The organism is Gordonia sp. LMA484, from assembly GCF_058129505.1.
In genome coordinates, this window is sequence record NZ_CM176700.1 from 3277029 (window position 1) to 3333931 (window position 56903).

Genomic DNA, 56903 nt, shown 5'->3' on the forward strand with positions numbered 1-56903 from the left:
TGGCCACTGCGGCCCGTGCGGACACGATCGCGGTGGTCGATCAGGGGCAAATCGTCGAGCAGGGAACACACAGCGAGCTTCTGTCGTTGGGGGGGAGGTACCGCGCGTTCTGGGAAGCCGGTGTCGCGCCAGACGCCGACGGTATCGCCACGGCTGGTGACATACGCCTCAGATAGGCCCGTACGGTGAGGTCAGACGCACGCAGCATGCCGCGCCCGCGTAGCATCAGCAGGTGGTTCACCGATAGTCTTCACAAGGGACTTCCTTGGTGACAAGCGACCCGACACCAGAGGGAATTGAGGCGAGTAAGCGCTGTGAGCAGTTCGATTTCAGACTTCGGACAAAATACGTGGCTGGTCGAGGAGATGTACCAGCAATACAAGAAGGATCCCAAGTCGGTCGATCCGAGTTGGCATGACTTCCTGGCCACCTACGATCCGAACTCGAACGGCTCTCCCGCCGACACCACCACCGCGAACGGCGGGTCGAGCACCACCGCCACCGCCAAGCCTGCACCTGCGGCGCCCCGCTCGGAAGCTCCGTCACCGGCACCGCAGCAGCCGCGGCCGAAGCAGCCGACCAAGCAGGTGACCCTTGACCAGCAGCCCGCCGCCACCGCCGCCGTCCGTAAGCCGGGACCGGCCAAGGAGTCCACCGCGACCAAAGCCGCATCCGGTCAGAGCACCGCCAGCCGGGACGGTTCGGCCCGATCACACAAGTCGAAGGACGCGGCCAAGGGCGCCTCCGCAACACCTTCGGCCGACGAGAACAAGGTCCTGCGCGGGCCCGCCGCCGCGATCGCGAAGAACATGTCGGCCTCGCTGGAGATCCCGACCGCCACCAGCGTTCGCGCCGTGCCCGCCAAGCTGATGATCGACAACCGCATCGTCATCAACAATCATCTCGCGCGCACCCGCGGCGGCAAGATCAGCTTCACCCACATCCTCGGCTACGCGATCGTCCAGGCGATCAAGGCGTTCCCGAACATGAATCGACACTTCGCCGAGGTCGACGGGAAGCCCAACGCGGTCACCCCGGCCCACACCAATCTCGGCCTGGCCATCGACCTCGTCGGCAAGGATGGCAACCGCACGCTGGTGGTCGCGGCCATCAAGAAGTGCGAGACCATGGGCTTCGCCGAGTTCTACAACGCTTATCAGGACATCGTGCGCCGCGCCCGCGACGGCAAGCTCACCGGTGACGACTTCGCCGGGGTGACCGTCTCGCTGACCAACCCGGGCACCATCGGCACCGTCCACTCGGTGCCCCGCCTGATGAAGGGTCAGGGCGCGATCGTCGGCGCCGGCGCGATGGAGTATCCGGCAGAGTTCCAGGGCGCGAGCGACGAGCAGATCGCCGAGCTCGGCGTCGGCAAGCTCATGACGCTGACCTCCACCTACGACCACCGCATCATCCAGGGTGCGGAGTCCGGCGACTTCTTGCGTACCGTCCACGAGCTGCTGCTCGACGACGCGTTCTACGACGAGATCTTCACCGCGTTCCACATTCCCTACGAGCCGGTCCGGTGGCGTCGGGACATCCCCGCGGGTCTCGTCGACAAGAGCACCCGCGTGCTGGAGATCATCGCCGCGTACCGCAATCGCGGACACCTCATGGCCGACATCGACCCGCTGATGATGGACAGCGACGCGCGGGCGAGCCACCCTGACCTCGATGTGCTCACCTATGGCCTGACCCTCTGGGATCTCGACCGCACGTTCAACGTCGGCGGATTCCACGGCCAGGACAAAATGAAGCTGCGCGACGTGCTGTCGATCCTGCGCGACGCGTACTGCCGCCACGTCGGCGTCGAGTACACGCACATCCTTGAACCCGAGCAGCAGCGCTGGGTTCAGGAACGCGTCGAGATCAAGCACGTCAAGCCACCCGTGGCCGAGCAGAAGTACATCCTTTCCAAGCTGAACGCGGCCGAGGCCTTCGAGACCTTCCTGCAGACCAAGTACGTCGGACAGAAGCGCTTCTCACTGGAGGGCGCCGAAGCCGTGATCCCGATGATGGATGCCGTCATCGATCAGGGCGCCGAGCACACCCTCAACGAAGTCGTCATCGGTATGCCGCACCGCGGTCGCCTCAACGTGCTCGCCAACATCGTCGGCAAGCCGTACTCGAAGATCTTCACCGAGTTCGAGGGCAATCTGAACCCATCGCAGGCCCACGGTTCCGGCGACGTCAAGTACCACCTCGGCGCCGAGGGCAAGTACTACCAGATGTTCGGCGACAACGAGATCAACGTCTCGCTTACCGCGAATCCCAGCCACCTCGAAGCGGTCGACCCGGTTCTCGAGGGACTCGTCCGTGCCAAGCAGGATCTGCTCGACGACGACGACCAGTTCTCGGTCCTCCCGCTGATGCTGCACGGCGATGCCGCCTTCGCAGGCCAGGGTGTGGTCGCCGAGACCCTGAACATGGCGATGCTCCCGGGCTACCGGACCGGCGGCACCATCCACATCGTGGTCAACAACCAGGTCGGCTTCACCACCGCGCCGGAGCACTCCCGCTCCACCGAGTACTGCACCGACGTCGCCAAGATGATCGGCGCGCCGATCTTCCACGTCAACGGTGACGATCCCGAGGCCTGCGTGTGGGTCGCCAAGCTGGCCGTCGACTACCGGCAGGCCTTCGGCAAGGACGTCGTCATCGACCTCGTATGCTTCCGTCGTCGCGGCCACAACGAGGGCGACGACCCGTCGATGACCCAGCCGGCCATGTACGACGTGATCGACACCAAGCGCGGCGTCCGCAAGAGCTACACCGAAGCCCTGATCGGTCGTGGCGACATCTCGACCAAGGAGGCCGAGGACGCCCTGCGGGATTACCAGGGACAGCTCGAGCGGGTGTTCAACGAGGTCAAGGAACTCGAGAAGTATCACGCCGAGCCGAGTCCGTCGATCCAGGCCGACCAGACGCTGCCGACACGGCTCGTGACCGCGGTCGACAAGGAGGTCCTCGAGGCCATCGGCGACGCCTTCCTGCACACGCCCGAGGGGTTCGAGGCACATCCGCGTGTCAAGCCCGTCCTCGAACGTCGCCACGAGATGTCCCGCCACGGGAACATCGATTGGGCGTTCGCCGAGTTGCTGGCCTTCGGTTCCCTCGTCCTCGAGGGCCGGATGGTTCGACTGTCCGGTCAGGACTCCCGGCGCGGCACCTTCACCCAGCGTCACTCGGTGCTCATCGACCGCGAAACCGGTTCGGAGTACACGCCACTCAACCGTCTCAAGACGATCGAAGGCGACGACGCCCCGGGCAAGTTCATGGTCTATGACTCGCCGCTGTCGGAGTTCGCGGTCGTCGGCTTCGAGTACGGCTACTCGGTCGGCAACCCGGACGCGCTGGTGATGTGGGAGGCGCAGTTCGGTGACTTCGTCAACGGCGCCCAGTCGATCATCGACGAGTTCATCTCGTCGGGTGAGGCCAAGTGGGGCCAGCTGTCCGACGTCGTCCTGATGCTGCCCCACGGACACGAGGGCCAGGGCCCCGACCACACCTCGGGCCGTATCGAACGGTTCCTGCAGCTGTGTGCGGAGGGATCGATGACGGTGGCGCTGCCGTCGACGCCGGCGAGCTACTTCCATCTGCTGCGTCGCCATGTTCTCGACGGCATCAGCCGACCGCTCATCGTCTTCACCCCGAAGTCGATGCTGCGCAACAAGAACGCCGTCTCACCAGTCGAGGAATTCACCGACGACAAGTTCCGCTCCGTCCTCGATGACCCGAAGTTCGTCGGCGGCGGCGATCGCAGCAAGGTCAAGCGCGTCTTGCTGGTGAGCGGCAAGCTCTACTACGAGCTCGCCGCGCGCCGCGACAAGGAGAAGCGCGACGATGTGGCGATCGTCCGCATCGAGCAGCTCTACCCGGTGCCGCACCGCCGCCTGCGCAACACACTCGAGCAGTACCCGAATGCCGAAGACTTCCGCTGGGTTCAGGAGGAGCCGGCCAACCAGGGCCCGTGGCCGTTCCTGGGTCTGTGGCTGCCCGAGGTCTTGCCGGATGTCCTCAGCGGCCTCCGCCGGATCTCGCGTCGCGCGATGTCGGCGCCGTCGTCGGGCTCGAGCAAGGTGCACGCCGTGGAGCAGCAGGAGATCCTCGACGAGTGTTTCTCCTGATCTGACCCAAGCAAGATCCGACCACGACGGCGGGTATCCCTTCCGGGACACCCGCCGTCGTCGTCTCCGCCGACAGAACCCCAGATCCCGCCGACAGAACCCGGAATAGCGCCGACAGAACCCAGGATTGCGGCGGCAGAACCCGGAATCTCGCCGACAGAACCACGAATCTTGCCGACGGAACCCGTTCGATACAACACTCAGAAGAACCCGCCGCGTGCGCGCAGCGCCTGCTCGAGCTCCATGATGATTCCCCACTGATCAGTCCGCATCCGGTCTGCGGTGATGCGTTTGACGATCCAACCGAGTGCTGTCAGCTTGGCATCACGTGCCTCGTCGTGCGTTCGCTGCTCCGGAGTGGAGTGGAACTCTTCGCCGTCGTACTCGATCGCGATCTTGAGTCTCTCGTATGCGAGGTCGATCCGCGCGAAGATGTGGCCGGTGAGCGGATCGGCCACCTCCACCTGCAGGTCCGGTGTCGGGAGATCACCGTTGAACATGAGTAGCCGGAGCCAGCTCTCGGGCGGCGACTCCGACCTGCCGTCGATCATCGGTATCAGCGCACGCAATTGGCGGATACCGCGGCGAGCCCCGAACCTCTCGACGTAGTCGACGAGGTCTTCGGGACACAGACCGGTCGCCCGAGCCAGGTCATCGAGGTGGCCGAGCGCGCGCCATTCCGGCGGCACACGGCCTATGTCCAGCGCGGTTCGACGGACCGAGGTCACCGAAATGCCGTCGACCTCGACGACATCATCGGGATCGAGTTCGGTGCGGTGCACAGCACGCCCGCGGCCTCGTTTGTTGCCGGCGTCAGGAGCACGGATCAATTCGACGGTGAAGTCTCCGTCATGCCACTTGCCGCCGTGCATCACCTTCGCGGCGATCCCCGCGACAACCACGTCATCCGGCGCGGACAGGGCGGTCGCGACGATGCGCTCACGGGGCGCGAGAATCGCTGAGCGATCGACGTAGTTGTGCCCGTGCAACCGCGTGAACGCCGCAGAGAACTGCTCGGCGGACATGTCGGCAGCCGCCACTGCCTTCTTGCGTCGCACCAGGTATCGATCGTCGGCGGGTGTTCGTGTCATGACGACATTGGACGGTACGAACGCGACGCCAGTGGCGGCAGATCACGCACATGTGGATAACTCGGCGGCTGTCCACAGATTTACCTGCGAACGCTCGTCGGGATTCGGTCGGGCGTTTTGGGGTTCTGTCGGTGAGATGCCGGGTTCTGTCGGCGGGTTTTGGGGTTCTGTCGGCGGGTTTTGGGGTTCAGTCGGCGCGTTTTGGGGTTCTGTCGGCGAGATTCCGGATTCTGTCAGCGAAGGAGTCAGGGCTGGACGACCGATGCCAGCGCCGGTAGCGCTGCGGTGATCACCGCCAGCAACTGCTCGCGGGTGATCACCGGGTCGGTCAACCAGCTGATGGTGGTCTCCTCCACGAACGAGATCCAGCCGTGGACCGTCATCTCGACGACCGGGGTCACCTCGATCCCCAACGCAGGCGCATGATCCAGCACGCGTCCCGCCATCACGGCGCGCGTCTGGTCGAAGACCTCACGCATGGCCGGATCGGCGCTGGACGAACCACGCATGAACGCCATGTAGGCCTTGCGGTTCGCGCTCACATAGTCGATGAACGCCGACATCGACCCGGAGAGCATCGCGATCGGATCGCCGAGGTCGGGATCGGGCGTGGTGCACTCGAGCATCTCGTCGGCCTGCGCCCGCGCGATGGCGACGTGGAAATCCTGCTTCGACTCGAAATAGTGGAAGAGCAGTGCCCGCGACACACCCGCCGACTCGGCGATGGCGTCGATCGACACCTGCTCGAGTGGGCGCTCACGCACCATGGCGAGGCCCAACGCGATGAGCTGGTCGCGCCGCGCCTCGGGACTCATCCGGGTCCGCTTCACCGTCGGCACAGAACCTGGGGTCACTGCCACAGTGTAGGTGTCCTTTCCGCCGTCGTTGCTGATGAACCCCACCGTAGGGCCTTATTGACCAACATTCAACAGACTATTGACGCATATTCAGTAGACCTCTATGGTGAGACCATGACAATGATCGATGTACAGATCGCCATCGTCGGGGCAGGCTTCTCCGGCCTGGGCGCAGCCATCAAGCTCAAGCAGAACGGATTCGACGACTTCGTGATCCTGGATCGCGGGGCGGACTTCGGCGGCACCTGGCGTGACAACACCTATCCGGGCGCGGCCTGCGACGTCCCGTCACAGCTCTACTCCTATTCGTTCGCCCACAATCCGCGCTGGTCACGGTCGTATTCCCACCAGCCGGAGATCCACCGCTACATCAACGACGTCGCCGACGAGCACTCCGTGCGCGCCCACACCCGCTTCCGCACCGAGGTCGAGAACGCGCAGTGGCATGAGGACGAACGCCGCTGGATTCTCGATGTCGTCCGCGACGGTCAGCGGGATCAGGTCCGCGCCCAGATCATGGTCGGCGCCGTCGGACCCCTGTGCGAGCCCAACCTGCCCGCGATCGACGGATTCGACACCTACCGCGGCAAGATCGTCCACTCAGCCCGGTGGGACGACGATTTCGACTTCGCCGGGAAGCGTGTCGCCGTGATCGGCACGGGCGCGTCGGCGATCCAGCTGGTGCCCGAGCTCGCCGAGGTCGTCGACCGACTCGACGTTTACCAGCGCACCGCCCCGTGGATCGTGCCGCGCACCGAACGCGCCTACACCGGCGCCGAACACTGGGCGTACGAGAACGTGCCCGGATTCCAGTCCGCGGTACGTGGAGCCGTCTACGCCATGAACGAGGTCACCGCGTTCGGTCTCACCTACTCCCCGAAGAGCCTCAAGCCGATCGAGCTCGTGTGCCGGGCGAACATCGCGCGGGCCATCAAAGACCCGGAACTGCGACGCAAGGTCACCCCGTCGTTCCAGGTCGGCTGCAAGCGAATCCTGCGGTCCAACGACTGGTACCCGGCGATAGCCCGCGGCAACGTCGACCTGGTCACCGACGGCATCGACTCGATCACCGAGACCGGCATCGTCACCAAGGACGGCAGCAGCCGTGAGGTCGACGTGATCGTGGTGGCCACCGGCTTCCACGTCACCGACTCCCCCGTCTTCGAGAAGATCGTCGGCGCCGACGGTCGCAGCCTGACCAGCGTGTGGGATGAGATCGGCATGCAGGGCTACAAGGGCTCCTTCGTCAACGGCTTCCCGAACATGATGCTGATGATCGGACCGTCGACCGGACTCGGCCACACCTCGATGGTCTACATGATCGAATCGCAGCTGAACTATCTGGTCGACTACCTGAAGACCACTCGCGCGCAAGGCATCACCCGCACCGACGTCAAGCTCGACGCGCAGCGGGAGTTCAACAACGGGATCCAGCACAGCTTGCGCAACAGCGTGTGGGTCAACGGGGGCTGCGCCTCCTGGTACAAGGACCACCACGGCAACATCACCACGCTGTGGCCCGGATTCACCTTCAACTTCCGGCGGATCACCAAGCGGTTCGACATCGCCGCCTACGATGTGGAGCGTCGCGGACAACGCGCCACCGCCTCCCCCGCCGCCGAGGCGCAGCCGGCGACGGCTGCCGTCTGATCCCCACGGTCTGATCCCCACGGTCTGATCCCCACGGTCTGATCCGTACCGTCTGATCCCCCGATCCGAACGAGGAGTACACAGTGAAAGACTTTCGTGACAAGGTCGTCGTCATCACCGGCGCCGGGTCGGGCATGGGCCGCGACCTCGCCGTGAAGCTCGGGCGGATGGGCGCCAAACTCGCCATCTCCGACATGAATCCGGAAGGTCTCGCGGCCACCGAGAAGTTGGTCGGCGAGACCGGTGCGCAGGTCCACGCGCAGATACTCAACGTCGCCGAGCGCGAAGCGGTTCTCTCCTACGCGGAAACCGTTGTGGCGCACTACGGCAAGGTCAACGTGATCTTCAACAACGCGGGTATCGCCCATCACGGCGAGATCGAGCGCACGGAGTTCAAGGACATCGAGCGCGTGATGGATGTCGACTATTGGGGCGTCGTCAACGGCACGAAGGCGTTTCTGCCGCACATCATCGAGTCCGGTGACGGTCACATCGTCAACACCTCGTCGCTGTTCGGTCTGCTCGCCGAACCCGGGCAGGCCGCTTACAACTCGGCCAAGTTCGCGGTCCGCGGCTTCACCGAGGCGCTGAACCAGGAGATGATCCTGGCGAAGCACCCGGTGAAGGTGACCTGCGTGCATCCGGGTGGGATCAAGACGGCCATTGCGCGCAACGCGACCACCTCCGGCGACCACGACCAGAAGAAGTCGGCGGACTTCTTCGACCGCTATCTCGCGCGGATGTCCTCGGAGGACGCCGCCGACGTCATCATCAACGGAGTCCGCAAGAACCGTGCCAGGGTCCTGGTCGGCACGGACGCGAAACTGCTCGACCTCTGGGTCCGCATCGTTGCATCCGGCTACCAGGGCATCACCGCGCGAGTGACCGGATGGGCGCTCTCGAAGGCGAACTGACCGCGAACTGAGCGGCGCCGATCGGACAACACCGACAACCCTGACAACCCTGGCCGCCCCGCCTCGCGCGGGGCGGTTTTGGTGACTGAAGACCCTCCCGCACGAAGGCAAGCCGAACCTACTATGGGTGGAGTCTTGGCGTTGGGGTTCCATCCCGGCACCCCGCTGGGGATCGAGGGTGTGATGAGTGTTTCGCGTATGGGTGTGACCGGTGGTCTCGCCGATCTGAGGATCGGCGAGCGACGACGCGTCCAGGGGATCGCGGCGACATGCCCGCCCGAGGTGACCCGCAGGCTGGCGAGCCTCGGCTTCGTACCAGGTGCCGAGGTCACCAAGGTGCGCAACGCCCCGATGCGCGATCCGAGCATCTACCGCGTGATGGACTACGACATCTGCCTGCGAGCGCGAGAGGCCGCCCAGATCATGTGTGAGGCGACCGAGTGACGGACTGTCACGGACCCGGCGCCGGCCCCTCCCGGTCTTCCGGCGGTGACCATGGCACCGGGACCGTCGCCCTCATCGGCAGCCCGAACGCGGGCAAGACATCTGTCTTCAACGCCCTCACCGGATTACGGATGAAGACCGGCAACTATCCGGGCGTCACCGTGGCGCGCACGGTCGGCCGTGCCAAGATCCCGGCACCCGATCCGGCCGGAACGTCGTCGGTGATCGAACTCGAGGATCTGCCCGGCGCCTACAGCCTGGACCCCATCTCCCCCGACGAGCAGGTGGTCGCCGACCTCCTCAATGGCACGCTGCCCGCAGCCGAAAGGCCCGATGCCGCACTGGTCGTCGTCGACTGTACGACGTTGCGTCGATCCCTCGCTCTCGTCGCAGAGACCCTCAACCTGGGAATTCCGGTGGCGGTCGTCCTCACGATGACCGACGAGATGGAAACCCGGGGTGGCACGGTCGACGTGTCGAGCCTGCAAGAGGTGCTCGGCGTCCCGGTTCGCGCAGTGATCGGGACGCGCGTGTCCAGCCTCGGAGGTGTCCGCGCGCTCCTGGCCGACCCGACGTCCTGGAGCCGACCGCCGATCCCGCCGCCATGCGAGCCGGGCCCCGAGCGCGACGACTGGGTGAACTCGGTCGTGCTGCTGTCGGGCTACCGCGCTCCGGCCGAACACGCCCGCACCGTGACGATCGATCGGTGGTTGCTGCACCCGATGCTGGGCAGCGCCTTGTTCCTGGCCTTCATGTTCGTCTTCTTCCAGATCGTGTTCACCGTGGCCGCACCGCTGCAGGGATGGGTCGAGAACCTCTTCTCCTGGCTCGGCGGCATCGTGACCGATCACGTGTCGACGCCGGTCCTGGCCGATTTCCTGTCCACCGCGCTCATCGGTGGTGTCGGCACGGTATTGACCTTCGTGCCCCAGATCATGCTGATGTTCCTGCTCATCGCACTGATGGAGAACATCGGCTACATGTCGCGGGCCGCATTCCTCACCGATCGGGTGATGAGCCGGGCGGGTCTGGAGGGACGGGCCTTCGTCGCGATGCTGTCATCGTTCGCGTGTGCCGTGCCCGGCATCATGGCGACCCGGACCCTGCCGTCGTCACGGGACCGTATCGCCACCGCGATCACCGCGCCGCTCATGACCTGCTCGGCCCGAATCCCGGTGTACGTGCTGCTCATCGGCCTGCTCGTACCTCCCGATGCGCGGTTCGGCCCCGTCGGCGCACAGGGCGCGGTGATGTTCGCCCTGTACTTCCTCGGCGGGTCGTCGGCGATGCTGGCGGCGGCGGTCTTCAAACGAACGAAATCCCTGCGCAGCGGACTGCTGCCGTTCTACATGGAGATGCCGCCCTACCGGACGCCGTCGCCGAAATCGGTGATGTTGATGATGTGGGACTCCACGCGGATGTTCCTGCGCAAGGTCGGCAAGATCATTCTGCTGACCTCGGTCGCGCTGTGGCTGCTGCTGTCGCTGCCCGCCCACAGCACCGAGGCCGCCACGGTCGAGTCGGACACGGTCGCCACCCAGCTCGCCCAGGGCGCCACCGCCGACGACGCCCGGACGGCCGGCGAGGCGGCGGCCCGCTCCTACGTCATGGAGAACAGTTTCGCGGCGTCCGTCGGCAAATTCGTCGAGCCCGTGTTCGAACCCCTCGGCTTCGATTGGCGCATCGACATCGGCATCCTCGGTTCGTTCGCCGCACGCGAGGTGGTGGTCTCGACGCTCGGACAGATCGCCTCGGCCGAGAATCCCGACAACCCGTCGCAAGCACTGTCGACGATGACCTACACCGACGGACCTCATCAGGGTGAGAAGGTGTTCTCGGCACCGACGATCGTGGCCATGCTGCTGTTCTTCGTCTATGCCCTGCAGTGCATGTCGACGATCGGCGCGTTGCGCCGGGAGACCAACTCCTGGAAGTGGCCCGCGATCGCATGGAGCTACATGTTCGTGCTCGCCTGGGTGGCCGGATTCATCGGGCACCAGATCACTGCCGCGGTCACCCGGTAGGCATCGTGTCGGTCCTGCTGATACCCACCGCCGATCCCGAGTCCGGATCGACCATCCGATGGCGCGTGGGGCCCGGGCTCGTGCGCGTCACAGGATCGGTACCCCGGGAGCGTTTGCTGGGTCCGCTGCGGGCTCTGGCCGACGATGGCGTTCTCACCGCGGTTCGGGTACAGCCCGGCCGGGTCGAGACCACGTTCGCCGATGCGCCACCCACATCGGTCGACGGCGCCCGCGTGCGGTCGGCCCTCTATGACGTGCTGTCGGCGCCGGGCGGCTGGCCCGACGACGAGCCATCTGCCGACGATGGTGCAGCGTCGGATCACAGCGACATCAGTACCTCGGATACCGCGCGCGCCGCCGACCGCGAGCTCGCCCAGACGGTGACGACGATCCTGCAGGGCGAGTTCGGCATGTATGCGGCCTCACACGGCGGTCGGATCGAATTGGTCGACGTCCACGACGGCATCGTCACCGTGGCGCTCGGGGGCGCATGCCATGGTTGCGCCGCGGCCAACATCACGCTGAGTCGTAACCTGGCATCGCGGTTGCGACGCGAACCCGGATTCTCCTCGCTGGCCAGCACCGACGACCCACCGGTCGAGCGCGGCCGCCGGCCTTGACCCTCCGGCGAAGGTCGTCGACAGACCCGGTCGGTCAGAGTCCGTGCTCGGCGAGCCAGCTGGTCGCGACCTCGTGTGCGTTCGCGCCCTCGCTCACCCGCTGCGCGAGCCCGGCGAGGTCCGCGGTGGTCATCTCGCCGGCGACCACGTTCATCGTCTTCACCTGATCTGTCGACAGCGCACCCGTGCGGTAGACCGGTACGAGAGTTTGCGGCCGGGGGCCCACCGGGGCGGCGACGTCGGTGGTCGTCGCCGGCGACGTCGTGCTCGGCGTCGTGCTCTCGGTCGCCGGGGACGCCGAGCGCAAGGCCCTGATGTCGCCGATCGCACCCTCTGCGTCACCGCCGGCGACGTCGAGCGGAGTCAGGATCCCGACGGCCCGGCCGGTGGCGACCCGAGCGGCCGCGTCGGCCACCGACCCCACGGACTCGACCGGGCCGAACCGGCAGCCGGCGGCGGTGAATGCTTCGATGACCCCCTGATCCGGCCGGCCCACGACCACCAGCGGCGAACCGGCGGGCAGGCGATCACAATCCGTGAGGTCCGTGACGTTGCCGCGGTCGGCGATCGATGCCGCGACGAAGACCTCCGGCGTGGCTGTCACCATCGTCGGATCGCCAACGGAAACCCCCTGCGGGAGTGAACGATTCAGGTCCTTATAGACGTCATCAGGGGTCTGCGGGGTCAGTTGGGGCGCGAGTTGGTCGAGCAGGAGGCCGCTGAACGCCGGAAAGAGATCCACGGTGGCGGCGTCCATGTCGTCGAGCAAGTCGCGATAGTCCCCGGTCTCCATGGTCGTCGACACCGAGCTGCCCGCGTTGCGCAGAGCGCCGGCGTAGACCTCGGACATCACGGACATCGCCGGTGTCCCGGTCGATCCCACCACCAGCTCACCTCGGTCGGCGTCGTCCGAGCAGCCGACCACCGCCACGGCGAGGGCACAGATCATCAGGATCGCTGTCGCTGCGCGCTTGATCACGCGCCCCACGTTAGCCGCCCGCTGCGATGAACCCGGCGATGGAGTCGGCGATGAGTTGCACGGCGATCGCCGCGAGCAGCAGGCCCGCGATCTTGGCGAGCAGGGTGATCCCGCCGACCCCGAGAAGTCGGATCAGGACGGTCGAGTATCGGAGCACGATCATCACGATGAGGTGGACGCTGATGATGGCCGCAGCGATGGCGACGTAACCGCCGACATCCCCGGACACCGCGCTGACGCCCACGATCACCGCGGCGATCGCTCCGGGTCCCGCGAGCAGCGGCGTACCGAGTGGGACGAGCGCGACGTTCACATCATCACTGGCCTGAGGATTCCCGGCGTTGCCGAGACCAGTGAGCAGTTGCAGGGCCACCAGCAGGAGGAGCAGTCCGCCGGCGCCCTGCAGGGCCGGGATCCCGATGTGCAGGTAGTTCAGGATCGCCTTGCCCCCGACGGCGAAGACGCTGATGACGAACAGACTCACCATCGGCGCCTGCCATGCCGCCCGCTTGCGGTACTCCGGGGAGCGGTGTCCGACGAGGCTCAGGAAGACGGGCACCTGGCCCGGCGGGTCCATGATCACGACCAGCGTGATCAGCGTCGTCGTATAGACGGTCACGTCGAAGGGCACGCGGTGATCCTACGAGTAGCATCCCTGATGTGCCTTCGATGCCGCACCTACGTCCGGGAGGACTCGTTCCTCCGCGACGGGACAAACGGCCCCTGCCCCGGATCCGGATACCGGCGGCACGTGCCGTCGTCGACTGTGCGGTCTACATCGACGGCGAGCGCCAACCCGGCCGGATCTCCTACTCCGACGCCCTACGGCAGGTGCGTTCGACCGGAGAAGGGTTCGTCTGGCTCGGGCTGCACGCACCCGACGACGAACAGATGCAGGGCGTCGGCGAGGTGTTCGGTCTGCACGAACTGGTCGTCGAGGATGCCGTACACGCCCATCAGCGCCCCAAGCTCGAGGTCTACGACGACACCCAGTTCCTGGTTCTGCGGACGGTGAAGTATGTCGAACACGAGTCGATGGAGAAGGCCAGCGAGGTCGTCGAGACCGGCGAGATCATGATCTTCGTCGGGTCGGATTTCGTGATCACGGTCCGACACGGTGACCACACACATCTGTCCGGGGTCCGACGTCGTCTCGAAGCCCGGCCCGAACGCCTCGTGCTCGGGCCGACCGCAGTCCTGCACGCGATCGCCGACCTCGTGGTGGACAGCTACCTCGCGGTCACCGACGAGATGGAGACCGACATCGTCGCCATCGAGTCGGCGGTGTTCGGACCGCAGCGCTGGCTCAACATCGACCCCGTCTACCTCCTCAAGCGCGAGGTGCTCGAACTCCGGCGCGCGGTCACACCGCTCACCGGGCCACTGGCCAGACTGACCGCCGACAACGCGCTCGTACCGAAGGAGGTCCGCCGTCGATTCCGGGATGTCGCCGATCACCTGACCACGGTCATCGATCGCGTCGTCGAGTACGACGAGGTGCTGACCTCCCTGCTCGGCGCGGCGGCGGCGAAAGTGGGCATCCAGCAGAACACCGACATGCGCAAGATCTCGTCATGGGTCGCGATCGCCGCGGTGCCCACCCTCGTCGCGGGGATCTACGGGATGAACTTCGACCACATGCCCGAACTGCACGTGGTGTGGGGCTACCCGGCAGTGCTGCTCTTCCTTCTGGTCACGTGCGGGACCCTGTGGGTGGTGTTCCGGCGTCACCACTGGCTCTGACCGTCACAGTTTCGCGGCCGCCCGGTCGGCCGCCATCACATCGATCCCCGCCTCACGCCACGCCTCGCGCAGCGCGTCGGCGCCCTTCAATCGCACCCAGGCGGCCTCGTTGGCAGTGATGGGGATGGCCCGGAGAAACCGGGCCGGTTCCATCGGATCGTCGAGCGGCAATTCGCCGAGGGCATCGGGTTCGAGGATCAATGCCGTCGGCGCCGCGCCATCCCAGATCGGTTCGGACAGGTCGAGCAAGGCGTCCTCGGCGAGAATGAGCCCCTCGACCGACGGCGCCGCCGCCAGCGTCGCCATGCGCCGGTGCAGCCCGGGCAGCGCGGTCCCGCCATGCATGCGTATCACCAGTTCGGCACGTGGCCCCCGGACCGGATCGGCGTGCAGGTCCGTCGGCTCCGCCATCGGATGCCGCGCACAGCCCACCGTCACGTAGACGACGTCGGCGCCGTCGACGAAGCGCAGCACATCGATCGGCTCGACACCCAGGAAGGTCACGGAGGCCCGCTGCGGCTCGGCGCCGAACACCTCGACGAGATGGCGCAGGATGCGATCGGGGACACGGTCGTTCACGAGACCTACCGTAGGGCACCGCGCCGGCACCACGACATCTCACCGCCCCGACGTCGACACTCGCGACGGAGACTTCCGCGCACGGCCCGGGATCCGCTCGGGCACAGGACCCGGTTCCGCCGCCTGCCCAGAGCAATTCCCGTCATACGTAATTAACGTCGTCGATCCACTTCCGAGATATCGTGTGGATGGAATAGTTCCATACGGAACAATAATGCCCCAGGAGGTCAGTCCGGTGCCCGAGTTGCTCTTCCCGTTGGATTCGTCGAAGTCGTTCACCGATCAGCAGATCGTCGGCCACAACCGCTGGCACCCGGACATCCCGGCCGCGGTCACGGTGAAGCCGGGTGACACATTCCGTGCCCATTGCCGTGAGTGGTTCGACGGCGCCATCCACAACGACGACTCCGCCGACGACATTCTCAACGCACCCCTCGACGGCGTCCATGTCCTCTCGGGACCGTTCGCCATCGAAGGCGCCGAACCCGGGGACCTGCTCATCGTTGACATCCTCGATGTCGGCCCGATCCCCCAGGAGGATTCGGGTCCGCTGGCCGGGCAGGGCTGGGGCTACACCGGCATCTTCGCCACCCAGAACGGCGCCGGATTCCTCACCGAGCAGTTCCCGGACGCCTACAAGGCGATCTGGGACTTCAGCGGCCAGAGCGCGACGTCGAGGCACGTTCCGCACGTCAAGTACACCGGCATCGTCCATCCCGGACTGATGGGCACAGCGCCCTCATCCGCTCTGCTCGGAACATGGAATGCCCGCGAGGCCGCGTTGATCGCCACCGACCCGGACCGGGTACCACCGCTGGCGCTGCCACCACAGCCGAAGGACGCGATCCTCGGGACCCTGACCGGCGCCGAGTACGACCGCGTGGCCGCGGAGGCGGCCCGCACGGCGCCGCCCCGGGAGAACGGCGGCAACCAGGACATCAAGAACCTCACCAAGGGCACCCGCGTCTTCTATCCCGTCTTCGTTCCCGGCGCCAATCTCTCCTTCGGCGACCTGCACTTCTCACAGGGCGACGGCGAGATCACCTTTTGCGGCGCCATCGAGATGGGCGGGTTCATGGACCTGCACGTCGACCTCATCAAGGGGGGCATGGCGACCTACGGGGTCAGCGAGAACGCGATCTTCATGCCCGGCAACACCGACCCGCAATACTCGGAGTGGATCGCGTTCTCCGGCACCTCGGTCACCCTCGATGGCGAGCAGCGTTACCTCGACTCCGACCTGTCGTATCAGCGCGCCTGCCTGCACGCGATCGACTACCTGACGAAATTCGGCTACAGCCCGGAGCAGGCCTACCTCCTGCTGGGCTCCGCACCCATCGAGGGCCGACTGTCCGGTGTGGTCGACATCCCCAATTCCTGTGCGACGGTCTACATCCCCACCGCGATCTTCGACTTCCCGATCGCACCGTCAAAGGACGGACCGGTCCGGATCGACCCCGGGATGGGAGCGCCCCGCGCCTCCTTCTGAGCAGCGGGCGCCCGCACCGGGCATTCTGTTCAGAGTGCGGTGGAATCGACTCCCCGGATCGTCCGGATCAGTTCCAGGAGCCGTGCGGGCGTGCCGTCGGGATCGGTGAGCAGGGCCGCCACCGACTCGGCGGCATCCAGCCGGGTCCCGATACGAGTGAACAGCGTTGCGCCCCGCCGCGTCTGAAAGACCAGAACCCGCCGACGGTCGGTGTCGTCGACCCTGCGATAGACCAGGTTGTCATCGATCATGCCGTCGATCAGTCGGGTGAGACTCGGGCCGGGGAGTAACGTCGCGGCGGCCAGTGTCGACATGGGTGCACCGGCCCCGCCCTCCAGCGCCGCGAGCACATGCCATTGGTTGACGGTCATGCCCTCGAGCTCGACCGACACCGCCGAATCCACCTGCTGCGCCACGGCATTCAGCAGGCGTGACAGCTCCTCGACAACGTGCGCCCCGACGGCGTGGGTATTGACGGACTCTTCCATGGTGGCTCAAGAGTACCGGTGCACGATCATGAATCGGTCATCATGACGAGAAGTCCCGGCTGGAAGGGAGTATGTTTACACCACGTTTTCCTCCGGCTGATCGCCGGGCGGGACTCACGTCGTCGTGATCTCACTGTCCCCGACCAAGGCGGCAATTGTGGCCCCCTCACCTGACAATTCTCGGCATGCGCTCCGACCGACCGTCGACATCGCACTGGTGGTCCCACTCAGCGGACCGGCCGGCATGTTCGGCCCCTCCTGCGAGGTCTCCGCCGAGATGGCCGTCGACGACATCAACGCGGCGGGAGGGATTCTCGACCGCCCGGTTCGTCTGCATGTCGTCGATGCCGGCGCACCGCTGACCCGCCTGGCGCAGACGATGGACCGTCTGGTGAGTGAACGGATCGTCGACGGCGTCGTCGGGTGGCATCTGTCCAACGCCCGGCAAGTGATCACACCGCATACCGCCGGCCGAGTCCCGTACGTGTACACCACCTTCTATGAAGGCGGGGAGACGAACGACGGCGTCTACATGGTCGGCGAGACACCCGACCAACAGCTCTTCCCCGCCATGCGGTGGTTGCGCGACCACCGAGGCGTTCGCACTTGGTGCGTGGTCGGTAATGACTATGTCTGGCCGAGACGCACGGCGGCCGTGACCCGTTCGTTCATCCACTCTTCCGGTATGAAATTCGTCGGAGACGCGTTCGTGCCGTTGGGGAGCCGGGAGTTCGAGCCGATGCTCGATCTCATCCGCCACGCGGACCCGGATGGGGTCCTGGTACTCATGGTCGGCGCCGACAACGCGGCGTTCAACCGCAGCTTTGCGAAGGCGGGCCTCGACGACCGCCACACGCGTCTGTCGATGATGATCGGCGAGGATGTTCTCTACGCGAGCGGAGAAGACGGCACTCACGGGATGTTCACCGCCAGCGGGTACTTCGAGAGCCTCGTCACGCCATCGAGCCTGTCGTTCGGCGCCCGTTACGAGCAGCGGTTGGGCAGCTGCGCGCCGGCACTGAACAACATCGGTGAATCCTGCTACGAGGGAATGCTCCTGCTCGCCTCATTGTCGGCCGCCGCCCGCAGTCTCGACGTGCGTGACATCGCCCGGACCTCGGCACGGGTCGCGTACTCGGGCCCACGCGGAGAAGTGCACATGCGCGGCAGCCACACTCAACAACCCGTGTTCCTCGCCGACACCGACGACATGGAGTTCCGCGTCATCGCAGAGCTCGACTCCTGACGGACTCCTGCTGTCCCGCTGCGGATACCGATGCGGGACAGCAGGAGTTGCCGACCACCGAGCTCAGACCATCGCACCTGAGGACTGCGCGCGCAGTTCGTCGGCGGTCACCGTCTCGGTGTACTCGGGCGTCTTGCACTGGTCGTGACAATCCTTGGTCAACGTGCAGGTCAACGAGGAGATCGTGCCGTTGTGGAACGGGCAGTGGTGCACCATGTCCGGAAGTTCATAGCGCTTGTTGTCGACGATGTCGAGCAACGTCTGTCCGGCCCAGGCCGGCTCCTTCTCGATCTCCTCGCGGATCGGGTTCGGGCGAGCGAGGTAGTACTTACCCTTGGTGGCGATGCAGATGATCGGCGAGAGAATGAATGACACGGCCAAGGCCAGGTATGGCGACCAAGCAGCCATGAAATCACCGAAGGCGTTGTAGAAAGCCATGATCGACAAGACGGAGCCGACCATCATGGACACGAATCCGACCGGATTGATCGAGTAGAGATACGCGCGCTTGAACTCGACGTAGGACGGACTCAGCTTCAGGAGCGGCTTGTTGATGATCAGGTCGGCCACGATCGCTCCCACCCACGCGATGGCGACATTCGAGTAGAAGCCGAGGATGGTGTTCAGGACCGCGAACATGTTGCCCAGCATCAGCGCCAGGGCGATGGCAATGTGCAGGCCCAGATAGACGACGCGGCCCGGGTGGACGTGCAGGACACGGCTGAAAAAGTTCGACCACGACAAGGACCCCGAATACGCATTGGTCACGTTGATCTTGATCTGGGACAGCAACACCATCAGGGTCGCGAGCCCGAGGGCCACCGCGTTGTTGTGGATCACCGATCCGAACCCGCCGAGGAACTGTTCGATCGGTTCGGTGGCCGCGGTGAAGCCGACCTTGCCGGCCACATAGAAGCACAGGAAGACGCCACAGATCTGTTTGGCGGCGCCGAGGATCACCCAACCCGGACCCGCACACAGGACCGCCCCCCACCACCGGACCGGGTTGGTCTCGGACTTCTCCGGCATGAATCGCAGATAATCGACCTGCTCACCGATCTGGGCGATGAGCGAGAGTGCGACGCCCGCCCCGGCGCCGACACCGATCGCAGTCACCCGTGAGGTACCGCCGTCACCCGCCCAGGACAGGAATCCGTTGAAGCCCTCCGGATCCGCGACCGCGATGAACACGATGGGCGCGACGAACAGGATGAGCCACAATGGTTGCGTCCACACCTGGAACTTCGCCAACGCGGTCATCCCGTACAACACCAGCGGGATGATGATCAGCGAACCGATGATGTAGCCGAGCGGCAGCGGTATGTGGAAGGCCCGTTTCATGGCCTGCGCCATGATCGATCCCTCCAGTGCGAAGAAGATGAAGCAGAAACTCGCATAGATCAGGCTGGTCAGCGTCGATCCGAAGTAGCCGAAACCGGCACCACGGGTCAACAGATCCATGTCGATGTTGTACTTGGCCGCGTAGTACGCGATCGGGATACCGGTCAGGAAGATGGTCACCGCGGCGACGATGATCGCGACCAGGGCGCTCGCAGTACCGTGGGCCACCGCGATCGACGCGCCGATCGAGTAGTCGGCCAGGTAGGCGATGCCGCCGAGTGCCGCGATCGAACACGCCATCGGAGACCATTTTCGAAATGACTTGGGTGCGTATCGAAGCGAGAAGTCCTCGATCGTGTCCTGGGATGCCCAGTTGACGAATCGCTGATAGGCACCGGTGCCCGGCGGCGACGGCGTGGGGTGGACCTGGACTTCTCCCACCGGCTGATCAGATGAGGTCATGTATCCGAACTTTCTCTTCGTGACTGGCGCTGCCCCGGTGCCTCTCGCCGCGAAGTGTCGACAGAAGGCGCAAGGGTCCCCGAGCCGTCCTCGGGCGGCGGCGACCTCAGAACGGTGCTGATCGGACTGTGCACCCGGGGACCTACCGGGTCATGGAGAAGCTAACACCATTTATTTCCATATGGCACTACTCCACATGGAACTTTACGGCTCGGACACGACGCCGTTACAGAACGCCGCTGGACACCAAAATCGTTGCGGATCAACGGGTCACAGCGCCAAATGGTAAAGAGATGGCAAAGTGGTGCCCGGCGTCGATCCGGAGAATCACGGATTACGTCACAGCAGGCGATAGCCTGGACGGATGGTACGTGTCCTGGCGGTGGCGGACGAGGTCGTGGATTCACTGACCTTCGGGGTCGGCATCGAAGGCCGTCCCGACGTCATCCTCGGCGCCGGCGATCTGCCCTTCGACTACCTCGAGGTGCTCGCGACGCTGTGCGACGCCCCCTGTGTCTTCGTGCCGGGCAACCACGACCGCGACCTGTCCGGCTATCGCCGGGGACGGGCCGGATGGTTGCGGGCCGGCCTGCCCAGCGATGAGCCGGGGCCGCGCGGCGCGATCAACGCCGACGGACGCACCGTCGACGTCGCAGGCCTGAGGATCAGCGGTCTGGGCGGCTGCCGCCGCTACAACGAGGGCCCCAACCAATACAGCGACGTTCGCCAGCGGATGCGATCGTGGCGTCTGACCTGCACACGCCCGACCCCCGACATCCTGCTGACCCACAGCCCCGCACGCGGGATCGGCGATGGCGACGACGCGCCGCATCGCGGCTTCGACTGCTATCACGGACTGGTTCGGACGCTACGTCCGACACTCCTCGTCCATGGACACGTGCACCCTTACGGCACACGGCCCACCGACAAGATGATCGGCGACGACACCATCTCGATGAACGTGGTCGGTTATTGCCAGTTCGACATCGAACCCGGCACCCGCGAGTTCCGGATCGTCAGGCGACGTCATGGCTCGTGACACGGGATTCCCGGACGCGGACGCCGAGAACGACTTCACGCGCATGCGTCGGCATGCCGAGATGTCGCGCCTGATGGCGTGGTTCACCCGTCAGCCGGCCGACGTGAACACGATCCTGCCGTTCGACGAGGTCGTCGCGGCGCTCGGCCGTATCGGCGAGACCTACCTCGGACTGCAGCAGGTCGAAGTTGACTCGATCGTCGGAAGTGTCGACCGCACAAAGGATTTCGATCGGTACTTCCGTCCCACATCGTCGCGGATCCGCGAGCGCTGGCAACGCCTCGCGGCCGCGCAGCGACGCGGCGAGTCGGTACCGCCCGTCCAGCTCTACCGGGTCGGATCGATGCATTTCGTGCTCGACGGCCACCATCGCGTGTCGATCGCGATCGCCCGCCACTTCCACACCATCGACGCATACGTCACCGAGATCCACACCCGCATCTCCCCCGAGGGCATCAACGCCGAATCGGACCTGCTGCTCAAAGACCATCGGAGGCTTTTCCTTTCGCGGGTCCCGTTGTCCGGCGCCCAGGCGGAGAAGATCCGGCTGGCGGACCCGTTCGACTACGCCGAGCTCGCCGAGAACGTCGAGGCCTGGGGGTTTCGCCTCGGCCAGGAGATGGGCGAGTTCGTCAGCCGCACAGACGTCGCCCGCCGATGGTTCGGCGAGGAGTTCCTGCCGGTGGTGAGGATGGCCCACCGGGCAGGTATCCGCCCCGACCTCGAGAGCGATGCCGAGCTCTACATGTGGCTGGCGTGCGAACGCTATCGCCTGGTCCGCAAACACATCTGGGACGAGGAGATCCTCCGGCAGCTGCACGACATGGGTCGTCGCCGCCGCCGCTGAGGCGCGAGCGTCCCCAACCGCCCCTGAGTCGCCGGCCTGAGAGCCGACGAACGCCACCACCGGCCTGCGAGGATGCCAACCCGATCCCTGAGGAGCCTCCGAGCCTGCGAGGATGCCAACCCGACCCCTGAGGAGCCTCCGAGCCTGCGAGGATGCCAACCCGACCCCTGAGGAGCCTCCGAGCCTGCGAGGATGCGTCACGAAGGGCCGGCCCTTCGTGACGCTCGCAAGCTCGCTCCTCAGGGACCGGGGTGGCCACGCTCGCAAGCTCGCTCCTCAGGGACCGGGGTGGCCCCGCCCGGCCCGCAAGCTCGCTACGCAGGGACCGTAGAGACACCCTCGCGAACGCACGACAACCCCGGTCCCTGAGGAGTTCCGGAGCGCCAGCGGAGGAACGTCACGAAGGGCCGACCCTTCGTGACGCTCGCAAGCTCGCTCCTCAGGGACCGGGGTGGCCCCGCCCGCAAGCTCGCTCCTCAGGGACCGGGGTGGCCCCGCCCGGCCCGCAAGCTCGCTACGCAGGGACCGTAGAGACACCCCCGCGAACGCACGACAACCCCGGTCCCTGAGGAGCCTCCGAGCCTGCGAGGATGCGTCACGAAGGGCCGACCCTTCGTGACGCTCGCAAGCTCGCTCCTCAGGGACCGGGGTGGCCACGCTCGCAAGCTCGCTCCTCAGGGACCGGCGTGGCCCCGCCCGCAAGCTCGCTCCTCAGGGACCGGCGTGGCCCCGCCCGCAAGCTCGCTCCTCAGGGACCGGCGTGGCCCCGCCCGCAAGCTCGCTCCTCAGGGAGCGGCGGTGGTCACACACGCAAGCTCGCCTCTCAGCTCAGGGACCGGGGTGGGAACAGTCTGAACACGACACCCCTACGCCCCCTGCGAACCGATCATTCCAAGCGCAGGTTGGCCCCGGAGGACAGGTCGAAGACCGCCACCTTCGACGGGTCGTAGAACAGTTCGGCGTTGCCACCACGCGTGATACCCGATTCTGGGGAGACGCGGGCGATCATCTGTCCGCCACCGATCTCGGCGCCCGCGTCCGCGGAGAGCTCGGCGAGTGCGTCGCTGGCCGCATGTGGTGCGTCGACCGTGAAATAGACGTAGTTGTCCGAGCCCATCGACTCGATGACGTCGACGGCAGCGGTGAAGGTGGCCCCGTCGGACCGGGCCGCCGAGTCGACCAGAGTGGCGTCCTCGAGGTGTTCCGGCCGAATGCCCACCAAGACCTCGCCGTTACTCTGCGCTTTCTGCGCATTGTCGACGATCTGCTGATGGTTCGGGACCGCGATCCGACCGATCGGGGTCTCGATGGCATCACCCCCGAGGCGTCCCGGCAGGAAGTTCATCGCCGGTGAACCGATGAAGCCGGCCACGAACAGGTTGGCCGGGTGGTTGTACAACTCCTGCGGAGTACCGATCTGCTGCACGTAACCACCGCGCAGCACCACCACCCGGTCGCCGAGCGTCATCGCCTCGGTCTGGTCGTGGGTGACGTAGATCGTCGTGGTGCCGAGCCGATTCTGCAGCCGGGCGATCTCGGTGCGCATCTGGACGCGGAGCTTGGCGTCCAGGTTCGACAGCGGCTCGTCCATCAGGAACGCCTTGGGCGCCCGGACGATCGCGCGTCCCATTGCGACCCGCTGGCGCTGCCCACCGGACAGGTTGGCGGGCTTGCGGTCGAGGTAGGGACCGAGGTCGAGGATCTTGGACGCCTCGTCGACCTTGGCCGAGATATCAGACTTGCTCATCTTGGCCAGCGTGAGCGGGAACGCGATGTTCTCGCGCACCGTCATGTGCGGGTAGAGCGCGTAACTCTGGAACACCATGGCGATGTCGCGGTCTTTCGGAGCGCGTTCGTTGACGCGCTGACCCTCGATGCGCAATTCGCCCGACGTGATGTCCTCGAGCCCGGCGATCATGTTCAGCGTCGTCGACTTCCCACAGCCCGACGGACCGACCAGGATGATGAACTCGCCGTCCGCGATGTCCACGTCGACCTCGTGGACCGCCGTCGACCCGTCCGGGTACTGCTTGGTCACTTTGTCCAGGATGATCTCGGCCATGGGTTATCCCTTCACGGCGCCGGAGGTCAGGCCGGCCACGATTCGACGTTGGAAGAACAAGACGAAGATGATGATCGGAATGGTGATGACCACAGCGGCAGCCGCGATCGATCCGGTCGGTTCCTCGAACTGAGAGTCACCGGTGAAGTTGGAGATGGCCACCGGTGCCGTTATCGCGCGCTCGGTCGATGTCAACGACAGTGCCAGGAGCAGGTCGTTCCACGCGAAGATGAACACCAGGATGGCGGCGGTGACGACGCCCGGGGCGGCCAATGGCGCAATCACCTTACGGAAGGCCTGCCACGGTGTCGCGCCGTCCATCTTCGCCGCCTTCTCCAGTTCCCAGGGGATCTCACGGAAGAAGGCCGAGAGCGTGTAGATCGCCAACGGCAGTGCGAATGTGATGTACGGCAGGATCAGGCCGGGCCAGGTGTCGAACAGGCCGATCTTTCGCTCGATGTTGAACAGCGGTGTGACCAACGAGATCTGCGGGAACATCGCGATGAGCAGCGCAGCACCGATGAGCAACTTCTTCCCCGGGAAATCCAGGCGCGCAACCGCATATGCGGCCATGGTGCCCAGGAGCACCGCGATGATCGTGGTGATCAAACCGATGCCGACCGAGTTACGCAGCGCACTGGTGAACACGCTGGTGTCGAAGATGCCCTTGTAGTTGTCCCACGTCCATTGCTGCGGAATGAAGTTCCCGTCCTTCACCGCGCCCGGCGGCTTGAAGGACAAGCTGATGATCCACAGCAGCGGGATGACGGCGTACAGCACCACCAGCAGGTTGGCGATGGTCCACCAGGCCTTGCTGGACAGACTTCGTGACATGACCGGCCCTACCTCCCCTCGGTATCGGAGCCGGGCGCGGCGGTGCCGAAGCCCTTGACGAAGATGAACGCGATGAGCGCGACGCAGATGAAGATCAGGATGCTGATCGCCGACCCGACACCGAGGTTGAAGGCCTTGAACAGGTTGTCATAGCCCAGCATCGACACCGAGTAGGTGTTGTTGGAGCCTCTGGTCAACACGTAGATGTTGTCGAAGATTCGGAATGCGTCGAGTGTACGAAACAGCAGGGCGACCAGGATGGCCGGCTTCATCAACGGAATGATGATGCGCCACAACCGAGTCCAGGCGCCGGCACCATCCACCTGCGCGGCTTTGAGCAGGTCGTCGGGGACCAGGGCGAGACCGGCGAGCAGCAGCAGCGCCATGAACGGCGTCGTCTTCCAGACCTCGGCGAGCACGATGATCGCCAGCGACGGCCACTGTTGGGTCAGCGGCGCACTGCCATCGGGCAGCAGATTGGCGAGGTACCCGGTGTCCGGCGTCCAGGCGTAGTACCAGGAGAACGCCGCCGCGACGGTGACGATGCCGTACGGGATGAGCACGACGGTACGGATCGTGCCCTTGCCGAAGATCGTCCGATGCATCACGAGTGCGATCGCCATACCCAGAACCAGTTCGATGGCCACCGACACCACCGTGATCCCCAGGGTGATGAAGAACGAGGTCCACCAGTAATTCGAGGTCAGGACCGTCACGTAGTTGCCGAACCAGACGAATTCCCGCTCCCCCGGCGCCGAGAGGCTCATCTTGTTCAGCGACAGCCAGCAGGCGTAGATGATCGGATATCCGGTCACCAGCAACATCATCACCGCAGCCGGTGCGACCAACCAGAAGGCCAGCCGTCGCTCGGCCGACTTCCCCTCGCTCAACCCCTTTTTCTTCGTGGCCGGTTGATCGACCTCGGGCCGGGTCGCCGTGGCGACGGCCCCCGCCGGCGCGGTCGATGCGGCCGAGGGGAACTCCGGAGCCCGTCCGGCCGCCGCATCGGATTGCGGCGGAACCCACGAGCCTGCTGCGCCGTCGGCGCCGGTCCCCGATTGCCGGTTCACCTCTGGCGGTCGAACCGAGGGCTCGCGCGGGGTGGCGTTCTCGTCGGGCATGGCATGCCGTCCCGACCGGGAACGCGGATCATCGTTGTCTCCCGTGGTCATGGGATCAGTCCCTCTCCGTCGATCGCGCGCTGGACCTGATCGGCGAGTTCGTCGACCATCGTCTCCGGATTCCATGCACCGACGGGACTCAGAGTCGCCGTGACCAGCGTCGAGATCGCCTGGTAGTCAGGCGATGCCGGACGCAGGGCCGCCGTCTGCTCGCGGAGTTGGTCGCGGATGTCGTTGCCCATCGGGTAAGCGGCCTGGAAGTCCGGGTCGTCGTAGAGCGATGCGATCGTCGGCGGAGTACCGCCCTCGATCGAATAGACCTTCTGCGCATCACGATTCGTGAGACAGGCCGCGGCCTGGAACGCGAGGTCCTTCTGCTGCGATGTACTCGCCACCGCGATGTTGACCCCGCCCAGGGTCGTCCTGGTCTGCAGGTCGGGACTGACGCCCGGATAGGGCGCGAAGTTGAACTTCGTCCGGACCACCCGGTTCACCGGCGCCAGGTCGCTGTCGGCGGGCGGGTTGTCCGGGTCGGCGAACATCGGACCGAATTTGGCCATCTCGGGAAAGAACGGCACGTCGCCCGCGGCGGCGTTGCTGCGCATGGATGAGAACACAAACGGCCAGTTGACTTCGAAGGTCGCGTTGCCGTTCTCCATGCCGAGGCGTGCGGAGGACTCGTCCGAGTTGGTCAGGGACGGATCGTGGCCCGGTGCCGTCGCGACCGCCTTCAGTGTCCGCAGGGCCCGCAGGGTGGCTTCGCGATGCGCGGGAGTGTCGTTGAGCGTCTGCTTGTTCGGATCGTTGGGGTCCACCACCGAACCGCCCGCGCTGACGAGAACCGAGTTGAACCAGACCATCAGTCCTTCGTATTGCTTGCCCTGCACCATGATGTAGCTCGGCCCGCCCTTGGCGCGGATCGCCTCGGTGTCGGCGAGCATCTCATCCCAGGTACTCGGTGGCCGTACCTTGTTGAGGTACTGACGCAGGACATCGGGCCGGTACCAGAGCAATTGGGTGTTGGTCCACGTCGGGATCGCATACAGCCGCTTACGCGTGTCGTCCGGCGTCTTCCAGGTCGCCGTCTCGCGCGGGCCACCGAGACTCACCGCTGCGACGTTGCGGGCCAGGTCATCCGGTACCGGGACGAGCCAGCCGGCATCGGCGAACTCGGCGGTCCAGACGACGTCCATTCCCATCAGATCCAAACCGTGATCGTTGCCTGCCAGTCGGCGCGCCAGCTGCAGTCGCTGATCATCGGCCGCCTTGGGCAACGGAGTGGTCACGATCTTGTATGCGCCATTGGATTCCTGGCTGCACTTCTGTCCGACCTTGTCGATGAACGACGCCCCGTCGGCGGGCGGATAGATGTTGATCACCCGAGGCGTGTAGCCGGACCCACAAGCGGTGACGATCGGGAGCGCAGTCGCCAGTGCGACCGTCGCCATCACCAGCTTTCGCCGCACGCGCCGTGGAGATCGACCGAATTCGGAACTCCCAGCCCGGAACCGCACGCAGCCTCCTCGATGTCGTCACGGTGTAGGACTCGAGGCCACACACCGGTCAGCGTCTGCGTAACGTTATATCTCGACATTCGTGACATGCAACACATTCGGCATGAGCGTGCCAGAACGTACAGAATCGTGATCTCCGGCGAACTGCAGGACGGTTTCACCCTGGCGAATTCACCATGCCGAGTCGGGCCTCGGCCCGTCGGGTGTCAGTTGGCCAGACGGCTCAACATGTCGCGTGCCTGCTCGGCACTGCGCGGATCACACAGCACGTCGTATCGTCCGGCGACGAGTTGCATCGTCGAGGCGAAGTCGCGCTGACCGCGGGTCGCAGCGTACGGAATGGTGGTCGAGATCACGCCGAAGATGATGCCGCCGACCAAGCCGAAGACGACGGGCGCGAAACCGGCACCGGTCACCACAAGCGAGACGAGCAGACCGAAGAAGAGTCCGAGCCACGCACCGGAAACGATCCCACCACCGACCACCTTGCCCCAGGTGAGTCTCCCGATCACGCGCTCGACCTGCATGAGGTCCACGCCGACGATGGTCACGTCCTGCACGGTGAAGTTCTGATCCGAGAGATAGTCGACGGCGCGCTGCGCCTCGGCATAGGTTCCGTAGGAACCGATCGGCCATCCCGTCGGTGGCGTCGGCAGGCCCGGGGTCTCGCGGCGCATCGGATTGGTCATCTCGCGTCCTCCACTGGTCGTCGGCGCCGTCGGGCACCGTTCGGCGGCGTCGTCCGGCGCGGCGGGCCGCAGGAACGTGCCTCCACGGCGCACGTTAGTCGGGTACACGGAAGTCGACAACGCGTGCGCCCTCCACCGCCACCAACCCGCCGTCGGGATGTACGCAGCGTGCATCCCGATGCCACTACCCTTACGACTATGTCGTCGGTGAGCAAGGTGTTCGTGGCCAGGTTGGTCGGATTGGCCGTGCTCGGGCCCGACGGCGAGTCGATCGGCCGCGTCCGTGACGTCGTGATCGCCATCCGGATGGGCGGTCAGCAGCCACGCGCCCTGGGGCTCGCGGTCGAACTGACCACGCGCCGACGGATCTTCGTCCCGATGTTGCGTGTCACCGCCATCGAGCCCAATGCGGTCACCCTCAACACGGGAACGGTGAGTCTGCGGCGCCTTCATCTCCGTCCCGGCGAGGCGCTCGCGATCGGCCAGGTCCTCGATTCGCGCGTCCGGGTCGACGACCCCGACCTCGCCGACCTCGCCGGAGTGGACGTCACCGTCGTCGACCTCGGCATCGAACGGACCCGCACCCGCGACTGGGTCGTGTCGCGCGTCGCGGTACGTACCGGCCGCAAGGGCCTCCGCCGCCGCGGCGAGACCCACGTCGTCGACTGGCATCGGGTCAGCGGACTCACCCAGACGGAGTTGAATCTGCCCGGACAGGGTGTGGCGCAAGCGCTGATGCAGTTCGAGGGCATGCGGGCCGCCGACGTCGCCAACGCGCTACGCGAGTTACCGGTGAAGCGCCGGGATGAGATCGCGGCCGCCCTCGACGACGAACGTCTGGCCGACATCCTCCAGGAGCTGCCACCGGACGACCAGACCGACATGCTGTCCCATCTCGAGCTCGAGCGTGCCGTGGACGTCCTGGAGGCGATGGACCCCGACGACGCCGCCGACCTGCTCGGCGAACTACCCGACTCGGAGGCGGAATCCCTGCTCGAGCGCATGGATCCCGAGGACTCCGAGCCCGTCCGCCGGCTGCTCACCCACTCACCGGATACCGCGGGTGGTCTGATGACCTCCGAGCCGATCATCGTCACCGCCTCGACGACGATCGCGGAAGCACTTGCGCGCGTGCGTGATCCGGATGTCACGCCCGCCGCGGCCAGCCTGGTGTTCGTGGTTCGGCCACCGACGTCCACTCCGACCGGCAAGTATCTCGGCTGTGTCCATCTGCAGGCGTTGCTGCGCGAGCCTCCCGCGAACATCGTGGGCGGCATTCTCGACACCGACCTGTCGCGGCTGCACCCGCAGGACTCGTTGGAGGCGGTCACCCGGTATTTCGCCACCTACAACATGGTGTGCGGTCCGGTGGTCGACGAAGAAGGCCATCTGCTCGGCGGAGTGAGCGTCGACGACCTGCTCGATGAACTGCTCCCCCGCGACTGGCGTGAGACCGAGCCCGAGGACACCGGCCCGATCGTCGGCATCGCCGGCGCCGACACCGCAGGAGCTGGTGCGTGAGCATCGAACAATCCGGCCGCCGACTCGACACCCCACGCCAGGGCCGTCGGATCTCGTTCAACCTCGACTCCGATGTGGTCGGCGTGTACGCCGAACGGATCGCGCGGTTCCTCGGCACCGGCCGCTACCTGGCGATCCAGACGGTCGCGGTCATCGTGTGGGTGGCCCTGAACCTCGTGGCCGTGTCCTGGCGCTGGGATCCGTACCCGTTCATCCTGCTCAATCTCGCGTTCTCCACCCAGGCCGCGTACGCCGCACCGCTGATCCTCCTGGCCCAGAACCGCCAGGAGAACCGCGACAAGGTCGCCCTGGACGAGGACCGGATGCGGGCCGCGCAGACGAAAGCGGACACGGAGTTCCTGGCGCGCGAACTGGCCGCGGTGCGTCTGGCCGTCGGCGACACGGTGACCCGCGACTACCTCCGCAAGGAGTTCGACGACCTGCTGACCGAGCTCACCGATCGGCTGGCGGACAGGTCTGACACGCTCGACGACGCCGATCGCGATCGGGCCCGTCAGCGCCGAGGTCGCCCGGAGGCGGATTCATCGTCGACCGCGTGATGCGCCCGCGTCGGTAACGCGAGCCCGTTCATCCGGCGATCAGTTGCATGTGGCCAAGAATTGTCAGGTTCTTGTACTGGGGCGCCCGACCCATATGTATCGTGGGTCACACGTCGGCCGGCCCCGGTACAGGGACTCGGGGATTCGCCAGGTGGATTCGCATACGGCGATTCACCAGCGGATTTCCGCCAGCGGGCCCGGCGACGATCCGCGGGATCACGGGGGGCGGACCAGCATGAGTACCCGAACACAATCGGAGTGGGTGTGGACAGGCAGTCGATGTCGGTGGCGCAGCAACCATCGGCGAGGGGTGGGACGATGACGCCGGGGCATACCCGATGAGTCCCCGAGTCTTTCATCGTGCCCAGGGACCGCGCCGTCCACGACTTCCCCGGCGCGCGATGGCCGTCGGCACGGGCGGTGTGCTGGTCGGGGCGATGATGCTGGGCGCTGCGACGTCGAGTGCGTCGAGCGGCTCGGTGATCGCCGCCGTGGAGACCACCGCCGACAGCGTCCCGGCTGCGGCCGCAGAGATCGCGCCCGGCACCCCGGTGACACTCCTCGGGTTCGCGGCACCGCCACCCAAGACCGTCGAACCGGCGCTGACACCTCAGTTCCGCATCACCGGCTCGCTCCCGAGCGGACCGCTCGGCATTCCCGGCGTGGTCCTTCAGGCATACAAGCTGGCCGCTAACCGCATCGACGCCGAGTCGCCGCAATGCAGGTTGCCATGGTTCCTCTTGGCCGGAATCGGGCGCATCGAGTCGAATCACGCCTCCAACGGTTCCGTCGACCAGTACGGAACCACCATCAACCCGATCGAGGGTCCGATCCTCGACGGCTCCCTCGCGGGCAATGCGGTGATCCACGACACCGATGGTGGACGCATCGACGGGGACAGTTCCCATGACCGCGCGATGGGCCCGATGCAGTTCATCCCGAGTACGTGGGCGAGCTGGGGCTCCGACGCCAACGGCGACGGCAAGGCCGATCCGAATAACGTCTTCGATGCGACGTATTCCGCCGGCCGCTACCTGTGCGCCGGGGTGGCCGACATCATGGCCGAGAAGAACAAGGTCGCCGCGGTCCTCCGCTACAACCATTCGATGGAGTACGTGGCCAACGTGCTGAGCTGGGCGGCCGCATACGCAACCGGCGTGATGCCGACCAACCCGATTCCGGAACCGAAGCACAAGAAGGCCGCGACGTCGTCGAAGAAGAAGAAACCATCGACCTCGTCGACGCCGACGTCTCCCGGGGACAGCTCCTCGTCCCCGTCGAGCCCGGAGAGCAGTACCCCGGACCCCACGTGCCTGGGTGCGATCTGCCTCCCGCCCGGTCTGGTGCCGCCCAATCTGCTGCCGCCGCAGTTGCAGCCCCCGAAGCCGGCACCGTCGTCCGCTGCTCCCAAGCGCAAGAAGCCGGGAGGCGCCGTCGCGACCACGACCACACCTCGACCGGGCGCCTGACCGCGCACGGGACGGGCGGACGGCGACGTTCGTCCGGCGGTTAAGCTGGCAGGTGATGACTACCGGAGTTCTACCCACCGAATCAGCGGTCCGCGCTGCGCTCAGCAAGGTCAACGACCCGGAGATCGGGAAACCGATCACCGACCTGGGGATGATCAAGTCTGTCGCGGTCAACGATGACGCGAGCGTCGACGTCGTCGTCTATCTGACGACGTCCGGATGCCCGATGAAAACGGAGATCTCCGGGCGCGTGGAGAATGCCGTGGCCGATGTCCCCGGGGTGGGCACGGTTCGGGTCGAGCTCGACGTGATGGACGACGAACAACGCACGGAGCTGCGCAAGAAGCTGCGCGGCGACAAGGCCGAGCCCGTGATCCCGTTCGCCCAGCCCGGTTCTCTCACCCGCGTGTACGCCGTCGCCTCCGGCAAGGGCGGCGTCGGCAAGTCGAGTGTCACGGTCAACCTCGCCACCGCGCTCGCCGAGCGCGGCCTCTCGGTCGGCGTCCTCGATGCCGACATCTACGGCCATTCGGTACCGCGCATGCTGGGCAGCGACGCCAAGCCGACGCAGGTCGAACGAATGATCATGCCGCCGATGAGCCACGGCGTGAGGTTCATATCGATCGGCCAGTTCACCGACGGCAACACCCCGGTGACCTGGCGCGGACCGATGCTGCATCGTGCACTGCAACAGTTCCTGGCCGATGTCTACTGGGGTGACCTCGACGTTCTGCTCCTCGATCTCCCACCCGGCACCGGCGATGTGGCGATCTCCATCGCGCAATTGATCCCGGGCGCGGAGATCCTCGTGGTCACCACGCCGCAGCAGGCCGCCGCGGAGGTCGCCGAACGCGCCGGCGCGATCGCCCTGCAGACCCGCCAGAAGATCCTGGGTGTGGTGGAGAACATGTCCTGGATGGAGTTGCCCGACGGCTCCCGGATGGAGCCTTTCGGGTCCGGCGGCGGGGCGATGGTGGCCGAGCGGCTGTCTCGTGCGGTCGGCGCGCCGGTCGAGTTGCTCGGTCAGGTACCCCTGGAGACCAGTCTGCGCGAAGGCGGCGATGTGGGTGTGCCGGTCGTCCTGTCCGCGCCGGAGTCCGCCGTCGGTTCGGCTCTACGCGCCATCGCAGACAAGCTCGCCGTTCGTCGACGCGGCCTCGCCGGGATGAGCCTGGGAATCGACACCACCCGTCACGGCTGAGCCGGACCCACCGCATCGTCGGCGGCTCGGTGGCGGCCGCTGGCCCTGGGCCCTAGGTGGCGTCCCAGTCGGCGACGCTGCGGGTGCGTGTCGCCGTCGGATCGCTCTGCGTCTCACGGGGATTCGGCATCGGCGCCGAGACCGGCTTGATCTCCGGCGTATCCGTGGTGTTGCGGTCGACGGTCGTCGCATCCAGCCCGAGGTTGAACACCGAGTCGTCGCCGTCCAACAAATGCTTCGTCACGATCGCACGCGGTGTCATCCCGCGGAGCTCGTTCAGATCGGACAGCGGTTTGCGCAGTTCATCGAACTCCGGGCCCAGTTCGTCCTTGAGTTGATTCGTCGCACCGGTCGCGTAGTCGCGGACCTGACGTAGCGACTTCATCGTCCATGAGACCGCGCCGGGCAGCCGGTCGGGCCCGAGGATGATCAGGCCCGCAGCCATCAGAACGGCGATCTCACCCCACCCGATACTGCTGAACATTCCTCGTCCCCATCATTCGAGGCACGAACCGCTCCGGTTCGTGCCGTCAGTCGCTCGCCGGCGTGATCGTGCCCGTGAAGGTGCGACCGTCACGCCAATAGGTGAACGGCACCGTGTCATCGATCTTCGCCGTCCGGACCGCGACCGTCAATTCATCGGCGCTCTCGATGGTCCGGCCGTTGAACGAGGTGATGACATCGTCTTCCCGTACGCCCGCCTTGTCCGCGGGTCCGCCGGCGACCACGTTGCGGACCTGCGCACCGAGCACGCGGTCGTTGCGTACCGAGCTGGCGTTCACCCCGATCTGCGGGTGATGCACTTCCCCGTTGCGGATCAACGTCTGCGCGATGGGGATCACCTGATTGATCGGGATGGCGAATCCGAGGCCGATCGAACCTCCGCCGGGCACCAGACCGGCGGTGTTGATGCCGACCACCTTGGCGTCGTCGTTGACGAGCGGCCCACCGGAGTTGCCGGGATTGATCGCCGCATCGGTCTGGATCGCGTCGATCACGGCATCGGTGTCGGACTCCGCATCCGGTCGCAACGGCACCGGACGGTGCAGCGCACTGACGATGCCGCTGGTCACGGTCCGGTCCAGGCCCAACGGCGACCCGAACGCGACGACCTCCTCGCCGATCTGGAGCTTGTCGGAGTCCCCGAGCCGGGACACCGTCAGGTTGTCGACGTTGTCGACCTTGACGACCGCCAGATCGGTCTTCGTATCCCGGCCGACGATGCGTGCCGGCACCCGCGTCCGATCGAAGAAAACCGCCTCGAGCTTGGCGTTGCGGTCGTTGGCGGCCATCGAGACCACGTGATTGTTGGTGACGATGTAGCCACTCTTGTCGATGATGAAGCCCGACCCGGTCCCCACCGAACTCGAGGTCCGGACATCGATGGCCACCACCGACTTCTCCACGGCCCGGGCGACGCCGGCGACCGGTGAGCGTGGAGCGGCATTGCCGTCATCGTCGCCCGAAGACAGCTGCACCGAATCAGAGTTCAACGGTGAGACGACCTCGGCGGTCCAGCGCCCGATCAGGCCGCCGAACAATCCGACGAGCAGCGCCAGCACCGCCAACGTCGCCAGGGCGTGCCAGCTGACACGCTTGCCGAACACGACATCTCGGATGCCCAGCCTGGGTCCCGGGTCGGTGGGCTCGGCGCTCGTCGGCCGACTCACTGCGGGATCGGCGAGCGCAGCCATGCTCTCGGGATCACGCCACGGGTCCGGGGGCGTCTCGGGTCGGTCCGGCTCGCCATAGGTGGCCAGTGGATCGCGCTGCAGCGTCGAGTTCTCGCCGGCGGGGCGCCCGAATGCCTCGGCCAGGACCGGGTCCGGTGCGGCGATCTCCGGAGCGGGTTGTTCTGATTCGTCCGACGACTGCGCGAACGAGCCGTGTACCCCGGAAGGTCGTCCGAAGACGGCTGCGGTCTGCGGTGACACCGGTGTGTGCACCGAACGCGTCAGATCGGGTGTGCCGGGTGACGCCTCCGAGCCGGACTCGGCACCATCATCGGGCTGGGGGTCTTCCGCGGCCCGGGAGGTCTGCTCGAGTTCGCTGTCCTCTCGTGATTCCACCTGTCAGCGGCCTCGCCAGCGACTCATCCGCGCCCGGGTGCTGCTCTGCTCGGCCCGGCCCCGCGACGCGCCTGTCACCGGGAACCCGGGCGGCATCGCCATCGGGTTCATCGACGGATCGCGCTGCCAGGTGTCGGCGCCGTGCGGTTCGGTATCGGCATCGCCGGAGGTGGGAGTGACGTCGATCTCTCGTGTGGGTATCTGGCTCAGCTGACCGAGGAGACCGGCCGGCATGGAGACGTCGGCGGCCGAACGTAGCCGCGAGCGTGCCGTCACCTGCGCATCCACCGCGGACATGCACTCGGGACAATGCGCCAGATGCTGGGTTGCGCGCATGTGTGCGGTCATCCCCAGCTCGGCGTCGACGAAGGCTGCCACCGCCTCGGCGGCGAGATGCTCGGTCGGCGCGAAGCGTCGCCCACCGGCGGTCCCCGGTGCACGGTAGGTGCGGTTCGACGAGAACGAGGTGGTCACGGGCGCCCACGTGGCCGGGTTCCACGCCGAGCGGCGGCGTCGCCGGAGACTCGCTGCGGGTAGCGGACCATCGCCCTGCTGCCCCGAGGTGGGTCGACCTCGGTCCATCTCCATCTGACGTTCACCTCTTCCACCGCTGCGGCCGGTCTCGCCGTCGTGTCGAATCCGTTCCACGCTACTGCGCCGGCGTCGTGAGTGCCCGTCACACCACCCCGGCGCGCGGCCACCCAGCCTATCCGAACATGACAACGAAGCCGGGTCGGCAGTGGTTCCCGTGGCTCCGGGCGGGTGACCGACGTACGACGACGGGTCCCACCTGGGCGCGACTAGCCGGCGTTCCCAACCGCCACCGACCTGCTGTCGGTGTGCCCGCGGGCATTGAGGTGATCACGAATCGTCTGCCGACCGCGATGGATACGGCTGCGGACGGTGCCGAGCTTCACACCGAGGGTCGCCGAGATCTCCTCATAGGACAGTCCCTCGATGTCACACAGGACGACTGCGGCACGGAATTCGGGCGGCAGTGCGTCGAGCGCGGCCTGGAGGTCGGGATCGAGATTCGCGTCGTGAAAGATCTGCTGCGGATCGGGAGTGTCGGCCGGAACGCGGTCGTACTCCTCGGGCAACGCCTCCATGCGGATCTTGCTGCGACGACGCACCATGTCCAGGAACAGATTCGTGGTGATGCGGTGCAGCCAGCCCTCGAAGGTGCCGGGCTTGTAGTTGGAGAGCGAGCGGAAGACCCTGATGAACGTCTCCTGGGTCAGGTCTTCGGCGTCATGTTGATTCCCCGATAGCCGATAGGCGAGGCGGTACACGCGATCGGCATGTTCACGCACCAGTTCGTCCCACGACGGCATCAGACTCTCGTCGCCGGTGGCGTCGAATCCGGCGGTTCCGCCGGGAACGACTTCTGCAGACCCCAGGGGATCAGTCATTTTGTGTGGCCAGTTCCCTTCCCCGGACATCACATCGGGTGAGGCGATGTTCACGATGTTAAACCAGCTTCGGCGACCCGATATTCCTCGAGTCACCGACGATACGGTTGAGAGGGCATTCCCCCGCCGATCGCTTGTGCGCTAGTTGAACCTTCTCCCATCGTGGTGTGGTCGCCGTATGAGACGCCTGAGGTTTAGCTGAGGAAGTCGGCCGATGATCACCGACCTGCACAAATGAGTCCTGACCACTCGGTTTTCTCCACCGTCGGTGGCGCGCCGCCGACGTATGAGAGACCCGGCGACATAACCTCGAGGGGTGACCGATTCATCCGGCGGAACCCGCCCGCCTTCCGCGTCGTCCGGGAGCACTCTCATCGACTACGCGGAGTCGGCGATCGTCGAGGACGATGCCCTGCTCGCGGCCAGATCCCGCGCGGATGAGCTCGGCGCCGATGCGATCGCCCCGTCCGTGGGTGCGTTACTGGCGTTGCTGGCACGTGCATGCGACGCGCACGCGGTCGTCGAGATCGGCACGGGTGCGGGCGTCAGCGGGCTGTGGCTCCTCAACGGCATGGCGGTCGATGGCGTGCTCACGACCATCGACCCCGAGCCCGAACACCACCGCGCCGCGCGTCAGTCGTTCGCGGCTGCAGAGATCGCGCCGGGCCGGACCCGACTGATCAACGGGACACCCACCGACGTGCTACCCCGGCTGGCCGACGAGTCCTACGACCTGGTCTTCGTCGACGGTCCGCTGATCAATCACCCGCGCCATGTCACCGAGGCGGTCCGGATGCTCCGTCCCGGCGGTGTGGTGGTGGTGCACAACGCGACCGCCGACGGCGCGGTCGCCGATCCGACGCGCAAGGATCCCCCGGCCGCGGCCGCGCGCGAGGCCGCGATGCTCATCGCCGACGACGAGCGGCTGCTCCCCGTCGTGATCCCGCTCGGCGTCGGCGTGCTCGCCGCGGCGAAAGGGCGCTGACCACTCCCCCGCGGACGCCCCCGGACACCGACGTCAGACGTCGGTGGAGAAGCGGATGCCGTTGTCGGGGATCTGGACCCCCGGCCACACGCGCGCCCCTCGGAGGAGCTCGCACCGCGCTCCCACGTCGGCACCATCGCCGATGACCGTGTCTCGGATCAGAGCTCGCGGACCGAGCCGCGCACCGAATCCGACGATGCTGCGCTCGACCACCGCACCGGCCTCGATGACGGCACCGTCGAAGACGACCGCACCGTCGAGGCGCGCGCGTGGGCCGATCTCGGCGCCTCGGCCCACCACGGTCCCGCCGATGAGGACTGCACCGGGCGCCACACCCGCGCCCTCATGGACGAGCGACTCCCCGCGTCGGTCGCCGAGCGCCGGCGAGGGCGCGATGCCCCGGACGAGGTCGGCGGATCCCCGGACGAAATCCTCCGGGGTTCCCATGTCGCGCCAGTAGGCGTGATCGACATGCGCCTGGATGTGACGGCCGTCGGCGAGCAGTTTCGGGAACACCTCACGTTCCACCGACACGGGGCGGCCCGGCGGGATCTCCTCTTCGATCACCGAGCGCCGGAAGACGTACGTACCGGCGTTGATCTGGTCGGTCGGGGGATCCTGGGTCTTCTCCAGGAATGACGTGACCCGGCCGTTCTCATCGGTGGGCACGCAGCCGAAGGCGCGCGGGTCGCTGACCGACACCAGATGCATCGTCACGTCGGCGCCGCTGGTGCGGTGCGTGTCCAGCACCTCACGGACGTCGGTGCCGCCGAGCACGTCGCCGTTGAAGACCAGCACCGTGTCGGCGGTGAGGCGATCGAAGACGTTGCGGATGGCGCCGCCCGTGCCGAGCGGTTCGTCCTCGGTCACATAGGTGAGCTTGAGTCCCAGCTTGGACCCGTCCCCGTAGTACTCGGAGAAGACGTGCGCCTGGAACGAGGTACCGAGCACCACATCGGTGATGCCGGCCGCCTGGATACGCGACAGCAGATGGGTGAGGAAGGGCACTCCCGCCGTCGGCAGCATCGGCTTGGGTGCCGACAGCGTCAACGGACGCAGCCGGGTACCTTTGCCACCGACGAGCACCACTGCCTGCACTTCGCCGTTGTCGCCGTTGGCGCCAACCGCCTGCGCGCCTGCGCTGTCACTGCTCATGGCTCCCTCTCTGATTCCGTTCCCCTGCTCGACGGGCCGCGGTCACCGCAACCCGAGAACGCACCGCGAGCCCGACGCGCAGCGCCAGTCGTAGCGGGGCGCGCAACAAACCGGGATGCCGGTCTGCCTGGAAGCGATAGGCACTGCGGTGGTGCGCGGGCAGCATCTTCTCGGGATTGCGCCCGGCCGCATGCCCCTTGGTGTGGACGATCTCCGCGCTCGGCACATAGACGTTCAGCCACCCGGCCTTGCCGAGTCGGTCACCGAGGTCGACGTCCTCCATGTACATGAAGTATCGGGAGTCGAAGCCGTTCACCGCGTCGAACGCGGCACGGCGGAGCAACAGACACGAGCCGGACAGCCAGCCCACCGACCGCTCACTGGGGGCGGCGTTGTCGGCGCGGTAGGCGGTGGTCCACGGGTTGGAAGGCCAGATCGAGCCGAGCAGGGCATGGCCTGCGCCCGATACGAGGTCGGGTACGCGCCGCGCCGACGGATAGACCGAGCCGTCGGGTTCGCGGATCAACGGACCCAGCGAACCCGCCTGCGGCCAGCGCCGCGCCGCGGCGACGAGTTCGTCGAGCGAGCCGGGCCCCCACTCGACGTCGGGGTTGGCCACCGCGATGAACTCCACCGACGGGTCGACCTCGGCGACCGCGCGATTGATGCCACCGCCGTACCCGATGTTGCCGCCCGTCCGCACCAGCGTGACGTTGTCGAATTCCCGCTCGGCCGCCTCGGGGGCACCATCGGTCGATCCGTTGTCGGCGATGACCACCCGGGGCAGCGGCGATGAGGTCGCCTTCTCCATGCTCTCCAGGAACGTCGAGAGATACTTCCCCGACGAATAGGTCACCGTCACAACGGCAAGCTCAGCGGTCACCGGGTAAGGGTAACCAACCGGCTGTGCGTCACCGCGCCGATGCGAGTTCACCGATCCGCCGCGGCGGCCGGATCGCCGGCAACCGCCCTGTGCAACGCGTCGCGCCATGCCGGGAGCGGCCTCAGCCCGGCAGCCGCCCACGAAGCTCCGGACAGCACTGAATATGCAGGTCGTGGCGCCGGGCGAGGGAACTCCCGGGTGGTGCACGGGTGAACCCGGGTGGGGTCGGCGCCGACCTCCTCGAAGACCGCCCGGGCGACGGCATACCAGGTGACGCTGCCCGCATTGGTGGCGTGCAACACGGTGCCCGCGGTCGCGTCCGACGGACCGGTCGCCACCAGGTCCCACAACCCGTCGGCCAGGTCTGCCGCGTAGGTCGGGGAACCGGTCTGGTCGTCGACGACCGTGATCACCTCACGTTCGGCTTCCAGTCGCCGCATGGTGCCGACGAAATCGCGGCTCGCCGGACGGCCGGTGTACACCCAGGCCGTACGGACGATCGTCGCCGCCGGATCGATCTCGCGCACCGACTGCTCGCCCGCCAGTTTCGACGCACCGTAGACGGTTTCGGGGATGCCCGACACATCGTCGGGTTCGTACGGGGTGCTCCGCGTGGGTGCGTCGTCGGTGGCTGCGGCACCGGCGAACACATAGTCGGTGGAGATGTGGATCAGCCAGGCCGCCGCGGCAGAGGTCGCCCGGGCCAGATGCCCCGGCCCGTCACGGTTGACCGCGAACGCGGCGTCGGCGTCGGCTTCGGCACCGTCGACATCGGTGTATGCCGCGCAGTTGATCACCACGTCACCCCCGCGCAGGTCGGCGAACACCGTCGAGACCGACGAGGCGTCCGTGATGTCGAGATCGGCGGACGTCAACGTCCGCAGCTGCGCCGGAGAACGCGCACCGGCGCGTAGCGCCGAGCCCAGCTGGCCTGCGGCCCCGATGATGTAGGTGGTCGGACTCATGGAACATATCGTGCCGTACCCGGCGTGCGCGCCCGGGATCGTCGTCGGTGATCTGGGTCTCGCCGACGGCGCACGGCGTTGCGCTCCCGAATTTTTTGTTCACTTCAGTAGCCTGGCGTCAGTACAGCAACATCTGAAACGTCAACAACACGAACATCGACACGCACATGCGTAACAGCGTCCGCAGCGGACGCGGCGCGCATCCGGTGTTCGGCCGACGCTGAAAGGTAATGACGCGCACGTGGATCCTCGACCCGATGGTGCACGCCGACGTTCCGGTGGTCGCGCACGTCCCGAAGAGCCCACCGCGCGCTCCCGCGATCGAGCCGACGGTCGGCCGCGCGGTGAGGAACCCCGCTCCGCCCAACCCCGCTCGGCCCAACCCCGCTCGGCTGAGCCCCGACCGGCGCAACCCCGATCGAATCAGCCCCGCTCCGCCCAACCTCGATCGGCCGGACCGCATCCCGACGATCGCCCGCGCACCCGTCGGAGGCCCGCGCCGGGCGATACCCGCGCGGGCGACCCGCGTGCCGCCGGCCGCCGTCGAGACCCCGACGACGGCGGGCGCCGCGACCCGCGTCAGCGGCCGCCGGCCCCAACAGACGAACAGGGCCGCAGGACCTCGGGTGAGATCCACACCGGTGGTGAGGGCGTCGCTGCACCTCGCCGGCGTCGGCGCCGGCCTGACGACCCGGCCACCCCGCCCACCCGGCGCCCAGCCGACGCGTCACCCACTTCGGCGCGTGGTTCTCGTCAGCCCGGCGAGCCGCCACGCCGGTTCGCAGCCCAGAAGCCACCCGGCCCCGCAGCGGATGCCGGAAGCGACGCGAAGCCCCGATCGGCACGTCCACAGAAGCGTGCCGCCGGGTCAGATCAGCCACGTCGCCGGCGTCCGTCCGGGCAAACGCGCCGGCCGGCCGAACAACCCGGGACCAGGCCCACGGCCGGAGCACCGACGAAACGCCGCATCTCCTGGCGCTCGCGGTCCACCCGCGCCGGTGTGGGCCGGGGACTCATCGCACTGCTGTCGGCGTCGGTACTGCTGTGCACCGGATACGCCTGGAACAGCGTCGACAACTTCAACTCCGACATCACCCAGCTGGGCGGCCTCGGCCTCGGCGGCCCGGACGACGGCGCGGTGGACATCCTCCTGGTGGGCACCGACTCGCGGACCGACGCCAAGGGAAACCCGTTGTCCACCCAGGAACTCAATTGGCTTCGCTCCGGCGAGGAGGTGGCCACCAACACCGACACGATCGTGCTCATCCGCATCCCGAACGACGGGTCGTCGGCCACCGCGATCTCGATTCCGCGTGACTCCTACGTCGATGTTCCCGGCATCGGGATGTCGAAGATCAACGCGGCGTACGGCACCACGAAGGAGGGGGTGCGCCGGCGTGCCGTCGAATCCGGCGAGAGCGAGGCCGCGGCGGAGAAGGACGGCACCCAGGCCGGCCGGAAGGCACTCATCGACACGGTCGCCAACCTCACCGGCGTCGAGGTCGATCACTACGCCGAAGTGGGGCTGCTCGGGTTCGTCCTTCTCACGAAAGCGGTCGGCGGCGTCGACGTCTGTCTCAAGGAGGCGGTGAACGAGCCGTTCTCGGGGGCCCGGTTCCGCGCCGGCGAGCAGACCCTCAACGGCCCACAGGCCCTCAGCTTCGTGCGCCAGCGTCATGACCTTCCGCGCGGCGATCTCGATCGCATCACCCGCCAACAGGTGTTCATGGCGTCGCTGGCGCAGAAGATGTTGTCCGCGCACATGCTCGCCGACCCCGGCAAACTCGGTGAACTGCAGCGAGCGATCTCCCGGTCGGTCGTCATCGACGACAATTGGAACGTGATCAAACTGGCCGAGCAACTCAAAGACCTCACCGGTGGCCGGGTGAAGTTCGCCACCATCCCGGTGGTCACCGAGCAGGGCTGGAGCGAGGACGGTCAACAGAGTGTCGTCCAGATCGACCCGAAACAGGTCCGGACGTTCACGGAGAATCTGTTGAACAACAAGAAGAACGACGGAGCCGTCGACCGCGCCGACTACACCGTCGACGTCGTGAACGCCGGCACGATCGACGGGCTGGCGGCCAACGTCTCGAACATCCTCACGAACAAAGGTTTTCAGACCGGGAAGACGAGCGGCGGCAGCGCCGACGACCGCGACAGCGTCGTGTACGCCCACTCCGACGACGCCGGTGCACGCCAGTTGGCCAAGGACCTCGGTGGCGCGGAGGTCCGCGTCGACACCTCGCTGCCGGACAAGCGCCTGAAGGCGGTACTCACCAACACCTATGACGGCCCCGGCTCCATCGGCGACACCGGAGCGCAGGCGGACAACATCCCGGCCAGCGAGCGCGTCGGCAACAACCGCCCGCCCATCACCGCCGGAACCGACGGCCCGACCTGCGTGAACTGATGACCGACTCCTCCATCACCGCCGCCGTCTTCGACGCCGTGACCGACTGGTCTCAGCCGATGTTGACCTTCTACGACCACGCCACCGGCGAGCGCACCGAACTGTCCGGTGCGACCCTGGGGAACTGGGCGGCCAAGTCGGCGAACTTCTTCGTCGACGAGCTGGGACTCGGGTCCGGCGATCATGTTCTCGTCGACCTGCCCGAACACTGGCAGACCGCCGCGATCCTGCTGGGCGCCTGGTGGGCCGGCGCGTGCGTGAGCGTGCCCGCCGACGGCGTCGACCCCTCCGCGCTCGGCGTGGTCGTCACCTCGGCCGAGAAGATCGACGACTACGGCGACGTCGACGAACTTCTCGTCGCCTCACTCGACCCGTTCGCCATGGGAGTTCGCGACCTCCCGGTGGGCGTGACCGACTACGCAACCGCGGTCCGAGTACATGGTGATCAGTACTCGCCGAGGCAGCGGGCAAGCGGACCTGCACTCGCGGACGATTCGACCGACGCGGTCCTCACCGCGGCCCACGCAGCAGCCCGGGCGGACGACATCCGGGCCGACTCCCGGGTGCTGACCGTGCGGCCCTGGCGCTCCTCGGCCGAGATCATCGCGAATCTGCTCGCGCCGCTGTCGGTCGGCGCGTCGCTGGTGACCGTCGCGCACGCCGACCGCGGCCGTATCGACGACCTGGCGAACACCGAGCGCGCGACGACGGTTCTGACTTAGCAACGCTAAGGTCTCAGTCCGTCGAACTCCGTCACGCGATAACGAAGAGTGTGTCTAGCGTGACTCATGCAGATCAAAGGGAAAGCTGCTGGTTTGTTGGGCACAAGTGCCCTGAGTGTCGCGATGGTCATGATGACACCCGCGGTGACCGTTGATGCGTCCCCGGTGACCGCCTTCAACGGCCTGATGTCGACGGCCGGTGGTTGCCAGTCCCCGATACCGGACCTGGTCAAATGGTGCACCGATCAGGAGCGACTCACGCCCGAGGTACCGATGATGCTGCAGATCAACCCGTTCGGGACACGCATCGTCGTGCTCGGCGCGGCCCTCAACCGCGACGGCACGATGAAGCCGGTGCTCGTGACCCGGCTGCAGGCAGGGCTGTCGCTGGCGCGTGCCTTTCCCACCGCGGGGATCATCACCACCGGCGGACTCCCGAGACGGGGTCGCACCGAGGCGCAGGCCATGAAGTCGTGGTTGATCGCGCACGGCGTCCCGGCCCATCGGATCGCCACCGAGAACCGTTCCCGCAACACCATCGAGAACGCCCGCTACACGGCGCGGATGCTGGCCGCCGGGCGCGCCACCGGCGCCGTGGTCGTGAGCAGCCCCACCCACGTCAAACGCGCGATGCTCAATTTCCGCACGGCCGTCAACGGATCGATCCCGATCGCCGGGGTCATCTCCGGCTACACCGACGGAGCTCCTCCGGCGGGATCGGGCTCCGGCAGCGGTTCGACCGGGTCGAGCTGATCGACTCTCCACAAATGCGCCTCGGTACGGCATCCTCGTACCCATGAAGCTGCCTGCGTCCGTCGCGCGATTCAACAAGAAAGTCACCAATCCCATACAGCGCCAGTGGGCGCCCCGCCTGGCCCCCTGGGCGATGGTCGAACACGTCGGCCGCAGGTCGGGCAAGCGCTATTCGAACCCGGTGCTGGCCTGGGCGGACGGTGACCGGCTGTCGATCGTGCTCACCTACGGCCGTCATACCGACTGGGTACGCAACGTCCAGGCCGCGGGCGAGTTCGGACTCATTCGGAAGTCGAAGCACTACACGGTGATTCGTCCGCGGATCATCCCGTCCGACTCTCCCGACGTCGCACGCGGGGCACGCGTCCCCGCGCGCCTGTTCGATTCGGTGCTGACCGGCACCATCGTCGCCGACAAGACGGAGGCCTGATGGCCGACGATCCACTCGACGACTTCACCACCCGCGAGGTCACCGTCGGCGCCACGACCCACCGCGTGTACCGCAAAGGGTCAGGTCCGGCGGTGATCGTCATCGCGGAGATGCCGGGCATCAGTCCGAAGGTCGCCGACTTCGCCCGCAAGGTCGCCGAGCGCGGACTCACCGCGGTCATGCCTTCCCTGTTCGGGGTGGACGGACGCGATCCGCGACCGTCGAATCTGGGCAATCTCGGTGCGGCGCAGAACATGCTCGGCACCATCGCGCGGGCGTGCATCAGTCGCGAGTTCACCGTGCTGGCCACCGGGAAGGCGTCACCGGTGGCCGACTGGCTCCGCGGACTCGCCGCCGAGGAACACCAACGATGCGGCGGCCCCGGCGTCGGTGCGGTGGGGATGTGCTTCACCGGCGGATTCGCGCTGGCCATGGCCACCGACGATCGCCTGCTCGCCCCGGTGCTGTCCCAACCCTCGCTGCCGTTCGGGATCATCCCGTCGCGCAACCACTCGATCGACGTCAGCGACGCCGACCTCGCGCGCGTGAAGAACCGTTGCGCAGCCGGACTCCAGGTGATGGGCCTACGCTTCGAGGGCGACCGGCTCGCCCCGCGAACGAGATTCGACTTCCTGCGCGAGCAGCTCGGTGACTCGTTTCTGTGCGTCGAACTGCCCGATTCGGCGGCGAACCCGGATTCTATGCTCCCGCAGCCTCATTCGGTGCTGACCGAGGACCTCGTCGACGAGCCGGGCGAACCCACGTTCCAAGCGCGCGAGCAGGTACTCGACTTCTTCACCGAGAAACTGCTGACCACCGCTGATTGACCCGGAATTCGCCTAAACTGAACGTTTGTGGAGGCGACCGCCATTCAGGACCGACTCTTCGGAACCATGACCTGCTTCGGGTGTGGTCCGGCGAATGAGCGTGGACTGCAGCTCAAGAGCTATGCAGGCGACGACTACGTCCGCGCCACATTCATGCCGTGGCCCGAACACGACAACGGCATCGGTTACCTGAACGGTGGGATCATCGCCACCCTGCTCGACTGCCACAGCGCCGCGGGTGTCATGGACGAGGCGTCGCTGCAGGGATGGGAAGCCGAACCGGGCACACTCCTGCCCTATGTCACCGCCGGCATCGACGTCCGGTACATCCGCCCCAGCCCACTCGACAGTGAGGTCGAACTCCGCGCCGTGGTCGTCAGCTCCACCGAGGCCGAGATCGTCTGCGACGCCGAACTGCGCTACGACGGGAAGGTCCGTGCCACCGGTCATGCCGTCTGGAAGCGCTGGCGGGCTCGCTGACCTCGACTCCGGGCCCCGTGGCGCTTTTCGTCGCCGGTTGTGCACAGACGATCGGCGCCCGAACGAAATTGTCGGTGTTCGAACGTATGTTTGACGCATGACATCTGGCGCGGTACTCACGCAGCTGGCCGAGGACGAGCGGCACTCGGCGACCGAACTGGTCGAGGTGCTGCACCACTGCAATGCCGTGCGCTCCTGTGCCGACTACCGGATACTCCAGGCGGTCAGCCTGATCCATGAGGAACGCGAACAGGAGTATCTGATCCGCCTCGCCACCGAGGCGGGTACGAGTGAGACCTCGCTTGCCGACCTCGAGAAGCTCGCGGTACGTGCCGCGGGCGGTGACGATCCGAGAGCGCAGTACGGCCCGACCGGGCTCGAGGCGGCCATCGCCGAGGTCGGGGCCGCGCTCACGGTCCCCCCCGCCCGCGCCCGTGAATTGATCCTGGCGGGCAGTGTGATGCGCAACCAACTCGCTTTCACCGGCGGCACTCTGGGAGCGGGGCGCATCGATCTCACCCGTTTCCTGCTGGTGGTGCGCCGCACGGAGCTGTGCGACCCCGACAAGATCGAGCTGATCGACGTGGAGATCGCCGATGCGATCGAGACGCGCGAACCCATGTCGATGCGACGCTTCCAGGCCATGGTCGACCGGATCGTCGCCGAACACGATCCCGATGCGGTCCGACGCCGCCGCGAACTCGTCGATGCCGACCGCAAGGTGACGATCCGCCCGGACCGGTTCACACCGGGACAGTCGAGGGTGACCGGTGCGCTGCCGGCCGAGCAGGCAGCAGCGGTCGACGCCCGTCTCACGGCCATGGCGGCCGCAATACATCCCGACGATCCTCGGACCACGGCCCAGCGGCGGGCAGACGCGTTGGTGGCCTTGGCCAATGGCGTCCAGCGGCTGACGTGTCGATGCGAGGGCTGCGCGAGCACATCATCGGAGACACCGGATGAGGTGGCGCGCGAAGAGACGCGAAGGCACGATCCGACGACGGACGCTTGCGCACCTGAAGCCGGAACCGCCAACGCCGGTTCGGCCAACGCCGGTTCCGCCGAACCGGGTTCCGCCGACGCGAGCGCCGAGACCGGCGCCGGTGAAACGAGCACCGGTGCCGCTGGGAGCTGTGACGCCGCCGCGAGTGATCCCGCCATGGCACCGCGGCCGACCTTCCACATCGTCGTCAACCTCAGCACTCTCCTCGGCCTCGACGACGATCCGGCATTCCTGGACGGGCACGGGGTCATCGACGCCGCCACCGCACGCGGTCTGGTCACCGAGGCACGACGGACCTACGTGCGGACCGACATCACCAACTCACCACAGGCCATCGCCCGCCATACGCCCGGCAAGAAGGTCGACGCCCTGGTCCGCGCCGGCGAATTGTGTTGCACCTTTCCCGGTTGCGACAACCCGGTCTGGCACGCCGACAATGATCACACCGTCCCGCACGGCGAAGGCGGGGCGACCCACCCGCGAAACCTGAAGCCGCTGTGCCGTTTTCATCACCGCATGAAGACCTTCGGCGTCGGATGGCGTGACCATCAGGACGAGCTCGGCACGGTGTTCTTCCAATCCCCCACCGGCCACACATATCTGGGCAACGCGTTCACCGGACGCGATCTGTTCCGATCACTGACCCGCAGCGGCCCGCCACCGGATCATCCGGCACGGCAGCGAATCGACGCACTCCGCGCGAAGCGTGCCGGAGCGATCAGACGTGCCGACCAGCGCGCGATGGATCGGTGGAACGAGCAGAATCCGCCGCCGTTCTGACGGTGCAGCCGGGCAGCGGCCCTCAGTCCTCGCCGAGCAACTTCCTCCGCAACGCCTCGTCCTTCTCGAGCACCATGGTCTCCAGACCCTTCTGGAAATCCTGCATGCGCGAACGCAGCCCGGCGTCCGAGGTCGCAAGGATTCGCACGGCCAACAAACCCGCGTTCCGTGCACCGCCGATCGACACCGTCGCCACCGGGACGCCGGCGGGCATCTGCACGATGGACAGCAGCGAGTCGAGTCCGTCGAGTGTGCGCAATTGAACCGGCACACCGATCACCGGCAACGGGGTGGCCGAGGCGACCATGCCCGGCAGATGCGCGGCACCACCGGCGCCCGCGATGATCACCGAGATGCCCCGGGCCGCCGCGCCCGACGCGTAGTCGAGCATCCGTTGCGGCGTCCGATGCGCCGACACCACACCGACCTCGAAGGGCACCTCGAACTCCGCAAGCGCCTCCGCCGCGGCTTCCATTGTGGGCCAGTCGGAGTCGCTGCCCATGATCAACCCGACCCGTGGCCTGGTCGGCTCGCCGGGTGACCCGGTCTCATCGGCAGGCGATTCGGCGCCGGAACTCGCTGCGGTGTCGGTCATGAGTGCACATCCCATCCATCGGTCCATTCGGCATGCGACATCCAGTGCGCGGCGCGCTCGGCGCGCTCGCGGACCTCGGTCACCGAATCGTTCCCGGTCCCAACAATGTTGACGTGACCGATCTTACGATCAGGCCGTTCGCCCTTACCGTACAGATGCACCTTGGCATCGGGCATGCGCGCCATCAGATGATGCAGACGCTCGTCCATCGACATCTCCGGCGACGCCTCGGCACCGAGCACATTCGCCATCACCGTGACCGGCGCGCGGGGAGCGGTGTCACCGAGGGGGTAATCGAGCACAGCGCGCAGATGCTGTTCGAACTGCGACGTCACCGCTCCGTCCATGGTCCAGTGCCCGCTGTTGTGCGGCCGCATCGCGAGTTCGTTGACCAGCAACGCGCCGTCGGACGTCTCGAACAGCTCCATCGCCATGACCCCGACCACGCCGAGCTCGCCCGCCAAACGCAGAGCCATCTCCTGCGCCTGCTCCGCGACGTCCTCGGACAGGTCCGGGGCAGGCGCCATCACAACAGCGCACTGACCCTTGCGCTGCACCGTTTCCACCACCGGCCATGCCCCGCCCTGACCGAACGGCGATCGGGCGACCATCGCCGACAGTTCACGTCGCATCGCGACCTTCTGTTCGGCGATCAGCCCGACATCGGAGCCCATCTGCTCGTCGAACACCGCGAGCGCCTGGTCACGATCGTCGAGCAGCCAGACACCGCGACCGTCATACCCCCCGCGGATCGCCTTGATCACGATCGACCATCCGTGTGTGTCACCGAACTCGACCAGCCGCGCACGCGCGTCCGCGTGGTCACCGGTCAGGTCCGCGAAGTCCGGTATCGGCAGCCCCAGCTCGGCGAGCCGGACGCGCATCGCCAGCTTGTCCTGGGCGAAATGCAGCGCCTTCGACGGTGGGCGCACCGCGACTCCATCGGCTTCCAGCGCCTCGAGATGTGCCAGCGGCACGCCTTCGTGATCGAAGGTGAGCGCCACCGCCCCCTGCGCCGCACGACGCAGGTCGGCGAGTTCGTCGTGGGAGCCGAGCACCACATCGGCGCTCACCTGAGCTGCGGGGTCGTCCTCGCTCGTCGCCAAGACGCGCAGGCACTGCCCGAGCGCGATGGCCGCCTGGTGAGTCATACGAGCGAGCTGACCACCGCCGATCATCGTCACGGTAGGCATGCTGGAAGTCACGCGACACATCGTGGCACGAAGCCGACATCATTCGCACATGAGCGCCCGGCGAAGTTACCGTTCGGTCTTGTTTCGTACACTCGGATCTTGTGCCCTTTATCGACGAGCTGGTGGCTCGACTACCCGAGCCCGTTCGTCAGCTCGCATTGCGTCACCACGAGCTGATCAAATTCGCCCTCGTCGGCGGAACCACCTTCGTCTTCGACCTGGCCATCTTCTACCTGTTGACGTTCACGGTCCTGGAGTCGAAGCCCGTCGTCGCGCGTGTCATCTCCGGAACCTTCGCCACGATCCTGAGCTACGTGCTCAACCGTGAGTGGGCATTCAAGAACCGTGGCGGCCGCGAGAAGCACCACGAAGCCCTGCTCTTCTTCGTGATCAGCGGGATCGGGGTCATTCTCGCCGCCGCTCCGCTGTGGGTCGCCAACAACGTCTTCGACCTACGCAGCAACGTCAGCGTGACCGAACAGGTCGTGATCGACTTCATCCTCGGCTTCCTCATCGGCAATCTGCTGCAGATGGCGTTCCGGTTCTGGGCGCTGCGCAAGTTCGCCTTCCCCGTGGAACAACTGCGCGGCGGCGACGCCGGGTCGACCGACCTGCATCCGACGTTCGAAGAACTCACCGATGAGGAACTCGGTCACGCCTGACGACGTCGGATGACGACGCCTGGTCGCCCCCACCGTCTCCGTCGCCCGCGTCCGTGCCGTGTCCGTGCGCCGACGGCATGACCAGCGCGAAGACCGCAGGACGGCGTGACGTCAGTTCGAGTCGCCCACCGTCGGCCTCGACCAACGCGCGGGCCAGCGACAAACCCACACCGTTGCCGCGCCCGGCGGAGAATCCGCGTCGGAAGATCAGCCCGACGAGCTCGTCGGGCACTCCCGGTCCCTCATCGGCGACGGTGACCCGCATCATGTCACCGGAGGGCAGGTCGTCCACCTCGATGCGGCACCTGCCGCCACCGTGCTGCAGTGCGTTGTCCACCAGCACACTCAACGCCTCGCGCAAACGGCCCGGACGGGCGCTGACCGCGACCAGGCGGCCGCTGTACCCCGCCGAGATGGTTCGCCCACTCGCCGCGAACGCCGTCCGGAAGTCGCCGATGAGCGTGCTAACCATCTCCTCGACGTCGATGTCGATGGGCACCGCCGGGTCGTTTCTCGACGCCGCAACCATCTCGTCGAGCTCGCGCGACAGCCGCTCGACCTGTTCGAGTGCCGCCTCGGCCTCGCTCACGACCGACGGGTCGGGATGCATGGACAGCTCGTCGAGACGTAATTGGATGGCCGTGAGCCTGCTGCGCAGCTGATGCGAGACGTCGCCGACGATCTCGCCTTCCCGCTCGAGACGCAGCGCGATCTCGGCGTTGGCGTCACCGAGCGCCCGGGACACGCGATCGAGTTCGCCGATGCCGTATGACTTCCACTCGGAGCGGAAATCGCCCTTGGCCATCGCCGCAGCACGATCGGCGAGGTCGATGAGCGGGTCGGCGATCCGGCCGACCGTCACCGCCGCGACGATCGTGCCCGCCGCGATCGAACTGGCGACCACCAGGGCGACGATGCCGACTGCCGCGAGCTGATCGTCGCGCACCTGGGTCAGCGGGATCTCCAACAACAACGAGCCGGCGTTGCCGAGGCCGATCGCGTCGGCCATCGTCGCTCCCTCGATCGGCTCACCGATCACCGTGACGGCGTCGGCGGCGCCCGATACCGGGTAGCGAACGGTCAGCCGGCCACCATCGGGGAGCAGAACCCGGAAGGCATCGACGTCGAGCTCGCCGGCTGTGACCGATCCCTCCTGGCCCTCCTGACGGATCAGCTGATCGGAGATCAGCTTGAGCCTGCTGTCCAGGCTCTGGTGGGCGTTGTCGGAGACCCACCACCACGCGATCACGCTCAATGGGATACCCAGGAGCAACCCGACCGCGATGATCATCGCGATCATCGTGTTGAGAATCCGGCGTCGCACCGCTGCTCCGTCGTCTCGTCAGGCGATCACGGATCGAACCGGAAGCCGACACCACGCACGGTGACGATGTGGCGCGGACGATCGTGCTGGTCGTCGCCGATCTTTCGCCGCAGCCAGGAGATGTGCATGTCGAGGGTCTTCGACGACCGCAGGTCGGCCGAGCCCCACACCTCGGTGAGGATCTCGTCGCGACTGACCACCTGCCCGGACCGCTCCATCAGGAAGCGCAGCAGGTCGAACTCGCGGTTGGCGAGCACCAGATCGGAGCCGTTGACCAGAACCCGCCGGCCTCTGGTGTCGAGCTGGATGTCACCGCCGTCGAGGACGACGTCGGCGCTCTGCTGCCTGCGCAACAGGGCTCGGACGCGCGCGAGCAGTTCGGCGAGCCGAAACGGCTTGCCGACGTAGTCGTCGGCGCCTGCATCCAGGCCGACGACGAAATCCACCTCGTCGGTGCGCGCGGTGAGCATCAGCACGGCCAGCTGTGGACGCGCCGTCCGTACCCTCCGGCACACCTCGAGTCCATCGATCTCCGGCAGTCCCAGGTCGAGGATCAGCAGTTCGAACCGACTGTCGAGTGCCTGATCCAGCGCCTGCGCGCCGTCGGTCACGACCTCGCACCCGTATCCCTCACGGGTCAACGCCCGGGCCAGCGGTTCGGCGATCGCCGCATCGTCCTCGGCCAACAACACATCGGTCACCTGCGACTCCCCTCGTCGTGCCGGCGATCCGGGTCGTCGTCGGAGACCTCCCGCATCTCCTCGGAGTATGCCTCGTCGTCCATGTCCAGCACCTCGTGATAGAGCAGCGCATGGACCCGTTCGACCTGCGGGATGTCGTCGAACGACAACGGATCGTCGGAGGCGGACTCGATGATCAGCGTGCCGGTCCGCAGGAGGCGGTCGATCGGGCCGTGCCGGAACTCGACGGTGTTGATCCGCCGGATGGGGATGTCGATGCCCGACCTCGTCAGGATGCCGTTGCGGAAGATCACCCGACGGTCGGTCAGCACGAAATGCGTCGACGACCACGACACGAGCGGTCGCACGAAATACCAGATGAATCCGGCCAGCCACACGACACCGATGATGATCAACAGCACCATCCGGGTCGTCGACCCGAGGTCGGCGCCGCTCACGATTCCGGACAGCGTACCCGCGACCGCCGTCACCACCACGAACAGGAGAAACGGCCCGATCAGGCACTTCCAGTGGGGATGCCGATGCAGGACGATGTCCTCGCCGGGCGCGAGATTCTCCCGTGGATAGGCCATGTCTGTCAGCTTAGTGCGCACCGACCCATGGACCGTTCATCTCGACACCGGCGGTGGGTAGACTGCCGATAAACGTCAAGGTCGCCGACAGTCTCGAGGTCCCACACGACATGAGCTACCACGATCCACGTGACCCGCGGGATCCCCGGGACCCCCGGACCGCACGCTATGAACCGGGTTATCCCGAGTCCCGGGCGTACAGCGAGTCCACTCCGCCGCCCGGCTATTCCGAGCCCACCTATGCGATGGATTCCCAAGGTCGGTCGCAACCGGCCCGGCCGAAGCCGCGTCTGGGACCCAATGTCAATCCGACGATGTTCATCGGCGGCGTCGTCATGACCGGGGTGGTGACCGGCCTCGCCGCGTGGCTGGCCGCATGGGTCATCCGGGCGATCGTGCAGCGGGTCAACGACTCCGGACGGTTCGGAATCTGGAACCCGCTGTCCCGCGACGAGTTCTGGTTCGCCGTCGTCGGCTTCTTGTGTGCCCTCGCCGCCGGCGCACTCTGGTACGTGCTGCAGCTGATCACGCCGTCGCCGGATCAGTTCTTCCGCTGGATCGTCGGCCTGCTCATCGCCGCGTCGGTCATCATCCCGCTGATCCTCTACGCGGAGATCTCGGTGGGAATCGCCACCGCGGTGCTGCACCTGATCATCGGGCTACCGATCGCCGCGCTGATCCCGGCCATGGGACACAAGAGCATCCAGGGTCCCCAGGCCGGAACACGCTGAGGGCTACCGCCCCCGAGCCGCAGCCGACCGCGATCAGTCGGCCGACCGCAGGTGGGTGACGTCGCCCGCGGCCGCGACGACCTGTCGGCCGTCGGCCTCCACGACGATCCGTCCACTCGCGTCGACACCGATCGCGGTCCCCACGACCTCCTCGTCGCCGGGTAGGGCCAGGCGCACCCGCCGGCCGACGGTGTCGCTCTGTTCGCGATAGGTCTGCGCCAATTGCTCCAGGTCACCGGGCCACCGCACGAGCAGATCCGCCAGGGCGCGCAGGAAAGCCGCGGCGAGGTCGGTCGGCGCAACCGAATGGCCGGTGGCGATGCTCAGCGATGTGGCGGTCGGCACCGGGAGTTGCTCCGTGGTCATCGACGTGTTGATCCCGATGCCGATGACCGCCACACCACCGGACGGTGTGTTCGCGTACTCGGACAGGATCCCCGCCACCTTGTGATCGTCGATCAGCACGTCGTTGGGCCACTTCAGCGCCGGCCGGACACCGACGACGTCATCGATCGCCCGCACCGCGGCCAGGCCGGCGATCAGCGACAACCAGCCGAGGTGCTCGGTGTGTTCGCCGACCGACAGCGCCGCGGACATCGCGAGTTGCGTTCCTCGCGGCGCGGTCCAGTCGCGGGAGTGTCGGCCGCGCCCCGCCGTCTGGTCGGACGTCAGGCGCACGGTGCCGTCGACATCCTCGGTCGATGCACGTGCGATGAGATCGGCGTTCGTCGAACCGGTCGCGTCGACGACCTCGACGCTCCGCCATCGGGTATCCGCCAGCAATTCGGCGAGTCGGTCGGAATTCAGTTGCGCAGCATCGGTGGTCACACCTCAAGACGCTACCGCCACAACCGCAGGTGAGCGGCCATTTATCAGGTTCCCGACCGATCGCTCGGGAACATGAGGCGAATCTCACGTTGATCCGGTTGACGTGGGTCACAGTCAGGTAGTTAGCATCGGTGTTCATGACGACAGCTTCGCGCGAGGACGGCGCCGCTCCAGACATCCACACCACGGCAGGGAAACTCGCCGAACTGCGCAACCGCCTCGACGAGACCAAGCACCCGGTGGGCCAGGCCGCGGTCGACAAGGTGCACGACAAGGGCAAGCTGACCGCGCGCGAACGCATCACCCATCTGCTCGACGAGGGATCGTTCGTGGAGCTCGACGCGCTGGCCCGCCATCGCAGCACGAACTTCGGCCTGGCCGAGCGGCGTCCGCTCGGTGACGGCGTCGTCACCGGCTACGGCACCATCGACGGGCGCGAGGTCTGTGTGTTCAGCCAGGACTCGACGGTGTTCGGCGGAAGCCTCGGCGAGGTCTACGGCGAGAAGATCGTCAAGGTCATGGACCTCGCGATCAAGACCGGCCGTCCCCTGATCGGCATCAACGACGGTGCCGGCGCCCGTATCCAGGAGGGTGTCGTCTCCCTGGGTCTCTACGGCGAGATCTTCCACCGCAATGTCCGCGCGTCGGGTGTGATCCCGCAGATCTCACTGATCCTGGGCGCGGCGGCCGGCGGCCACGTCTATTCGCCCGCCCTCACCGATTTCGTCGTCATGGTCGACAAGACCAGCCAGATGTTCATCACCGGCCCGGATGTCATCAAGACCGTCACCGGCGAGGACGTCACCATGGAGGATCTCGGCGGCGCGCACACACACATGGCGAAGTCGGGGACCGCGCACTACGTCGCCGGCGACGAAGAGGACGCCCTCGAGTACGTCAAGGAACTGCTGGGCTACCTGCCGTCGAACAACCGGGCCGAGGCGCCGCGCCTGCCGGTTGCCGAGCCGGCGGCCGGATCGATCGAGGACACCCTCACCGACGAGGATCTCGAACTCGACACCCTCATCCCGGACTCCCCCAACCAGCCGTACGACATGCACGAGGTCATCCGTCGCATCCTCGACGACGACGAGTTCCTCGAGATCCAGGCCGAGTATGCGACGAACATCATCGTCGGTTTCGGTCGGGTCGACGGTCGTAGCGTCGGCATCGTCGCCAACCAGCCGACCCAGTTCGCCGGCTGCCTCGACATCAACGCCTCGGAGAAGGCGGCCCGTTTCGTGCGCACCTGCGACGCCTTCAACATCCCGATCGTCACCCTGGTGGACGTGCCCGGATTCCTGCCCGGCACCGACCAGGAGTACAACGGCATCATCCGACGTGGCGCCAAGCTGCTCTACGCGTACGGCGAGGCCACGGTCGGCAAGATCACCATCATCACGCGCAAGGCCTACGGCGGCGCATACGACGTGATGGGTTCCAAGCACATGGGCGCCGACGTGAATCTCGCCTGGCCGACCGCGCAGATCGCCGTCATGGGCGCCTCGGGAGCCGTCGGCTTCGTGTACCGCAGCCAACTCAAGGATGCTGCTGCCAAGGGCGAGGATGTCGACGCCCTGCGTCTGCAACTGCAGCAGGAGTACGAGGACACCCTGGTCAATCCGTACGTCGCCGCCGAGCGCGGGTACGTGGACGCGGTCATCCCGCCGAGCCACACCCGTGGTCAGGTGGCGACCGCACTGCGGCTGCTGGAGCGCAAGATGGTCAACATGCCGCCCAAGAAGCATGGGAACATTCCGCTGTGAGCACCACCGAGAACGAATCGCCGAGCGCACCGGCCGCGCCGTTCCTGCGCATCGTCCGGGGTAACCCCACCGACGACGAGGTCGCGGCCCTCGTGGCCGTGGTCGCCGCGGCCGCCGGGTCGGCGGGTGGACCTGCCGTCGACAACCGGCCCCGCGATGACTGGGGGCGCCCGGAGGACCGGCTACGCCCGATCTGGGGCGCACCCACCAGTTTCACGAATCTGAGGTGGTGACCACCACGGTCGTCCTCGGGTCGGCGTCGCCGGCCCGGCTGCGGGTACTGCGCGACGCGGGCCTCGACCCGCGGGTGATCGTGTCCGACGTCGACGAGGATGCCCTGCTGGAAACGTTATCGGCGTTTCCACCCGAGGACGTGGTGGTGCGATTGGCCCGCGCGAAGTCGGATGCGGTGATCGCCGAAATCCTCGCCGACACCCCAGACGCGGCGGATGCGGTGGTCCTGACCTGCGACTCGATGTTGTTCTTCGATGGGCGATTGAGTGGTAAGCCGCACACCGCGGATGCCGGCCATGCGCAGTGGCGGCGGATGCGCGGCAAGTCCGCGCAGTTGATCACCGGGCACTGTGTGACCCGTATCCGCGACGGCGAGGTGACGGGTTCGGCACAGGATTCCGCGTCGACGACTATCCACTTCGCCGACATCGGCGACGCCACGATCGACGCGTATGTCGCGACGGGCGAACCGCTCACGGTCGCCGGGGCATTCACTCTCGACGGTCTCG

General features: G+C 66.7%; 55 protein-coding genes (2 of these 55 cut by a window edge). 29 read left to right on the forward strand and 26 right to left on the reverse strand.

Annotated features, from left to right (window positions below; translation table 11 throughout):
- Together AC4AMJ_RS14395 and AC4AMJ_RS14400 are read left to right on the forward strand one after the other, a co-directional pair.
- Positions 1 to 176, forward strand: partial view of an ABC transporter ATP-binding protein gene (locus AC4AMJ_RS14395; protein ID WP_489912931.1) — the end only. It extends 3673 nt beyond the left edge of the window; only the last 176 of its 3849 coding nucleotides appear in the window; its start codon lies beyond the left edge, outside the window; it ends in the stop codon at positions 174 to 176.
- A gap of 189 nt (positions 177 to 365) precedes the next feature.
- The gene (locus AC4AMJ_RS14400; RefSeq protein WP_489918433.1) at positions 366 to 4127 is read left to right on the forward strand and encodes a multifunctional oxoglutarate decarboxylase/oxoglutarate dehydrogenase thiamine pyrophosphate-binding subunit/dihydrolipoyllysine-residue succinyltransferase subunit; all 3762 of its coding nucleotides are present in this window, start codon (positions 366 to 368) and stop codon (positions 4125 to 4127) included.
- Positions 4128 to 4327: 200 nt separating this feature from the next.
- Here the strand turns inward: AC4AMJ_RS14400 and AC4AMJ_RS14405 are convergent, their stop codons facing one another.
- Positions 4328 to 5218: an endonuclease domain-containing protein gene (locus AC4AMJ_RS14405; protein ID WP_489912933.1), complete on the reverse strand. Its 891-nt coding sequence runs from the start codon at positions 5216 to 5218 to the stop codon at positions 4328 to 4330.
- Between the two features lie 245 nt (positions 5219 to 5463).
- Positions 5464 to 6033 (reverse strand): TetR/AcrR family transcriptional regulator, encoded by a 570-nt coding sequence (locus tag AC4AMJ_RS14410; protein ID WP_489900815.1) that lies wholly within the window; start codon positions 6031 to 6033, stop codon positions 5464 to 5466.
- Between the two features lie 156 nt (positions 6034 to 6189).
- On the opposite strand from AC4AMJ_RS14410, the gene AC4AMJ_RS14415 reads away from it, so the two are divergent.
- The 5 genes from AC4AMJ_RS14415 (at position 6190) to AC4AMJ_RS14435 (ending at position 11727) form a co-directional block, all read left to right on the forward strand.
- Positions 6190 to 7725 carry a flavin-containing monooxygenase gene (locus AC4AMJ_RS14415; protein ID WP_489900503.1) on the forward strand — a complete coding sequence of 512 codons (1536 nt, stop codon included), beginning with the start codon at positions 6190 to 6192 and terminating at the stop codon, positions 7723 to 7725.
- 83 nt (positions 7726 to 7808) lie between these two features.
- Positions 7809 to 8639, forward strand: coding sequence for an SDR family NAD(P)-dependent oxidoreductase (locus AC4AMJ_RS14420; RefSeq protein ID WP_489912935.1), 831 nt, complete (start codon positions 7809 to 7811; stop codon positions 8637 to 8639).
- A 183-nt stretch (positions 8640 to 8822) separates the two neighbouring features.
- On the forward strand, positions 8823 to 9083 hold the full coding sequence (locus tag AC4AMJ_RS14425; RefSeq protein ID WP_489912936.1) for a FeoA family protein: 261 nt from the start codon (positions 8823 to 8825) through the stop codon (positions 9081 to 9083).
- A complete protein-coding gene (gene feoB / locus AC4AMJ_RS14430) occupies positions 9080 to 11107 on the forward strand; it encodes a ferrous iron transporter B (protein ID WP_489912937.1) in 2028 nt (675 codons plus the stop codon). The genes AC4AMJ_RS14425 and feoB overlap by 4 nt, the downstream gene beginning before the upstream one ends.
- A 5-nt stretch (positions 11108 to 11112) precedes the next feature.
- Positions 11113 to 11727, forward strand: a complete 615-nt coding sequence (locus tag AC4AMJ_RS14435) for a NifU family protein (RefSeq protein WP_489912939.1) — start codon at positions 11113 to 11115, stop codon at positions 11725 to 11727.
- A 34-nt stretch (positions 11728 to 11761) separates the two neighbouring features.
- Here the strand turns inward: AC4AMJ_RS14435 and AC4AMJ_RS14440 are convergent, their stop codons facing one another.
- Together AC4AMJ_RS14440 and AC4AMJ_RS14445 are read right to left on the reverse strand one after the other, a co-directional pair.
- The gene (locus AC4AMJ_RS14440) at positions 11762 to 12706 is read right to left on the reverse strand and encodes a glycine betaine ABC transporter substrate-binding protein (protein ID WP_489912941.1); all 945 of its coding nucleotides are present in this window, start codon (positions 12704 to 12706) and stop codon (positions 11762 to 11764) included.
- Between the two features lie 10 nt (positions 12707 to 12716).
- Positions 12717 to 13337 (reverse strand): MarC family protein, encoded by a 621-nt coding sequence (locus AC4AMJ_RS14445; RefSeq protein ID WP_489900497.1) that lies wholly within the window; start codon positions 13335 to 13337, stop codon positions 12717 to 12719.
- A 38-nt stretch (positions 13338 to 13375) separates the two neighbouring features.
- On the opposite strand from AC4AMJ_RS14445, the gene AC4AMJ_RS14450 reads away from it, so the two are divergent.
- The gene (locus tag AC4AMJ_RS14450) at positions 13376 to 14449 is read left to right on the forward strand and encodes a magnesium and cobalt transport protein CorA (RefSeq protein ID WP_489900814.1); all 1074 of its coding nucleotides are present in this window, start codon (positions 13376 to 13378) and stop codon (positions 14447 to 14449) included.
- A gap of 3 nt (positions 14450 to 14452) precedes the next feature.
- Here the strand turns inward: AC4AMJ_RS14450 and AC4AMJ_RS14455 are convergent, their stop codons facing one another.
- Entirely contained in the window at positions 14453 to 15028 is a 576-nt protein-coding gene (locus AC4AMJ_RS14455; RefSeq protein WP_489912944.1) for a suppressor of fused domain protein, read from the reverse strand.
- Between the two features lie 235 nt (positions 15029 to 15263).
- On the opposite strand from AC4AMJ_RS14455, the gene fmdA reads away from it, so the two are divergent.
- Entirely contained in the window at positions 15264 to 16517 is a 1254-nt protein-coding gene (fmdA, locus tag AC4AMJ_RS14460) for a formamidase (RefSeq protein ID WP_489912946.1), read from the forward strand.
- A 29-nt stretch (positions 16518 to 16546) separates the two neighbouring features.
- On the opposite strand, the gene AC4AMJ_RS14465 is transcribed toward fmdA, so the two are convergent.
- Positions 16547 to 17005 (reverse strand): MarR family transcriptional regulator, encoded by a 459-nt coding sequence (locus AC4AMJ_RS14465; protein ID WP_489900494.1) that lies wholly within the window; start codon positions 17003 to 17005, stop codon positions 16547 to 16549.
- 124 nt (positions 17006 to 17129) lie between these two features.
- Here AC4AMJ_RS14465 and AC4AMJ_RS14470 point away from each other — a divergent pair, with 124 nt between their 5' ends.
- On the forward strand, positions 17130 to 18251 hold the full coding sequence (locus AC4AMJ_RS14470; RefSeq protein ID WP_489912948.1) for a substrate-binding domain-containing protein: 1122 nt from the start codon (positions 17130 to 17132) through the stop codon (positions 18249 to 18251).
- Between the two features lie 63 nt (positions 18252 to 18314).
- Here AC4AMJ_RS14470 and AC4AMJ_RS14475 read toward each other — a convergent pair whose 3' ends face one another.
- The gene (locus AC4AMJ_RS14475) at positions 18315 to 20054 is read right to left on the reverse strand and encodes a purine-cytosine permease family protein (protein WP_489900492.1); all 1740 of its coding nucleotides are present in this window, start codon (positions 20052 to 20054) and stop codon (positions 18315 to 18317) included.
- 364 nt (positions 20055 to 20418) lie between these two features.
- Here AC4AMJ_RS14475 and AC4AMJ_RS14480 point away from each other — a divergent pair, with 364 nt between their 5' ends.
- The gene (locus tag AC4AMJ_RS14480) at positions 20419 to 21093 is read left to right on the forward strand and encodes a metallophosphoesterase family protein (RefSeq protein ID WP_489900491.1); all 675 of its coding nucleotides are present in this window, start codon (positions 20419 to 20421) and stop codon (positions 21091 to 21093) included.
- Positions 21083 to 21940, forward strand: a complete 858-nt coding sequence (locus AC4AMJ_RS14485) for a chromosome partitioning protein ParB (protein ID WP_489900490.1) — start codon at positions 21083 to 21085, stop codon at positions 21938 to 21940. The genes AC4AMJ_RS14480 and AC4AMJ_RS14485 overlap by 11 nt, the downstream gene beginning before the upstream one ends.
- 886 nt (positions 21941 to 22826) lie before the next feature.
- On the opposite strand, the gene AC4AMJ_RS14490 is transcribed toward AC4AMJ_RS14485, so the two are convergent.
- The 5 genes from AC4AMJ_RS14490 to AC4AMJ_RS14510 form a co-directional block, all read right to left on the reverse strand.
- Positions 22827 to 24002: an ABC transporter ATP-binding protein gene (locus AC4AMJ_RS14490; protein ID WP_489900489.1), complete on the reverse strand. Its 1176-nt coding sequence runs from the start codon at positions 24000 to 24002 to the stop codon at positions 22827 to 22829.
- A 3-nt stretch (positions 24003 to 24005) separates the two neighbouring features.
- A complete protein-coding gene (locus AC4AMJ_RS14495) occupies positions 24006 to 24836 on the reverse strand; it encodes a carbohydrate ABC transporter permease (protein ID WP_489900488.1) in 831 nt (276 codons plus the stop codon).
- Positions 24837 to 24844: 8 nt separating this feature from the next.
- Positions 24845 to 26008 carry a carbohydrate ABC transporter permease gene (locus AC4AMJ_RS14500; protein ID WP_489900487.1) on the reverse strand — a complete coding sequence of 388 codons (1164 nt, stop codon included), beginning with the start codon at positions 26006 to 26008 and terminating at the stop codon, positions 24845 to 24847.
- Entirely contained in the window at positions 26005 to 27405 is a 1401-nt protein-coding gene (locus AC4AMJ_RS14505; protein WP_489900813.1) for an extracellular solute-binding protein, read from the reverse strand. The genes AC4AMJ_RS14500 and AC4AMJ_RS14505 overlap by 4 nt, the downstream gene beginning before the upstream one ends.
- Positions 27406 to 27677: 272 nt before the next feature.
- Positions 27678 to 28160: a YflT domain-containing protein gene (locus AC4AMJ_RS14510; RefSeq protein ID WP_489900812.1), complete on the reverse strand. Its 483-nt coding sequence runs from the start codon at positions 28158 to 28160 to the stop codon at positions 27678 to 27680.
- Positions 28161 to 28358: 198 nt separating this feature from the next.
- Between AC4AMJ_RS14510 and AC4AMJ_RS14515 the strand changes: the two genes are divergently transcribed.
- From AC4AMJ_RS14515 to AC4AMJ_RS14530, 4 genes are all read left to right on the forward strand, one after another.
- A complete protein-coding gene (locus AC4AMJ_RS14515) occupies positions 28359 to 29681 on the forward strand; it encodes a magnesium transporter MgtE N-terminal domain-containing protein (protein ID WP_489900486.1) in 1323 nt (440 codons plus the stop codon).
- Positions 29678 to 30241, forward strand: a complete 564-nt coding sequence (locus tag AC4AMJ_RS14520; protein ID WP_489900484.1) for a DUF1003 domain-containing protein — start codon at positions 29678 to 29680, stop codon at positions 30239 to 30241. Before AC4AMJ_RS14515 ends, AC4AMJ_RS14520 begins: the two co-directional genes overlap by 4 nt.
- Before the next feature lie 338 nt (positions 30242 to 30579).
- Positions 30580 to 31710, forward strand: a complete 1131-nt coding sequence (locus tag AC4AMJ_RS14525) for a lytic transglycosylase domain-containing protein (RefSeq protein WP_489912950.1) — start codon at positions 30580 to 30582, stop codon at positions 31708 to 31710.
- A gap of 55 nt (positions 31711 to 31765) precedes the next feature.
- Positions 31766 to 32911, forward strand: a complete 1146-nt coding sequence (locus AC4AMJ_RS14530) for an Mrp/NBP35 family ATP-binding protein (protein WP_489912951.1) — start codon at positions 31766 to 31768, stop codon at positions 32909 to 32911.
- A gap of 52 nt (positions 32912 to 32963) precedes the next feature.
- Here AC4AMJ_RS14530 and tatB read toward each other — a convergent pair whose 3' ends face one another.
- The 4 genes from tatB to sigE form a co-directional block, all read right to left on the reverse strand.
- On the reverse strand, positions 32964 to 33395 hold the full coding sequence (gene tatB / locus AC4AMJ_RS14535; protein WP_489900480.1) for a Sec-independent protein translocase protein TatB: 432 nt from the start codon (positions 33393 to 33395) through the stop codon (positions 32964 to 32966).
- A gap of 46 nt (positions 33396 to 33441) precedes the next feature.
- The gene (locus tag AC4AMJ_RS14540; protein WP_489912952.1) at positions 33442 to 34980 is read right to left on the reverse strand and encodes a S1C family serine protease; all 1539 of its coding nucleotides are present in this window, start codon (positions 34978 to 34980) and stop codon (positions 33442 to 33444) included.
- A 3-nt stretch (positions 34981 to 34983) separates the two neighbouring features.
- Positions 34984 to 35568 carry a hypothetical protein gene (locus AC4AMJ_RS14545; protein ID WP_489900478.1) on the reverse strand — a complete coding sequence of 195 codons (585 nt, stop codon included), beginning with the start codon at positions 35566 to 35568 and terminating at the stop codon, positions 34984 to 34986.
- A 212-nt stretch (positions 35569 to 35780) separates the two neighbouring features.
- Positions 35781 to 36392, reverse strand: a complete 612-nt coding sequence (sigE, locus tag AC4AMJ_RS14550) for an RNA polymerase sigma factor SigE (protein WP_489900477.1) — start codon at positions 36390 to 36392, stop codon at positions 35781 to 35783.
- Between the two features lie 316 nt (positions 36393 to 36708).
- Here sigE and AC4AMJ_RS14555 point away from each other — a divergent pair, with 316 nt between their 5' ends.
- Positions 36709 to 37377 carry an O-methyltransferase gene (locus AC4AMJ_RS14555; RefSeq protein WP_489912954.1) on the forward strand — a complete coding sequence of 223 codons (669 nt, stop codon included), beginning with the start codon at positions 36709 to 36711 and terminating at the stop codon, positions 37375 to 37377.
- Between the two features lie 33 nt (positions 37378 to 37410).
- On the opposite strand, the gene manB is transcribed toward AC4AMJ_RS14555, so the two are convergent.
- The 4 genes from manB to AC4AMJ_RS14575 all read right to left on the reverse strand — a co-directional run bounded on the left by manB (position 37411) and on the right by AC4AMJ_RS14575 (position 41017).
- Entirely contained in the window at positions 37411 to 38532 is a 1122-nt protein-coding gene (gene manB, locus AC4AMJ_RS14560; RefSeq protein WP_489912956.1) for a mannose-1-phosphate guanylyltransferase, read from the reverse strand.
- A complete protein-coding gene (locus tag AC4AMJ_RS14565) occupies positions 38522 to 39415 on the reverse strand; it encodes a glycosyltransferase family 2 protein (RefSeq protein ID WP_489912958.1) in 894 nt (297 codons plus the stop codon). The genes manB and AC4AMJ_RS14565 overlap by 11 nt, the downstream gene beginning before the upstream one ends.
- A gap of 47 nt (positions 39416 to 39462) precedes the next feature.
- Positions 39463 to 40380 (reverse strand): dTDP-4-dehydrorhamnose reductase, encoded by a 918-nt coding sequence (gene rfbD, locus AC4AMJ_RS14570; RefSeq protein ID WP_489912960.1) that lies wholly within the window; start codon positions 40378 to 40380, stop codon positions 39463 to 39465.
- Between the two features lie 118 nt (positions 40381 to 40498).
- Positions 40499 to 41017 (reverse strand): hypothetical protein, encoded by a 519-nt coding sequence (locus AC4AMJ_RS14575; RefSeq protein ID WP_489918553.1) that lies wholly within the window; start codon positions 41015 to 41017, stop codon positions 40499 to 40501.
- Between AC4AMJ_RS14575 and AC4AMJ_RS14580 the strand changes: the two genes are divergently transcribed.
- From AC4AMJ_RS14580 to AC4AMJ_RS14610, 7 genes are all read left to right on the forward strand, one after another.
- Positions 41012 to 42793 (forward strand): LCP family protein, encoded by a 1782-nt coding sequence (locus AC4AMJ_RS14580; protein WP_489918434.1) that lies wholly within the window; start codon positions 41012 to 41014, stop codon positions 42791 to 42793. The two genes, AC4AMJ_RS14575 and AC4AMJ_RS14580, sit on opposite strands and share 6 nt — an antisense overlap.
- Positions 42793 to 43515 carry a TIGR03089 family protein gene (locus AC4AMJ_RS14585; RefSeq protein WP_489900470.1) on the forward strand — a complete coding sequence of 241 codons (723 nt, stop codon included), beginning with the start codon at positions 42793 to 42795 and terminating at the stop codon, positions 43513 to 43515. The genes AC4AMJ_RS14580 and AC4AMJ_RS14585 overlap by 1 nt, the downstream gene beginning before the upstream one ends.
- 144 nt (positions 43516 to 43659) lie before the next feature.
- Complete coding sequence (locus AC4AMJ_RS14590; protein WP_489912962.1) at positions 43660 to 44268, forward strand: YdcF family protein; 609 nt, start codon at positions 43660 to 43662, stop codon at positions 44266 to 44268.
- A gap of 43 nt (positions 44269 to 44311) precedes the next feature.
- A complete protein-coding gene (locus tag AC4AMJ_RS14595; protein WP_489912964.1) occupies positions 44312 to 44698 on the forward strand; it encodes a nitroreductase family deazaflavin-dependent oxidoreductase in 387 nt (128 codons plus the stop codon).
- Entirely contained in the window at positions 44698 to 45525 is an 828-nt protein-coding gene (locus tag AC4AMJ_RS14600) for a dienelactone hydrolase family protein (RefSeq protein WP_489900467.1), read from the forward strand. Before AC4AMJ_RS14595 ends, AC4AMJ_RS14600 begins: the two co-directional genes overlap by 1 nt.
- 66 nt (positions 45526 to 45591) lie before the next feature.
- Complete coding sequence (locus tag AC4AMJ_RS14605; protein ID WP_489912966.1) at positions 45592 to 46005, forward strand: PaaI family thioesterase; 414 nt, start codon at positions 45592 to 45594, stop codon at positions 46003 to 46005.
- Between the two features lie 97 nt (positions 46006 to 46102).
- Positions 46103 to 47788, forward strand: a complete 1686-nt coding sequence (locus AC4AMJ_RS14610; protein ID WP_489912968.1) for an HNH endonuclease signature motif containing protein — start codon at positions 46103 to 46105, stop codon at positions 47786 to 47788.
- Between the two features lie 22 nt (positions 47789 to 47810).
- Here the strand turns inward: AC4AMJ_RS14610 and purE are convergent, their stop codons facing one another.
- Positions 47811 to 48383 (reverse strand): 5-(carboxyamino)imidazole ribonucleotide mutase, encoded by a 573-nt coding sequence (purE, locus tag AC4AMJ_RS14615; protein ID WP_489900463.1) that lies wholly within the window; start codon positions 48381 to 48383, stop codon positions 47811 to 47813.
- Positions 48380 to 49576, reverse strand: a complete 1197-nt coding sequence (locus AC4AMJ_RS14620) for a 5-(carboxyamino)imidazole ribonucleotide synthase (protein ID WP_489918435.1) — start codon at positions 49574 to 49576, stop codon at positions 48380 to 48382. Before AC4AMJ_RS14620 ends, purE begins: the two co-directional genes overlap by 4 nt.
- Positions 49577 to 49677: 101 nt before the next feature.
- On the opposite strand from AC4AMJ_RS14620, the gene AC4AMJ_RS14625 reads away from it, so the two are divergent.
- Entirely contained in the window at positions 49678 to 50238 is a 561-nt protein-coding gene (locus AC4AMJ_RS14625; RefSeq protein ID WP_489912970.1) for a GtrA family protein, read from the forward strand.
- Here the strand turns inward: AC4AMJ_RS14625 and AC4AMJ_RS14630 are convergent.
- The 3 genes from AC4AMJ_RS14630 to AC4AMJ_RS14640 are packed head-to-tail and all read right to left on the reverse strand — an operon-like array spanning position 50210 to position 52835.
- A complete protein-coding gene (locus tag AC4AMJ_RS14630) occupies positions 50210 to 51562 on the reverse strand; it encodes a sensor histidine kinase (protein ID WP_489912972.1) in 1353 nt (450 codons plus the stop codon). The two genes, AC4AMJ_RS14625 and AC4AMJ_RS14630, sit on opposite strands and share 29 nt — an antisense overlap.
- Before the next feature lie 26 nt (positions 51563 to 51588).
- A complete protein-coding gene (locus AC4AMJ_RS14635; protein ID WP_489900460.1) occupies positions 51589 to 52263 on the reverse strand; it encodes a response regulator transcription factor in 675 nt (224 codons plus the stop codon).
- Positions 52260 to 52835 (reverse strand): PH domain-containing protein, encoded by a 576-nt coding sequence (locus AC4AMJ_RS14640; protein ID WP_489912974.1) that lies wholly within the window; start codon positions 52833 to 52835, stop codon positions 52260 to 52262. Before AC4AMJ_RS14640 ends, AC4AMJ_RS14635 begins: the two co-directional genes overlap by 4 nt.
- Before the next feature lie 110 nt (positions 52836 to 52945).
- Between AC4AMJ_RS14640 and AC4AMJ_RS14645 the strand changes: the two genes are divergently transcribed.
- The gene (locus tag AC4AMJ_RS14645; RefSeq protein ID WP_489918436.1) at positions 52946 to 53566 is read left to right on the forward strand and encodes a DUF6069 family protein; all 621 of its coding nucleotides are present in this window, start codon (positions 52946 to 52948) and stop codon (positions 53564 to 53566) included.
- A 33-nt stretch (positions 53567 to 53599) separates the two neighbouring features.
- Here the strand turns inward: AC4AMJ_RS14645 and AC4AMJ_RS14650 are convergent, their stop codons facing one another.
- Positions 53600 to 54394 carry a biotin--[acetyl-CoA-carboxylase] ligase gene (locus AC4AMJ_RS14650; RefSeq protein WP_489912976.1) on the reverse strand — a complete coding sequence of 265 codons (795 nt, stop codon included), beginning with the start codon at positions 54392 to 54394 and terminating at the stop codon, positions 53600 to 53602.
- A gap of 137 nt (positions 54395 to 54531) precedes the next feature.
- Here AC4AMJ_RS14650 and AC4AMJ_RS14655 point away from each other — a divergent pair, with 137 nt between their 5' ends.
- The 3 genes in view from AC4AMJ_RS14655 to AC4AMJ_RS14665 are tightly spaced (each overlapping or abutting the next) and all read left to right on the forward strand, a layout consistent with a single transcriptional unit that may run on beyond the window.
- Positions 54532 to 56160 (forward strand): acyl-CoA carboxylase subunit beta, encoded by a 1629-nt coding sequence (locus AC4AMJ_RS14655; RefSeq protein ID WP_489912978.1) that lies wholly within the window; start codon positions 54532 to 54534, stop codon positions 56158 to 56160.
- The gene (locus tag AC4AMJ_RS14660; RefSeq protein WP_489900455.1) at positions 56157 to 56393 is read left to right on the forward strand and encodes an acyl-CoA carboxylase epsilon subunit; all 237 of its coding nucleotides are present in this window, start codon (positions 56157 to 56159) and stop codon (positions 56391 to 56393) included. Before AC4AMJ_RS14655 ends, AC4AMJ_RS14660 begins: the two co-directional genes overlap by 4 nt.
- Positions 56387 to 56903, forward strand: the 5' portion of a protein-coding gene (locus tag AC4AMJ_RS14665; RefSeq protein ID WP_489912980.1) for a Maf family protein. Its footprint extends 119 nt past the window's final position; 517 of the gene's 636 nt are visible here — the first part of the coding sequence; the start codon lies at positions 56387 to 56389; its stop codon lies off the right edge, out of view. Before AC4AMJ_RS14660 ends, AC4AMJ_RS14665 begins: the two co-directional genes overlap by 7 nt.

What these genes read in the sequence shown, in the direction of transcription:
- AC4AMJ_RS14400 (WP_489918433.1), top strand. Translation starts at nt 366, where the DNA reads ATGTACCAGCAATACAAGAAGGATCCCAAGTCGGTCGATCCGAGTTGG.
- AC4AMJ_RS14405 (WP_489912933.1), bottom strand. Translation starts at nt 5,218, where the DNA reads ATGACACGAACACCCGCCGACGATCGATACCTGGTGCGACGCAAGAAG.
- AC4AMJ_RS14410 (WP_489900815.1), bottom strand. Translation starts at nt 6,033, where the DNA reads ATGAGTCCCGAGGCGCGGCGCGACCAGCTCATCGCGTTGGGCCTCGCC.
- AC4AMJ_RS14415 (WP_489900503.1), top strand. Translation starts at nt 6,190, where the DNA reads ATGACAATGATCGATGTACAGATCGCCATCGTCGGGGCAGGCTTCTCC.
- AC4AMJ_RS14425 (WP_489912936.1), top strand. Translation starts at nt 8,823, where the DNA reads ATGAGTGTTTCGCGTATGGGTGTGACCGGTGGTCTCGCCGATCTGAGG.
- AC4AMJ_RS14450 (WP_489900814.1), top strand. Translation starts at nt 13,376, where the DNA reads ATGCCGCACCTACGTCCGGGAGGACTCGTTCCTCCGCGACGGGACAAA.
- AC4AMJ_RS14465 (WP_489900494.1), bottom strand. Translation starts at nt 17,005, where the DNA reads ATGGAAGAGTCCGTCAATACCCACGCCGTCGGGGCGCACGTTGTCGAG.
- AC4AMJ_RS14475 (WP_489900492.1), bottom strand. Translation starts at nt 20,054, where the DNA reads ATGACCTCATCTGATCAGCCGGTGGGAGAAGTCCAGGTCCACCCCACG.
- AC4AMJ_RS14480 (WP_489900491.1), top strand. Translation starts at nt 20,419, where the DNA reads ATGGTACGTGTCCTGGCGGTGGCGGACGAGGTCGTGGATTCACTGACC.
- AC4AMJ_RS14485 (WP_489900490.1), top strand. Translation starts at nt 21,083, where the DNA reads ATGGCTCGTGACACGGGATTCCCGGACGCGGACGCCGAGAACGACTTC.
- AC4AMJ_RS14490 (WP_489900489.1), bottom strand. Translation starts at nt 24,002, where the DNA reads ATGGCCGAGATCATCCTGGACAAAGTGACCAAGCAGTACCCGGACGGG.
- AC4AMJ_RS14495 (WP_489900488.1), bottom strand. Translation starts at nt 24,836, where the DNA reads ATGTCACGAAGTCTGTCCAGCAAGGCCTGGTGGACCATCGCCAACCTG.
- AC4AMJ_RS14500 (WP_489900487.1), bottom strand. Translation starts at nt 26,008, where the DNA reads ATGACCACGGGAGACAACGATGATCCGCGTTCCCGGTCGGGACGGCAT.
- AC4AMJ_RS14505 (WP_489900813.1), bottom strand. Translation starts at nt 27,405, where the DNA reads ATGGCGACGGTCGCACTGGCGACTGCGCTCCCGATCGTCACCGCTTGT.
- AC4AMJ_RS14510 (WP_489900812.1), bottom strand. Translation starts at nt 28,160, where the DNA reads ATGACCAATCCGATGCGCCGCGAGACCCCGGGCCTGCCGACGCCACCG.
- AC4AMJ_RS14515 (WP_489900486.1), top strand. Translation starts at nt 28,359, where the DNA reads ATGTCGTCGGTGAGCAAGGTGTTCGTGGCCAGGTTGGTCGGATTGGCC.
- AC4AMJ_RS14525 (WP_489912950.1), top strand. Translation starts at nt 30,580, where the DNA reads ATGAGTCCCCGAGTCTTTCATCGTGCCCAGGGACCGCGCCGTCCACGA.
- AC4AMJ_RS14530 (WP_489912951.1), top strand. Translation starts at nt 31,766, where the DNA reads ATGACTACCGGAGTTCTACCCACCGAATCAGCGGTCCGCGCTGCGCTC.
- tatB (WP_489900480.1), bottom strand. Translation starts at nt 33,395, where the DNA reads ATGTTCAGCAGTATCGGGTGGGGTGAGATCGCCGTTCTGATGGCTGCG.
- AC4AMJ_RS14545 (WP_489900478.1), bottom strand. Translation starts at nt 35,568, where the DNA reads ATGGAGATGGACCGAGGTCGACCCACCTCGGGGCAGCAGGGCGATGGT.
- sigE (WP_489900477.1), bottom strand. Translation starts at nt 36,392, where the DNA reads ATGACTGATCCCCTGGGGTCTGCAGAAGTCGTTCCCGGCGGAACCGCC.
- manB (WP_489912956.1), bottom strand. Translation starts at nt 38,532, where the DNA reads ATGAGCAGTGACAGCGCAGGCGCGCAGGCGGTTGGCGCCAACGGCGAC.
- rfbD (WP_489912960.1), bottom strand. Translation starts at nt 40,380, where the DNA reads ATGAGTCCGACCACCTACATCATCGGGGCCGCAGGCCAGCTGGGCTCG.
- AC4AMJ_RS14585 (WP_489900470.1), top strand. Translation starts at nt 42,793, where the DNA reads ATGACCGACTCCTCCATCACCGCCGCCGTCTTCGACGCCGTGACCGAC.
- AC4AMJ_RS14595 (WP_489912964.1), top strand. Translation starts at nt 44,312, where the DNA reads ATGAAGCTGCCTGCGTCCGTCGCGCGATTCAACAAGAAAGTCACCAAT.
- AC4AMJ_RS14600 (WP_489900467.1), top strand. Translation starts at nt 44,698, where the DNA reads ATGGCCGACGATCCACTCGACGACTTCACCACCCGCGAGGTCACCGTC.
- AC4AMJ_RS14605 (WP_489912966.1), top strand. Translation starts at nt 45,592, where the DNA reads ATGACCTGCTTCGGGTGTGGTCCGGCGAATGAGCGTGGACTGCAGCTC.
- AC4AMJ_RS14610 (WP_489912968.1), top strand. Translation starts at nt 46,103, where the DNA reads ATGACATCTGGCGCGGTACTCACGCAGCTGGCCGAGGACGAGCGGCAC.
- purE (WP_489900463.1), bottom strand. Translation starts at nt 48,383, where the DNA reads ATGACCGACACCGCAGCGAGTTCCGGCGCCGAATCGCCTGCCGATGAG.
- AC4AMJ_RS14620 (WP_489918435.1), bottom strand. Translation starts at nt 49,576, where the DNA reads ATGCCTACCGTGACGATGATCGGCGGTGGTCAGCTCGCTCGTATGACT.
- AC4AMJ_RS14640 (WP_489912974.1), bottom strand. Translation starts at nt 52,835, where the DNA reads ATGGCCTATCCACGGGAGAATCTCGCGCCCGGCGAGGACATCGTCCTG.
- AC4AMJ_RS14645 (WP_489918436.1), top strand. Translation starts at nt 52,946, where the DNA reads ATGAGCTACCACGATCCACGTGACCCGCGGGATCCCCGGGACCCCCGG.
- AC4AMJ_RS14655 (WP_489912978.1), top strand. Translation starts at nt 54,532, where the DNA reads ATGACGACAGCTTCGCGCGAGGACGGCGCCGCTCCAGACATCCACACC.